The sequence below is a fragment of the Blautia sp. AF19-1 genome (genome assembly GCF_003479155.1).
In the GTDB taxonomy this organism is placed as follows: Bacteria; Bacillota; Clostridia; order Lachnospirales; family Lachnospiraceae; genus Fusicatenibacter; species Fusicatenibacter saccharivorans.
The window spans coordinates 1-57,671 of record NZ_QUGQ01000013.1 but is presented as its reverse complement, the minus strand read 5'-3'; the positions used below and the strand labels follow the sequence as shown (position 1 = coordinate 57,671).

At 47.7% G+C, this 57,671-nt stretch carries 50 protein-coding genes and 2 pseudogenes (1 of these 52 running past the window's edge); 6 read left to right on the top strand and 46 right to left on the bottom strand.

What is annotated here, in order from left to right; all coding sequences use genetic code 11:
• The 10 genes from ftsY to pta form a co-directional block, all read right to left on the bottom strand.
• A protein-coding gene (ftsY, locus tag DWX26_RS10110; protein WP_022462735.1) for a signal recognition particle-docking protein FtsY crosses the window boundary here: on the bottom strand, positions 1–214 show its beginning. 728 nt of this gene lie to the left of the window's left edge; only the first 214 of its 942 coding nucleotides appear in the window; its start codon is at positions 212–214; the stop codon falls past the left edge of the window.
• A 60-nt stretch (positions 215–274) separates the two neighbouring features.
• On the bottom strand, positions 275–3,835 hold the full coding sequence (gene smc, locus DWX26_RS10105) for a chromosome segregation protein SMC (protein ID WP_118601361.1): 3,561 nt from the start codon (positions 3,833–3,835) through the stop codon (positions 275–277).
• 7 nt (positions 3,836–3,842) lie between these two features.
• Positions 3,843–4,535: a ribonuclease III gene (rnc, locus tag DWX26_RS10100; protein WP_055218876.1), complete on the bottom strand. Its 693-nt coding sequence runs from the start codon at positions 4,533–4,535 to the stop codon at positions 3,843–3,845.
• A 105-nt stretch (positions 4,536–4,640) separates the two neighbouring features.
• Positions 4,641–4,874: an acyl carrier protein gene (gene acpP / locus DWX26_RS10095; protein WP_117802558.1), complete on the bottom strand. Its 234-nt coding sequence runs from the start codon at positions 4,872–4,874 to the stop codon at positions 4,641–4,643.
• Positions 4,864–5,904, bottom strand: coding sequence for a phosphate acyltransferase PlsX (gene plsX / locus DWX26_RS10090; protein WP_118601360.1), 1,041 nt, complete (start codon positions 5,902–5,904; stop codon positions 4,864–4,866). Before plsX ends, acpP (DWX26_RS10095) begins: the two co-directional genes overlap by 11 nt.
• 228 nt (positions 5,905–6,132) lie before the next feature.
• Entirely contained in the window at positions 6,133–6,918 is a 786-nt protein-coding gene (locus DWX26_RS10085) for a hypothetical protein (protein WP_055218872.1), read from the bottom strand.
• Positions 6,919–7,125: 207 nt separating this feature from the next.
• Positions 7,126–7,305, bottom strand: coding sequence for a 50S ribosomal protein L32 (gene rpmF / locus DWX26_RS10080; RefSeq protein WP_022462729.1), 180 nt, complete (start codon positions 7,303–7,305; stop codon positions 7,126–7,128).
• A gap of 2 nt (positions 7,306–7,307) precedes the next feature.
• Positions 7,308–7,835, bottom strand: a complete 528-nt coding sequence (locus tag DWX26_RS10075; RefSeq protein ID WP_117510311.1) for a YceD family protein — start codon at positions 7,833–7,835, stop codon at positions 7,308–7,310.
• A 74-nt stretch (positions 7,836–7,909) separates the two neighbouring features.
• Positions 7,910–9,106 (bottom strand): acetate kinase, encoded by a 1,197-nt coding sequence (locus tag DWX26_RS10070; protein ID WP_022462727.1) that lies wholly within the window; start codon positions 9,104–9,106, stop codon positions 7,910–7,912.
• Positions 9,107–9,205: 99 nt separating this feature from the next.
• Positions 9,206–10,201 (bottom strand): phosphate acetyltransferase, encoded by a 996-nt coding sequence (pta, locus tag DWX26_RS10065; RefSeq protein ID WP_118601359.1) that lies wholly within the window; start codon positions 10,199–10,201, stop codon positions 9,206–9,208.
• Between the two features lie 215 nt (positions 10,202–10,416).
• Between pta and DWX26_RS10060 the strand changes: the two genes are divergently transcribed.
• Positions 10,417–11,667 carry a tRNA(Met) cytidine acetate ligase gene (locus DWX26_RS10060; RefSeq protein ID WP_118601358.1) on the top strand — a complete coding sequence of 417 codons (1,251 nt, stop codon included), beginning with the start codon at positions 10,417–10,419 and terminating at the stop codon, positions 11,665–11,667.
• Positions 11,668–12,042: 375 nt separating this feature from the next.
• Here DWX26_RS10060 and DWX26_RS10050 read toward each other — a convergent pair whose 3' ends face one another.
• The 3 genes and pseudogenes from DWX26_RS10050 to DWX26_RS10040 all read right to left on the bottom strand — a co-directional run bounded on the left by DWX26_RS10050 (position 12,043) and on the right by DWX26_RS10040 (position 15,541).
• On the bottom strand, positions 12,043–12,348 hold the full coding sequence (locus DWX26_RS10050; protein ID WP_055228394.1) for a response regulator: 306 nt from the start codon (positions 12,346–12,348) through the stop codon (positions 12,043–12,045).
• Between the two features lie 257 nt (positions 12,349–12,605).
• Positions 12,606–13,285, bottom strand: a pseudogene (locus DWX26_RS17905) (substrate-binding periplasmic protein).
• Positions 13,286–13,339: 54 nt separating this feature from the next.
• Positions 13,340–15,541, bottom strand: coding sequence for a hybrid sensor histidine kinase/response regulator (locus DWX26_RS10040; RefSeq protein ID WP_118601356.1), 2,202 nt, complete (start codon positions 15,539–15,541; stop codon positions 13,340–13,342).
• Positions 15,542–16,021: 480 nt separating this feature from the next.
• On the opposite strand from DWX26_RS10040, the pseudogene DWX26_RS10030 reads away from it, so the two are divergent.
• Positions 16,022–16,204: pseudogene (locus tag DWX26_RS10030) on the top strand (IS66 family transposase); the annotation flags it as partial.
• Here the strand turns inward: DWX26_RS10030 and DWX26_RS17385 are convergent.
• From DWX26_RS17385 to DWX26_RS09900, 26 genes are all read right to left on the bottom strand, one after another.
• Entirely contained in the window at positions 16,125–16,358 is a 234-nt protein-coding gene (locus DWX26_RS17385; RefSeq protein WP_055267335.1) for a hypothetical protein, read from the bottom strand. The pseudogene DWX26_RS10030 and the gene DWX26_RS17385 overlap by 80 nt on opposite strands.
• Positions 16,359–16,584: 226 nt before the next feature.
• Complete coding sequence (locus DWX26_RS10020) at positions 16,585–17,949, bottom strand: PFL family protein (RefSeq protein ID WP_055267333.1); 1,365 nt, start codon at positions 17,947–17,949, stop codon at positions 16,585–16,587.
• A 19-nt stretch (positions 17,950–17,968) separates the two neighbouring features.
• A complete protein-coding gene (locus DWX26_RS10015) occupies positions 17,969–18,241 on the bottom strand; it encodes an ACT domain-containing protein (protein ID WP_118601355.1) in 273 nt (90 codons plus the stop codon).
• A 99-nt stretch (positions 18,242–18,340) separates the two neighbouring features.
• Positions 18,341–19,138, bottom strand: coding sequence for an MBL fold metallo-hydrolase (locus tag DWX26_RS10010; protein ID WP_118601354.1), 798 nt, complete (start codon positions 19,136–19,138; stop codon positions 18,341–18,343).
• Positions 19,125–19,724, bottom strand: a complete 600-nt coding sequence (coaE, locus tag DWX26_RS10005; RefSeq protein WP_117510320.1) for a dephospho-CoA kinase — start codon at positions 19,722–19,724, stop codon at positions 19,125–19,127. Before coaE ends, DWX26_RS10010 begins: the two co-directional genes overlap by 14 nt.
• Positions 19,725–19,758: 34 nt before the next feature.
• Positions 19,759–22,434, bottom strand: a complete 2,676-nt coding sequence (gene polA / locus DWX26_RS10000; protein WP_055228398.1) for a DNA polymerase I — start codon at positions 22,432–22,434, stop codon at positions 19,759–19,761.
• Complete coding sequence (locus DWX26_RS09995; RefSeq protein ID WP_022462716.1) at positions 22,431–22,790, bottom strand: zf-HC2 domain-containing protein; 360 nt, start codon at positions 22,788–22,790, stop codon at positions 22,431–22,433. Before DWX26_RS09995 ends, polA begins: the two co-directional genes overlap by 4 nt.
• A gap of 163 nt (positions 22,791–22,953) precedes the next feature.
• Complete coding sequence (locus DWX26_RS09990; protein WP_055218844.1) at positions 22,954–23,946, bottom strand: 2-hydroxyacid dehydrogenase; 993 nt, start codon at positions 23,944–23,946, stop codon at positions 22,954–22,956.
• A gap of 150 nt (positions 23,947–24,096) precedes the next feature.
• Positions 24,097–25,917, bottom strand: a complete 1,821-nt coding sequence (locus tag DWX26_RS09985) for an ATP-dependent helicase (protein WP_118601353.1) — start codon at positions 25,915–25,917, stop codon at positions 24,097–24,099.
• Positions 25,914–27,365: a glutamate--tRNA ligase gene (gltX, locus tag DWX26_RS09980; RefSeq protein WP_117813956.1), complete on the bottom strand. Its 1,452-nt coding sequence runs from the start codon at positions 27,363–27,365 to the stop codon at positions 25,914–25,916. The genes DWX26_RS09985 and gltX overlap by 4 nt, the downstream gene beginning before the upstream one ends.
• A gap of 142 nt (positions 27,366–27,507) precedes the next feature.
• On the bottom strand, positions 27,508–27,741 hold the full coding sequence (gene acpP / locus DWX26_RS09975) for an acyl carrier protein (RefSeq protein ID WP_022462712.1): 234 nt from the start codon (positions 27,739–27,741) through the stop codon (positions 27,508–27,510).
• Positions 27,742–27,836: 95 nt separating this feature from the next.
• Complete coding sequence (locus DWX26_RS09970; RefSeq protein ID WP_242991189.1) at positions 27,837–29,069, bottom strand: FtsW/RodA/SpoVE family cell cycle protein; 1,233 nt, start codon at positions 29,067–29,069, stop codon at positions 27,837–27,839.
• Positions 29,070–29,099: 30 nt separating this feature from the next.
• Positions 29,100–30,947 carry a glycerophosphodiester phosphodiesterase gene (locus tag DWX26_RS09965; protein ID WP_118601352.1) on the bottom strand — a complete coding sequence of 616 codons (1,848 nt, stop codon included), beginning with the start codon at positions 30,945–30,947 and terminating at the stop codon, positions 29,100–29,102.
• Between the two features lie 188 nt (positions 30,948–31,135).
• A complete protein-coding gene (locus DWX26_RS09960) occupies positions 31,136–32,248 on the bottom strand; it encodes an N-acetylmuramoyl-L-alanine amidase (RefSeq protein WP_118601377.1) in 1,113 nt (370 codons plus the stop codon).
• A 60-nt stretch (positions 32,249–32,308) separates the two neighbouring features.
• Positions 32,309–32,599, bottom strand: a complete 291-nt coding sequence (locus DWX26_RS09955; protein WP_022462708.1) for a phage holin family protein — start codon at positions 32,597–32,599, stop codon at positions 32,309–32,311.
• 165 nt (positions 32,600–32,764) lie between these two features.
• Positions 32,765–33,418: a manganese catalase family protein gene (locus DWX26_RS09950; protein ID WP_118601351.1), complete on the bottom strand. Its 654-nt coding sequence runs from the start codon at positions 33,416–33,418 to the stop codon at positions 32,765–32,767.
• 3 nt (positions 33,419–33,421) lie between these two features.
• On the bottom strand, positions 33,422–33,703 hold the full coding sequence (locus DWX26_RS09945) for a spore coat protein CotJB (protein WP_022462706.1): 282 nt from the start codon (positions 33,701–33,703) through the stop codon (positions 33,422–33,424).
• Positions 33,700–33,969: a spore coat associated protein CotJA gene (locus DWX26_RS09940; RefSeq protein WP_082424512.1), complete on the bottom strand. Its 270-nt coding sequence runs from the start codon at positions 33,967–33,969 to the stop codon at positions 33,700–33,702. The genes DWX26_RS09945 and DWX26_RS09940 overlap by 4 nt, the downstream gene beginning before the upstream one ends.
• Before the next feature lie 115 nt (positions 33,970–34,084).
• Positions 34,085–35,842: an ABC transporter ATP-binding protein gene (locus DWX26_RS09935; RefSeq protein WP_118601350.1), complete on the bottom strand. Its 1,758-nt coding sequence runs from the start codon at positions 35,840–35,842 to the stop codon at positions 34,085–34,087.
• Positions 35,835–37,283 (bottom strand): response regulator, encoded by a 1,449-nt coding sequence (locus DWX26_RS09930; RefSeq protein WP_118594906.1) that lies wholly within the window; start codon positions 37,281–37,283, stop codon positions 35,835–35,837. Before DWX26_RS09930 ends, DWX26_RS09935 begins: the two co-directional genes overlap by 8 nt.
• Complete coding sequence (locus tag DWX26_RS09925; RefSeq protein ID WP_118601349.1) at positions 37,255–39,120, bottom strand: sensor histidine kinase; 1,866 nt, start codon at positions 39,118–39,120, stop codon at positions 37,255–37,257. Before DWX26_RS09925 ends, DWX26_RS09930 begins: the two co-directional genes overlap by 29 nt.
• Positions 39,121–39,318: 198 nt before the next feature.
• Positions 39,319–40,137, bottom strand: coding sequence for an ABC transporter ATP-binding protein (locus DWX26_RS09920; protein WP_022462701.1), 819 nt, complete (start codon positions 40,135–40,137; stop codon positions 39,319–39,321).
• Positions 40,130–41,137 (bottom strand): ABC transporter ATP-binding protein, encoded by a 1,008-nt coding sequence (locus tag DWX26_RS09915; RefSeq protein WP_173841206.1) that lies wholly within the window; start codon positions 41,135–41,137, stop codon positions 40,130–40,132. Before DWX26_RS09915 ends, DWX26_RS09920 begins: the two co-directional genes overlap by 8 nt.
• 10 nt (positions 41,138–41,147) lie before the next feature.
• Complete coding sequence (locus tag DWX26_RS09910) at positions 41,148–42,401, bottom strand: ABC transporter permease (RefSeq protein WP_117805092.1); 1,254 nt, start codon at positions 42,399–42,401, stop codon at positions 41,148–41,150.
• Positions 42,402–42,416: 15 nt separating this feature from the next.
• Positions 42,417–43,421: an ABC transporter permease gene (locus DWX26_RS09905; RefSeq protein ID WP_117510332.1), complete on the bottom strand. Its 1,005-nt coding sequence runs from the start codon at positions 43,419–43,421 to the stop codon at positions 42,417–42,419.
• Positions 43,422–43,519: 98 nt separating this feature from the next.
• Positions 43,520–45,448: an ABC transporter substrate-binding protein gene (locus DWX26_RS09900; RefSeq protein WP_158579775.1), complete on the bottom strand. Its 1,929-nt coding sequence runs from the start codon at positions 45,446–45,448 to the stop codon at positions 43,520–43,522.
• 315 nt (positions 45,449–45,763) lie between these two features.
• Between DWX26_RS09900 and DWX26_RS09895 the strand changes: the two genes are divergently transcribed.
• Together DWX26_RS09895 and DWX26_RS09890 are read left to right on the top strand one after the other, a co-directional pair.
• Positions 45,764–46,690, top strand: coding sequence for a DMT family transporter (locus DWX26_RS09895; RefSeq protein WP_118601347.1), 927 nt, complete (start codon positions 45,764–45,766; stop codon positions 46,688–46,690).
• Positions 46,691–46,992: 302 nt separating this feature from the next.
• Positions 46,993–48,483 (top strand): AAA family ATPase, encoded by a 1,491-nt coding sequence (locus tag DWX26_RS09890; protein ID WP_055228411.1) that lies wholly within the window; start codon positions 46,993–46,995, stop codon positions 48,481–48,483.
• Positions 48,484–48,723: 240 nt separating this feature from the next.
• Here DWX26_RS09890 and pckA read toward each other — a convergent pair whose 3' ends face one another.
• Entirely contained in the window at positions 48,724–50,328 is a 1,605-nt protein-coding gene (gene pckA, locus DWX26_RS09880) for a phosphoenolpyruvate carboxykinase (ATP) (RefSeq protein ID WP_022461055.1), read from the bottom strand.
• A 314-nt stretch (positions 50,329–50,642) separates the two neighbouring features.
• On the opposite strand from pckA, the gene DWX26_RS09875 reads away from it, so the two are divergent.
• The gene (locus tag DWX26_RS09875) at positions 50,643–51,977 is read left to right on the top strand and encodes an MATE family efflux transporter (protein ID WP_118601345.1); all 1,335 of its coding nucleotides are present in this window, start codon (positions 50,643–50,645) and stop codon (positions 51,975–51,977) included.
• Positions 51,978–51,987: 10 nt separating this feature from the next.
• Here DWX26_RS09875 and DWX26_RS09870 read toward each other — a convergent pair whose 3' ends face one another.
• Positions 51,988–52,890: an AraC family transcriptional regulator gene (locus DWX26_RS09870; protein ID WP_055228413.1), complete on the bottom strand. Its 903-nt coding sequence runs from the start codon at positions 52,888–52,890 to the stop codon at positions 51,988–51,990.
• 289 nt (positions 52,891–53,179) lie between these two features.
• Here DWX26_RS09870 and DWX26_RS09865 point away from each other — a divergent pair, with 289 nt between their 5' ends.
• Positions 53,180–53,434, top strand: coding sequence for a heavy-metal-associated domain-containing protein (locus DWX26_RS09865; RefSeq protein WP_118601344.1), 255 nt, complete (start codon positions 53,180–53,182; stop codon positions 53,432–53,434).
• A gap of 122 nt (positions 53,435–53,556) precedes the next feature.
• On the opposite strand, the gene DWX26_RS17210 is transcribed toward DWX26_RS09865, so the two are convergent.
• The 5 genes from DWX26_RS17210 to DWX26_RS09845 form a co-directional block, all read right to left on the bottom strand.
• Complete coding sequence (locus DWX26_RS17210; protein WP_243030619.1) at positions 53,557–54,069, bottom strand: glutathione S-transferase C-terminal domain-containing protein; 513 nt, start codon at positions 54,067–54,069, stop codon at positions 53,557–53,559.
• A gap of 72 nt (positions 54,070–54,141) precedes the next feature.
• Positions 54,142–54,705: a hypothetical protein gene (locus tag DWX26_RS17205; protein WP_243030617.1), complete on the bottom strand. Its 564-nt coding sequence runs from the start codon at positions 54,703–54,705 to the stop codon at positions 54,142–54,144.
• A gap of 142 nt (positions 54,706–54,847) precedes the next feature.
• Positions 54,848–56,491, bottom strand: coding sequence for an IS66 family transposase (gene tnpC / locus DWX26_RS09855; protein WP_118601343.1), 1,644 nt, complete (start codon positions 56,489–56,491; stop codon positions 54,848–54,850).
• A gap of 279 nt (positions 56,492–56,770) precedes the next feature.
• Entirely contained in the window at positions 56,771–57,139 is a 369-nt protein-coding gene (tnpB, locus tag DWX26_RS09850; protein WP_009243734.1) for an IS66 family insertion sequence element accessory protein TnpB, read from the bottom strand.
• A complete protein-coding gene (locus DWX26_RS09845; protein WP_009243735.1) occupies positions 57,129–57,530 on the bottom strand; it encodes a hypothetical protein in 402 nt (133 codons plus the stop codon). Before DWX26_RS09845 ends, tnpB begins: the two co-directional genes overlap by 11 nt.
• Positions 57,531–57,671 lie beyond the last annotated feature (141 nt).

Sequence of the window (57,671 nt, the reverse complement as noted above, 5' to 3'; positions counted from 1 at the left end):
CTGCCACCCGTTCTTTTAAGTGGTCAATAATTTTGGTCGTTGTATTGATGCCGATATCTCCCATGACGAGAATCTCCTCGATCTCCTCATAAAAATCGTCATCAATATTGGAATAGCCGCTGAAAATAGAATCAATTCCAGCTACAATGCTGTCTCGGGTCTTCGTCAGACCGTTGACAAGACGTTTGAAAAAGCCTACTTTCTCCTCCGCCATACCGTTCGCCTCCCTTTATCTTTTCTATCTTACTTCTTTCGTATTGTATCTTATTCGTTTCTATTTGTCCAGTTCTCCCTCGATCAAATCGACAGAAACAAGGGTAGAAACACCCTTCTCCTGCATCGTGATGCCGTACAGACGGTCTGCCGCCGTCATCGTACCGCGCCTGTGGGTGATGACGATGAACTGGGTATTTTTTGTCAGCTTATGCAGATACTGCGCAAAACGCGTTACGTTGGAATCGTCGAGCGCCGCCTCGATCTCGTCAAGTAAACAGAACGGGGACGGCTTTAAGTTCTGGATTGCAAAAAGCAGCGCAATCGCGGTCAGTGCCTTCTCGCCTCCGGAGAGCTGCATCATATTCTGCAGTTTCTTTCCCGGCGGCTGGGAAATGATGCGGATACCTGCCTCGAGTACATCCGTGTCCTCCTCGAGCTCCAGCGTTCCCTTTCCGCCGCCGAACAACTGGCGGAACACGCGGTCAAACTCTTTCCGGATCTCCTCGAATTTTTCCGTGAACTGCTTACGCATACCTGCATCCAGCTCATCGATGATGCCCTGCAGTGTCTCTGCCGCTTTGACAAGATCGGTGTGCTGTGCATCAAGAAATGCGTGGCGCTCCGAAATCTCTTTGTACTCCTCAATCGCATTCACATTGACAGAGCCAAGTTTCCGGATCGCATCTTTTACTTCCAGCACACGCCGCTTTAATTCACTGCGCTCCGGAATCTCCTCCATCTGGAACTCTCTTGCGTGGCCCGGTGTCACTTCGTACTCTTCCCAGAGATACGAGGTCTGTGCCTCTTTTGTCTCCTCCAGCTTTTCTTTCTGGCTGTTCAGACGGAAGCACTCTTTGTCCATCAGGGAAATCTGGTCGGAGAGCTGATCCCGCTTCTCGAAAAATTCTTTGTGATCTGCGCTTAATGCTTCTTTTTTCTCCTGCAGTTCCACAATCCGGCGGTCTTCCTCTTCTTTTGCCTGCACTGCTGCTGCAATCGTCTTCTGGATCTCCACGATGTCCTGCTGTTTCTTTTTGACATCGTCTTTTTCCTCCGCCGCTTTTTCCAGCATGGTGCGGCTTTCCGCTTCCAGTTTTCCCGTCTCTTCCTCAAGACGGCGGATGTTCTGGGCAAGGAATCCATCCTTCTGGGACAGATTTGCGTAATTTAACCGGATTTCTTCAAGATCCTTCGTATATTCTGCTTCCCGGCGGCGAAGCCCTGTAAGCGCCTCCTGCGCCTTCTGGATATTCTCCTGCAGCGTGCTTTCCCGCTCCACCGATTCCTGCATTTCCTGACCGATGACTTTCCGGTTCCGCTCAATCTCGGCGATCTGATTTTCAATCTCGAGACTCTCCTTCTGAAGCGCTTCAAAATCCAGACGGATTTCCGTCTTTTTCTCGCGCGCTTTTTCCAGATTCAGGCGCACCGTATTCTGCTCGATGTACTGCCGCTGCAGTTTTTCATTCAGCTCGGTGCGGAGATCACGGATTTCATTCCGCTTATTTTTCTTCTCTTCAAGTTCCTGCTGGATTTCCCGCAGTTCCTTCGCAAGACCCTGTACGCTCTTTTCGAGTTCCTCAATCTCACGCCGTCTTCCGAGCAGGTTGCTGTTGTTCCGGAACGAACCTCCTGTCATGGAACCGCCCGGGCTCAAGAGCTCGCCCTCGAGGGTTACCATGCGGAGCGTCTGACGGTATTTCCGCTGAATCACAATGGCATGGTCGATCGTGTCGACCACCAGCGTTCTTCCAAGCAGCTGTGCCACAAGGCCCTCATACACCGGGTCGTACGAAACAAGTGCATTTGCCACACCAAGCACACCGGTTTCTCTTGCCGCATCCTCATTCACCTGCGTTTTTTTCCCGCGCATACTGGTGAGCGGAAGGAACGTCGCACGGCCGAAATGGCCCCGTTTCAGGTATTCAATCAGGTATTTCGCCGTCGCCTCATTGTCGGTGACAATATTCTGAATGCTGCCGCCAAGTGCGGTCTCGATCGCCGTCTCGTACTTTTTCTCCGCCTGCAGAAGATCCGCCACAACGCCGTGGATGCCGGGATTCCGGTCTTTCTGCTCCATGACCTTCCGAATACTGTTTCCATAGCCGTCGTACCGCTCGGTGATGTTCTTTAAGGATTCGAGCCTTGACGCTTCTCTGTGGTAATTGGTCTGGCCGGCTTCCATCTCTTTCGTCTGGTTCGAGAGATCCGCCGTCAGCGCGGTAATCTTCTGATCTGCCTCCTGGTACTGCTGTTTCAGGCTGCTTACCGTCTCTTCGAGCGCTTCAAACGCGTTCTGCAGTTCTTCCATCTGCCCGTTCTGTTCGGACTCGCTCGTCTTTAAATGCAGCACCCTCTGGCTTAATTCTGCCTTTCGGATGCCGATCTGCTCGAGCATCGCATCGTAGCGCTGCATTTTTCCCTTCGTGGAACCCCGCTGGTTCAGAAGGCCGATGACTTCGCTCTTATCCTGTTCACTCTGCAGCTCGACTGCCTGGATCTGCTCGTGGCATTCCGAGAGAGCGGCCTCTTTCTCACTCTTTTCCGTCTCTGACGCAAGAAGTGCTTCATGAAGCCCGTCCTTTTCTGCCTGATATGTATTTTTTTCTGCCGTCTTTGTGCGGCTCTCCGCGCGGATCGCCTCCAGACGTTCTCTTAATGTGTCGCTGTTCCTCTCCGATGCATGAATCTGCTCGTTCAACACCTCGATCTGGTTTTCGAGCTGCTGGCGTTTCAGTGCATTCTCCCCCGCCTGATCGCGCGCAGAAAGAATCGTCTGGTCCAGTTTTTCCTGCTCCTGTTCCAGCTTTTCATACTCCTGCTTCGTATGCTCAAAAGCCTCTTTCGTGCTCTTTAACTGCTCTTCTGCAATCCGGTACCGGTCTTCTACTTTCGCGAGATCGTTCCGGATGCGCTCCATCTCGAGCAGAAACATATTGATATCGAGGATTTTTAATTCCTCTTTCTTCTTTAAATAAATCTTTGCCGTCTCAGACTGGCGTTCCAGCGGCTCTAACTGCCTTGTCAGTTCCGAGAGAATGTCGTTGACGCGCACCAGATTCTGCTGCTCTTCCGCCAGCTTCTTTTCGGTCACGGCCTTCCTTCTCTTGAATTTGACAATTCCTGCCGCCTCGTCAAACAGCTCCCGGCGCTCTTCCGGCTTACCACTTAAGATCTTATCAATCTGACCCTGTCCGATGATGGAATAGCCTTCTTTTCCGATACCGGTATCGTAGAACAGCTCGTTGATGTCTTTTAACCGGCACGATGCACCATTCATCAGATACTCGCTCTCACCGGAGCGGTAGAGCCGTCTCGTCACCGTGACTTCCTCGAAATCGACATTCAGCTTGTGGTCAGAATTGTCGAGTGTAATTGCAACCGACGCGTAGCCGAGCGGCTTTCTCGTCTCGGTTCCGGAGAAAATAACATCCTGCATATTTCCGCCGCGGAGCTGCTTGGCGCTCTGTTCGCCGAGCACCCAGCGCACCGCATCGCCAACATTGCTCTTTCCACTGCCGTTCGGCCCTACAACGCCGGTAATACCGTCGTGGAACTGCAGAATGGTTTTGTTGGCAAACGACTTAAATCCCTGCATTTCAATGGATTTGAGATACATAATTCACCTACGCTTTTTTTCTGGCAAGAATTGCATCGTATGCCGCTGCCTGTTCTGCCGCTTTTTTCGTTCTGCCCTTTCCGGTACCGAGCGCTTTCTTTCCGACGCTGACCTGTGCCCAGAAGCTCTTGTCGTGATCCGGTCCCTCTTCTTTTAAGATGGTGTAAACAATCTCTTCATCCGTCTCACCCTGGATCAGCTCCTGCAGAATCGTTTTGCTGTCGTAGAAAAGCTGTTTGTGTTCGATATCGTTTAAGATATAGTTCAGAACGAACGTTTTTGCCGGTTCAAAGCCGCCGTCCAGGAAAATCGCACCGATCGTTGCCTCCATAGCATCCGAAACGATGGAATCGCGGTGACGGCCGCCGGTTGCCTCCTCGCCCTTTCCAAGGAGTAGAAAGCTGCCAAGGTCAATCTCACGGGCACAGAATGCCAGTGCCGGTTCGCAGACGAGACTGGCGCGCTTTTTCGTCATCTCACCCTCCGGGAGACGCGGGAATGTCTTGTATAAAAATTCGCTGGATACAACTTCCAGCACGGCATCTCCTAAGAACTCCAGACGCTCGTTGCACTCCAGGCGCTCCATATGGTGCTCATTTGCGTAGGAAGAATGGCGCATCGCCATCTCCAGCAGTCCGAAATCCTGAAATTTATACTGGATCTTCTTTTCCAAATCCACGAGTTTATCAATATTATTCATAACCTGTTTTAAGCCTGTCCTTCCTCATAGTTACCGTTTGCAGGTGTTCTGCGGACGGTAACAAAGGGGCTGTCCTGTAGCAAACAGCCCCTTCGCCATTTTCTATTATTCTGCCAGTTTCTTTTTGATCGCTTCCACCGCATCCTCAACCGATACGATGTGCTCTGCTTCTTCTGCTTCGATCTGGATATCAAATTCTTCTTCAATTCCCATCACAATCTGAAATACATCCAGGGAATCCGCTCCCAGATCATCTGTAAAGGTTGTCTCCATGGTTACTTCATTCGGATCTACGTTTAATACATCCGCAATGATCTCCTGTAATTTCTCAAATTCCATCTTTCGCTGCCTCCCTGCTGCTCTTATAGTCTGCCAGATGCTCCTGCACTTTCTGCGGAATCTTCTCCTCGCTGAATGAAATGCACTGGAGAATGGAATTTTTAAATTCGTTGGCTTTTGAGCTTCCGTGCGTTTTTACAACGAGTCCTTTTAAGCCAAGCAGCGGTGCTCCGCCGTACTCACTGGCATCAAAAGACTTCAGTGTCTCTTTCAGCGCCGGTTTCACAAGAAGGGCTCCGATTTTACTGCGCAGAGATGTCATCATGCCCTGTTTTACCTTGGAAATCAGGGTCGCGCCGACGCCCTCATACAGCTTTAAGATAACGTTTCCGACAAACGCCTCACAGACAACAACGTCTGCGGCTCCGTTTGGAATTTCTCTTGCTTCGATACTGCCGACAAAGTTGATATACGGGGTTTCTTTCAGAAGCGGATACGTCTCTTTGACGAGCGCGTTTCCTTTTTCTTCTTCCACACCGATATTCACGATTCCCACACGCGGATTTTTAATGCCGACAACGTGTTCCATATAGATGGAACCCATCATGGCAAACTGCACCAGATGGGACGGTCTTGCATCAACATTCGCACCGCAGTCGATCAGAAGGGATACACCGTCTTTCGTCGGGATCAGCGGAGCCAGCGGCGGGCGCTCTACGCCCTTGATGCGTCCTACGATCGTCTGTCCGCCGACCAGGACTGCTCCGGTGCTTCCTGATGAGACAAACGCGTCTGCCTCTCCGTAGCGCACTTTTTTCATGCCGACAACGATCGAAGAATCTTTTTTGTGGCGGATCGCATTGACCGGCGGCTCTCCCGTCTCAATGATCTCGGTTGCCGGAACGATCTCAACCCGCTCCTTCGGGTACGTATATTTCTGCAGTTCTTTTTCGATGACATCCACCTGGCCGACCAGCTGGACTTTGACACGTTCATCTGCGTTTACGGCCTCAACGGCGCCTTTTACCGGCTCCGCAGGCGCATAATCGCCGCCCATCGCGTCCACTGCAACTCTGACTAAGTCACTCATGTTTTTTCCTCTTTTCTCTTTTCTAAAGCGCGTTTGAAAACTCTTTTTCTTTCAAAAAACCGTTTTCAACCACGCTCTAAAAGCACTCATGCAAGTGCTGTATTAACTATACTAAACTCCTTTGCAAAAATCAAGCACAAATGCCCATCCGCGCTTTCTCCTGTATTCCAAAAAAGCGGGTGGATTTATCTTTCCAAAATCCACCCGCTCTGTTTTGTCTTATTTTTCTTAAGAAACCTTGACTCCGCTCGAATTCATCTCATGACCGTCTATGGTTGTATTCCGTGCCATGACACCGGTATCCGGATCCAGATAATATTCCTCACCATCCTGCGTGAACCAGCCGGTCTGCATCTGACCGTTGTCCGCCAGATAATACCATTCTTCTCCGCTCCAGTACCATCCTGTCACCATGTATGAATTTTCATCAAACACGTACCAGTAGCCGTCGATATTCTGCCAGGTATTGGTTGCATAGCTTCCATCATTATTCTGATACTGCCATCCGTTTTCATTCTGAACCCATTTCCCTGCCGGAATTACCGTAACTTCTGTTACCGTACTCGTCGCCATGGAAACAGTATTTCCAACCGTGTTTGTTGCCACAACGTAATAGTAATCTTTGCCCTCCGCCGAAGTATCGACCTGGTATGTCACTTCTGTTGCGCCTTCAATCGGCGTTCCTCCGCCGTTGGAATTTACGTTGTTCTTATACCACTGATATGTTACTGTGCCTTCTCCCGTTATTCCTGCCTCACAAGTCAGCTTTCCAGATGTATTTCCAACGGGAATCTGCAGGCTCTCCACCGGATTTACCGAAAAAACCGGCTTTTCCAGATTGGCATCTACATGAACAGCATCGCTGTCCTCTTTTGAAATATCTACACTGGCCGAAGACGAAACCGTCGTCTCAGTTCCCATCATTTTATCCATCAGACTGTCTGTGGAACATCCTGAGAGGAATACTACACTGCACATGCATGCTGCCAGAAATATGATTCGTCTATTCTTCATATGCTTTGCACTCCTTTTTTATAATTGTTACGAAAATGTTGCAATATTGTTTCAATTCTCACCGAGACCATTATAGCACATCACGACACACCACGTCAAATCTTTTATATGACGCTTCCAGACAACCCGCAGAGACAACAAAAAAGCCCCCGGTGACGGGAGCCTTTTGCTGCATTGCACATCGGAACTGATTCCGATTTATGAATATTAGTCCATTGCAACGACTTCTTTTTTGTTGTAAGAACCACAAGCTTTGCAAACTCTGTGCGGCATCATAAGAGCACCACATTTGCTGCATTTTACAAGGTTCGGAGCAGACATTTTCCAGTTTGCTCTTCTCTTATCGCGTCTTGCTTTGGAAGATTTATTCTTAGGACAAATGGACATAGTTACACCTCCTTAAATTTGCTGAATATATCTTTGATTGCAGCCATTCGGGGGTCTAGCCCTGTGGTATCACAGTCACAGGTCTGAATATTCAGATTCGCACCACAACGGCTGCAGATTCCTTTACAGTCATCTTTACACAGCACTCGAATCGGCCATTGGACTATGAGCTCATTACGAACCAGTTCTTCCACATCGAGCTCGTCTCCCTCCACAAACGAAGAGTCCTCTTCTTTTTCCTCGCGTTCTTCCTCTGACAGATTCAGATCAATCTGCAGATCGAACTTGAGCTGGAATGGAGTCGCTACCGGTGTCAGGCATCTTGCACATGGAATCTCCATTGTAAGGTCTGCACTGCCGGTGATCGTGATCACACGATTGCCTTCATGCGTAAGGCCAAGGATAACAGGATGTTTTTCGATTACCCGATAGTCCTGCCCGCCGATCGAAAAAGTTTCGGATGTAAGCGGAATTTCATACTTTTCGGACTTTCCGTCCTGCGCAAATAACTTGGTCAGACTGATTTTCATATTGTTCTCCTAATCACACTTTACCAATTATACCCGGGAAGGTAAGAATTGTCAACTGCTTTTTGAATTATTTTTTATTTTCCTTTTACTAACTCTACGGTCTCCTCGCAGATTGCGATTTCCTCGTTGGTCGGGATCACGCATGCTGTAATCTTGGAGCCTTCTTTGGTGATGATCTTCTCAACGCCGCGGCAGTTATTTGCCTCAGAATCGAATTCCAGACCCATGAACTCAAATGCTTTGCAGATGGTCTCACGAAGCGGAATAGCGTTCTCTCCAAGGCCTGCGGTGAAGGTGATCACATCTACGCCGCCCATAGCTGCGATGTAGGAACCGATGTATTTGATAATGCGGTAAGCGTATGCTTCCAGACAGTTGATGGCATCCTGATTGCCTGCCTCTGCTGCTGCAGATACATCACGGTAATCGCTGGAGATGCCGGTCATGCCGAGCATACCGGATTTCTTGTTCAGAATGTTCAGAACCTCGGATACGGTCAGGTTCTCTTTGTTGCACAGATACTCAACAAAAGCCGGATCGATATCTCCGGAACGGGTTCCCATGATCACACCTTCGAGCGGGGTAAGGCCCATGGAGGTATCTACACATTTGCCGTTCTTTACAGCGGAAAGGGAAGCACCATTTCCCATATGGCATACGATGATCTTCAGATCGTTGTAGTCTTTGCCAAGGAACTCTGCGGTTCTCTTGGATACGAATTTATGAGAAGTTCCGTGGAAGCCGTATTTACGGATTGCGTATTTCTCATAGTACTCTTTCGGAATACCGTACATATATGCTTTCGGAGGCATGGTCTGATGAAATGCGGTATCAAATACTGCTACGTTCGGAACGCCCGGCATCAGTTTCATGCAGGCATTGATTCCCATCAGGTTTGCCGGATTGTGCAGAGGACCGAGGTCAGCGCACTCCTCGATAACTTTGATTACTTCGTCATCGATGATAACAGAGTTTGTGATCTTCATTCCGCCGTGCAGAACGCGGTGTCCGATGGCATCTACTTCTTCCAGGCTCTTGATGACGCCGCTCTTCTCGTTTACCAGAGCGTCCAGAACCATCTGGATTGCCTCTACGTGTGTCGGCATTGCTGCTTCTGTTACCTCTTTTTCGCCGTTCTTTGGCTCATAAACGAGGCGTCCGTCGATACCGATTCTCTCACAAAGTCCTTTTGCCAGGACGTCACGGTTATCGTAATTGATCAGCTGGAATTTCAGAGAGGAACTTCCGCAGTTTACTACTAATACGTTCATTTCTAAATTCTCCTATTTTAAAATTCTTATTAAAACTTCTGGCCGGCCTGTTCTCCGCAGCCGGCCAGAAAACCGCTTGTAATTGGTTTTATTTCGTGCTTACTGTGCCTGGCACTGTACAGCAGTGATTGCTACAACACCAACGATATCCTCTGCGGAGCATCCACGGGACAGATCGTTGACTGGAGCTGCGATACCCTGCGTCATCGGGCCGTATGCTTCTGCTTTTGCCAGTCTCTGTACCAGTTTGTATCCGATGTTTCCGGCATCCAGATCCGGGAAGATCAGAACGTTTGCTCTTCCTGCAACTTTGCTGTCCGGAGCTTTGGAAGCGCCTACGCTCGGAACGATTGCTGCATCAAGCTGCAGTTCTCCGTCGAGTGCAAGATCCGGGTTTGCTTCTTTTGCAATTCTGGTAGCCTCTACAACTTTGTCTACATCAGCATGTTTTGCACTTCCTTTGGAGGAGTGGGAAAGCATGGCAACTCTTGGCTCGTTTCCGGTCAGCATGCGGTAGGACTCTGCGGAAGACTCTGCGATTGCAGCCAGCTCTTCCGGATTCGGGTTCTGGTTCAGACCACAGTCACCGAATACGAATACACCGTCATCGCCGTACTCGCAGTCCGGAACTACCATCAGGAAGAATGCGGATACGAGTTTTGTGCCTGGTTTGGTCTTTAAGATCTGCAGGCATGGACGTAAGGTGTTTGCGGTAGAATGGCAGGCACCGGAAACAAGTCCGTCTGCATCTCCCATTTTAACCATCATAACGCCATAATATGTATAGTCATTCAGGATGGTCTCTCTTGCTTTCTCCGGAGTCATGCCTTTCTTTGCGCGAAGCTCTACCAGCTTATCTACATAAGCCTGTGTTTTCTCGTTTTTCTCTGGATCTACAATAGTAGCTTTGGAGACATCCAGTCCCTCGCTGCCTTTCTTTACTGCCTCTTCGCTTCCGATGATGATCAGATTTGCAAGGTCCTCTTTCAGGATCTGTGCAGCAGCCTCATATGTTCTTCTGTCTTCTGACTCTGGCAGTACAATTGTTTTTTTGTCTGCTTTTGCTCTTGCTTTAATTGTGTCAATAAATCCCATGATCTTTTGACTCCTTTCGATAAATTTACTCGATATTCTCATTGTAGTACGCTTTTTGCCCTTTCGCAAGTATAAAATTCAAAACAACTGGACAAAAAATCCAAAACGGAGGAATTCTTGCATTCCTTTTCTGTTTTTGTTACGATAGGGCTATGTGATCCGCGGTTCCTCTCTGTTTGGAATCGTGCTATTTTTTTCGAAAGAAGGTACGTTTTATGACCATTACCGCAGTCATTGCAGAATATAATCCTTTTCATAACGGCCATGCTTATCAGCTGGCAAAAGCCAGGGAGCTGACCGGGGCGGACTATCTTGTCGTGATTATGAGCGGCGATTTCGTCCAGCGCGGCGCACCTGCGATTCTTGACCAACACGACCGTGCGGAGCTGGCGCTTCTTGGCGGCGCGGACCTTATCTTACAGCTTCCGTGTCACTTTGCACTCGGCAGTGCACAGCATTTCGCACGCGGGGCGGTATCGCTTCTTACTGCGCTTGGCTGTGTCGATTTTCTCTGCTTTGGCAGTGAATATGGAGACACGGCGCCGTTTCTGGAACTCGCTGATGTTCTGCTCCACGAGCCGGAGGAATACCGTGAGCTGCTCTCCGGTCTGCTTCGGAACGGACTTTCCTTCCCGACGGCGCGCGCACAGGCACTTTCCGCTTATTTTTCTGACAGCGCTTCCTTCTCTTCGCTTTCAAAAGAAGAACTTGATACCTTTTTAAAAGAACCAAACAATATTTTAGGCATTGAATATGTCCAGGCACTTCTGCTGTCACAAAGCCGCATTCGGCCGGTAACGATCCGCCGGGAGGGCAGCGGCTACCACGAAGGAGCGCTTTTCACACATGCACTCCCTTCTGCTACAGCAATGCGGAATCTTCTTTTTTCCAATCCGCATAAGGATCCGGAACTGTCCGCGCTCGCCTCCTGCATGCCGGAAGCAGTCTATCCCGCTTTCCAGGACGCCGTCACCGCACACGGCCTGCTTTCCAGCGATGATTTCAGCCTGCTCCTCGCCGCGCGGCTCCTCACAGAAACGAAGGAATCCCTTTCCTCTTATCTTGATCTTTCGCCGGATCTTGCCAATCGCATCCTCCGCCAGCGCCACGCATGCTCCTCATTCTCGGAGTTCGCCCTGCAGCTCAAAACAAAAGAGATGACCTACACCCGCATCAGCCGTGCCCTGATGCATCTGCTTCTGAACCAGAAAACATTGTACCCGGCCGGCTATAACCGTGTTCTCGGTTTCCGAAAAAGTGCCGGTGCATTGTTAAAAGAGATTAGAAGACGTTCTTCTCTGCCGCTCATTGCCAAGGCAGCCGACGCCCCGCGGCTTCTTACCGGCGATGCACTTGCCGCCTTTGAGAGCGATATACAGGCCTCTCTTTTTTACGAGACTGTCCGTTCTCACAAAACAGGGACACAGTTCGTCCATGAATACACAAAAAAGCTGGTTCTGTTATAGAACCAGCTTTTTTCCAGCAGCATCATCATCTGCTGCTGTGGAACTGTATAGTCCTCCACAAACAGGAAAACATTTTTTGTATCTGCACTTTCTCTTGTAAAGTCAAACTGCATGAAACGCATCTCACCATTCAGTATAAAATTGATCATAACATGATGCATGATGTGTTCTGCTGTTCCCTGTGTGATTGCTTCCATCGTCATCTGCTGTTTTATCCGATTAAGATCATCTATATTGCCAGATGCATAACGCATGAGTATCTTCAAAATCAATGTACAGGATTTCTATATAATGATTTTTAAGAGCTTTTTCATATATTGCAGCCTGAACCGCTTTCTCCAACAACTGAATTCCTCCTTGTTTTCTCATGTACTATTAATGCTTCATAGCACTCCCGCTATAAATTACTTTCATCAGTAATTCCACATCAACAGGCTTAGCAACATGTTCATTCATCCCTGCTTCTTTTGCCCTTATTCTGTCCTCCGTGAACGCATTTGCTGTCATTGCAATGATCGGTATTTTCTTTGCATCCTCTCTGTCCAGAGACCTAATCATCTTTGTAGCTTCATAACCATTCATGACCGGCATCATAATGTCCATAAGAATGACATCAAATTCACCAGGTTCACTATTTCTGAACAGTTCAACAGCTTCCTGACCATCCCATGTTTTTGTCACGTCGGCACCTTTTTTCTTTCAGGAAATCCTCTCTTAGCTGCCCGCCGTTTTCTGTTTCCATTTTAATATTTGTACTCATTTGTCTGGCACTTTCAATGGCACGGAGGAGACTTTTGGATTCCGAAGATTCATTATAATGGGTGTAGTGGAACACTGCACTTTCACATAGTTTACAATCTCCACCATTCTTTTCTCTGCTTCTGCTTTTTCTGCGTGGAAGAAATAAAACAGAGAGACTACAGCTACACAGATTCCTATCAGACCGCCGAGCAGCTGGATCCGTTTTTCTCCACCTCCAGATACTTCTGGGGATCATCCAGGTATTTTTCAATGATTTTCAGGGATGTGCCATCCAGACGCATCTCTTCCTGTGTCTGGCCCATCTGCTCACAGATTCCCCTGTCATCCTCTTTTGCAAAAGCAACGCCTATTCCGGTGATCATCAGAGGCTCTTCCAGGATACGGAAGCTTGCATCATAATCCTTCCTATACTGAACGATAGATTCCTCGTGTGCAGCAACCGCATCTACATATCCTTTTCCCAGAAACGTATAGATCAGCTCCCGGTGTCCCAGGATGATCAGATTTCCCAGCTTTGGGATCCTCTCATCCGTCCGGTTCAGAAAGATGCTTTCCGGTTTGGTTGTGGACTGGACAGCGGTAATCGTCAAGACGTCCTTCCATAGAAAAAACAGCCCATGATACAATCAATCTCGCCGCTCTCCACCAGTTCTTTTTTCTCCTCCCAGTTGATCTGGACAACCTTCACCTGTTATCCCATTCTTTTGAATGCTTCCGTAGCCAGTTCTACATCAATTCCTGTCGGTACACCATCCTCATTCAGATAATTGTATGGTGGATAGCTGTCGCTGCCGAGGGTAATAACAGGCTTTTCGGTTTCTTCTTTCGTGTTATCTGTGTTTTTGCACCCTGCCAGGGTGACTGCTAAATATCAAAAGTCCTAATAAAATTGCTATAGTTCTTCTTAATTTCAATGAATGATTATGTTTTTGCGTTTACTACCCCTTTTTGTCAGCAGTTTTGTGATCACTCTTTTTAATTGCGGAATATCAATCGGCTTTCCAATATGTTCATTCATCCCGGCCTCCAGACATGCTTTCCGATCTTCCTCAAAAGCATTTGCCGTCATGGCAATGATTGGAATCTTTTTGGCATCTTCACGTTCCAGCATACGAATTGCTTTTGTTGCTTCCAGCCCATCCATGACCGGCATCATCACATCCATGATGATGACATCATACTCATCCAACCTGGAATTCTGAAATATTTCAAATGCCTCTTTTCCGTTTTTCGCTTCTGTAATGTTCAGATGCTCCTCCTCCAGGATTGCATGGGCTATCTCCATATTAATGACATTATCTTCAACAAGAAGCACCCGTTTTCCTGACAGATCCATATCCTGTGAGTAGCTGTCCTTCTGTGAATCATTATTTTCAACCAAATAATCTATTTCAAATGGAACCGTAACTGTAAACGTGCTTCCTACATTTTCTTCGCTTTCCAGTTCTATCGTTCCACCCATCCGTTCAACAATATCTTTGACAATCGAAAGTCCCAGACCGGAGCCACTGAATGTTGTAGTTGACTGTTTGCCTTCCTGCGCAAAAGCATCAAACGCATGTTTTTGAAATTCTTCACTCATACCAAGACCGGTATCTGAACATACAAACTGAAAAACAGCTATATTCCCATCATCCGATAATTCTTCGCAATGAACATTCACTGTTCCATGAAAATGATTGTATTTAATCGCGTTGGAAGAAAGATTCATTAAAACCCTGCTCAGATGTACCGGACTTCCAATCAAATATCTGTGGCGGATTGTGCTTGCTTCCACGCCGCCTTCAAATCTTACACCATTCTCATAAGCACTCATTGCAACAACCGTCAGATTATTCCTTAACAGTTCTGCCAGATCAAAGGATTTATGTTCCAACACAAGGGAACCGGATTCCAGTTTGCCGATATCCAGGACATTGTTGATCAGATTTTGCAGATAATCGGCGGACTGAAGTACCTTCTTCCTGCATTCCCTTAACTTGACCACATCATTGTTATATTTTTCAGCGATATGGATCATCCCCACGATTCCGTTTAGCGGTGTACGGATATCGTGGCTCATACGCCGGAGAAAGGCTGTTTTTGAAAGATTCGCGCGATGAGCATCTTCCATGCTTTCCTTAAGCTGTTTCTGATACATGAGTTCCCGTGATTTTTCTTCCGTAATATCTCGTACGACATAAAGCACATCCACAGCGTTTCCATGTGCATCTCTGCTCTTTACAATAAATCTGGCCAGCCGCCATTCTCCGTTTACTCCCATAAATTCAATCGAAACAGAATTCGTATTACGAAGTCTCTCTGTCAATGTATCAAAGTCAAGAAACTCCCGGTATTTTTCTCTCTCTTCCTGGGCGGCAAATGCTGTTGGAAGTCTTTCCATAACATCATCAATTTTCCCCTTTTGTCCAAGGATTTTTTGCACAAGGTCATGGCCTTTCAAAAGCTCATATGTCCGCTCTTTAACATTGGCTTGTACGATTGTTACATACAACGTAGCAATTGCGGCAATAATCTCTGACCTCTTTGTCGCCTCATCAAGAGCCTTTTTCAACAGTACCGTACTTTTCAGATTTTCCCTCACACATCCAAGATGTCCGCCAACATCAGACAGCAGTGTAATGGAAATCTCATTCTGCCTCAAATCAGGATTATCTACCCCGATGAATCCATTCATCTGATGATTGGCATAAATCGGCACCGCAATCAAGGAACATATTTCCTGTGTTTTTAACAATTCATATTCTTCCGGTTCAGAATTTTTTGTCGCTTCCAGATCATGAATCACGATTACTTCCTTGTTTTCAAATCGTTTCACCCAGTTCGGCATCGAACTGACCGGGATTGCCTGAAGGTTATCTATCTCTGGTGCCACTCCATCGGCACACCATTCAAATGTATTGCTCAGACTGTCCTTCTGATCGGTTTCCCAGTCAAAAACATATACCCGGTCTGCCCCTGTATAGTTTCCAATCGCCTGCAACAAAGAGTGAATGATTTCTGACAGCTCCTGCTCATTTTCCACCTGATCCATAAGCGATATCTGATGCAGGATCGTGTCCATACTATGTAATTTTATTTGATAGAGTTCCTGAATCTCTTTTGTTTTCATTTTCTATCCCCCCCTGCAGTAAAACTATTATGGTTACGTCTGTGAAATAACACCGTAAGAAAGGATCCTGCTACGGCAGGATTCTCCGCTTAAACTTATGCAAAAAAACTGGTTTTATTATACTCTAACACTTTACTGCACACAAGAAAAACATTACCTTTTAGCGTTAAAAGGCAAAAAAAGAACAGCAACTGTGCCAAAAGTTCCAGTGATGTGTATCAAAAACGGAAATGGACTTTCGGCAGATATATTTTCTTCTGTTTCTCTGTCTTCAGGATCAGATGGAGGAACTGACAAAACAGACACAGACCCGCAATGATAAGATGCAGCTGATGATGGAACAGATCGTGCTGTCCAATAAGAGCAGCCAAAAAGAAAAAACAGATCGGCAAAAAGAATGAAAACAGCTTCCAGATGCCATATCCAGATGTTACCGCTTTGTGCCTGAAAAGTCGAAGTTGAGGAACATCATATTTTGGAGATCTGAAGATCGCAGGGTGCTGGGTACATTACAGGCGCAAGTTCCATGAGGCACTGGAGGTCATACCGAAAGATCTGAGGAAACAGTCTGTTTTGTACCTCATCATGAACCAGATCCGTGCGATTTACCGGGAGGAAGGAAAGCTTTCCGGTCTTTCATCAGACGAACGGACTGCCCATCGACTTTTACATAATAAATTCCGCTGATCCATTTAGATTCCTGCAGCGCTCCGTTCTTATCCATGTAATACCATTTTCCACCGATCTTCTGCCAGCCAGTCTGCATTTTGCCGTTTTTGTTCAAATAATACTTTGTGTTTTCTATGGCGGCCTTCACATCCACATCCGCAGAGGTATTGCTAGAACAACGGCTGCTACCGCTGAAGTTCCCCGTAATAATTCATTTTTTCTTACACTTTTTATGGGTTGCAAGTAAAATTATCAGTATGTAATATATCATACTATACATTCCTTAAAATTACTATTTTTATTTGCGCAGATGGTAAAAAAGCCGGCAGCGATCCTTTCCATTCAGGATCACTGCCGGCTTTTCAGCTGTCTTTTTAGTTTTTAAACGAATGAATCGGTGCCGGGATTCTTCCGGTGCGGTTGACGAATGCCTCGCAGGAGAAGTTGTTGACCGGCATGATCGGTGCATAGCCGAGGAGGCCGCCGAATTCTACGGTCTCGCCCACGCCTTTTCCGATGACCGGGATCAGGCGGACTGCCGTTGTTTTCTGGTTGACCATACCGATGGCAAGCTCATCTGCGATGATTCCGGAGATGGTCGATGCTTTCGTGTCTCCCGGGATGGCGATCATATCAAGACCTACGGAGCAGACACAGGTCATTGCCTCGAGTTTTTCAATGGTCAGTGCGCCGTCGTTGACTGCGTTGATCATACCCTGATCCTCAGAAACCGGGATGAATGCGCCGGAGAGACCGCCGACATAGGAAGATGCCATAACACCGCCCTTTTTCACCTGATCGTTCAGAAGCGCCAGCGCCGCTGTCGTTCCCGGTGCACCTGCGTGCTCGAGGCCGATCTCCTCAAGGATATCCGCAACGGAATCTCCGATCGCCGGAGTCGGTGCCAGGGAAAGGTCAATGATACCAAACGGAATGTTCAGCCGCTTGGAAGCCTCCTGTGCAACGAGCTGGCCGACACGCGTTACCTTAAATGCGGTCTTCTTGATCGTCTCGCAGAGTACCTCAAAGTTCTCGCCACGTACTTTTTCCAGAGCATGTTTGACAACACCAGGACCGGAAACGCCGACATTGATGATGGCATCCGCCTCGGTTACGCCGTGGAAAGCGCCTGCCATGAACGGGTTGTCGTCCGGTGCATTGCAGAAAACAACGAGTTTTGCGCATCCAAGGCAGTTGTTCTCTTTGCTTGCCTCCGCCGTCTTCTTAATGATCTCACCCATCAGTTTGACAGCATCCATGTTGATACCGGTTTTGGTGGAGCCAAGGTTGATGGAACTGCAGACAAAATCCGTAACAGCCAGTGCCTGCGGGATAGAACGGATCAGAAGCTCATCTGCTGTCGTCATACCTTTGCTTACCAGAGCGGAATAGCCGCCGAGGAAATTGACGCCGACTTCTTTTGCCGCACGGTCCAGAGTCTGTGCAATCGTCACGAAATCCTCCGGCGTTCTGCAGGCTGCTGCGCCGACTAAGGCAATCGGGGTAACGGAAATTCTCTTGTTTACAATCGGAATACCGAACTCGCCCTCGATCTCCTCACCTACGGAAACCAGATTTCTGGCAGTCGTCGTGATTTTGTCGTAGATTTTGCGGTTCAGCTTGTCAAGATTGGAGTCGATACAGTCCATAAGACTGATTCCAAGGGTAATGGTACGAACGTCCAGATTCTCTTTTTCGATCATCTCGTTCGTTTCCTTTACTTCAAACAGATTTATCATGTCGTTTTTCTCCTTCGCTTTAGATACGGTGCATCATATTGAAAATATCTTCATGCTGGCAGCGGATGACAACGCCGATGGAACTTCCAAGCTTCTCCAGATCTTTTGCAAGCTCTGCGTTGGATTTCTCGCTCTTGGAGACGTCCGTTACCATCATCATGTTGAAATATCCCTGCACAATCGTCTGAGAAATGTCTTCGATGTTTACCTGGTTCTCTGCCAGATAATTACATACCTTTGCGATAATGCCCACGGTGTCCTTGCCTACGACAGTGATAATTGTCTTCTTCATGTTTCCATTCTCCTTTTTCTGGTTTTATGTCAAAGCCCCGGAAAAACCGGTAATGGCGGCCTTGCGAAAAACATGGTATGTAGCTCTAAAAATGTATATTTAAACCTCAATTAACGGTGATACTTCGCTTCTTTTAGCGACAGCGAGATGAAAATCACCCGAGTGATACGGATTATCACCCGTTGTGACCTCGCAGGCCACGGTTTCAAAGGCCAGTGCCTCATAATTATTTTCCTTGCTCAGATGGCCGAGCAGCACTTCCTGCAGATTGTCGTGCAGAATCTCGCAGAGGAGATGGCCTGCCGCCAGGTTTGATAAATGGCCTTTCGCCCCGGCGATCCGCTGTTTTAACGGATACGGGTACGGTCCGACCGCAAGCATGTTCTCGTCGTGATTTGCCTCTAACAAAACGGCATCCAGCCCGGTCAGATTCTGAACCGTGTAATTGCTGTAAACGCCAAGATCCGTCGCAATCGCAATCGATTTCCCGCCGGATTCCATGCGGTAGCCGACCGGCTCTGCCGCATCGTGGGAGATCGTAAACGGATGTACGGCGATATCACCCAGCGTAAACGTGTCATCCGCGTGAATCGTGTGGAAAATCCCCTCCGGGAACTTTCCAAGGCTCTTCGTCTGCTGCATCGCCTGAATTGTTCCATCCGTTGCGTAAATCGGAATACCATACCGGCGCGCCAGCACGCCAAGGCCCTGGATATGATCGGAATGCTCATGTGTCACGAGAATGCCGTCCAGCTCCTTCGCGCTGCGATCGAGAACAGCCAGCCCCGCCTCCACGCGCTTTCCGCTGATGCCCGCATCGATCAGAAGGCTTGTGGTCTCGCTTCCCGCGAAAATGCAGTTTCCGCTCGAACCACTTGCAATACTACAAAGTTTCATATTTTTTCATCCTATGGTCTAACTGTTTTTTTGTTTCCTCAAAATCGCCGCTGTTGTCGATTTCAAAATCGCAGTGGCTGCTGAATTCATCCTCGGAGAGCTGATTTGCCATGATTTCGCGTACTTTCTTCTCGGAATAGCCGCGTCCTTCGATCAATCGCTCCTTCCGGACTTCTTCATCCGCATAAATATACCACAGTTCATCACAAATTTCATCATATTTTTCTTCAATTAAGAGTGCGGCCTCCACAAAGACGTATTCCGTCCCTGCTTTTTCCGCAGCTGCAATGGCTTTTTTGATATACCGTTTTACCGCCGGATGAACGATCGCATTCAGGGCTTTTAACTTTTCTTCGTCCTGAAAAACGATCTCAGCAATCCGTTTCCGGTCAAGTTCGCCGGTCTCTGTGGTGATCTGTCTGCCGAACAGCTTCACAATCTCTCCATAGCATTCGCCGCCCGGCAGCATCACAAGGTAACCTGCCTCGTCCGCCTGGATCACCGTTGCATCATAATTCTGTCCAAGGTACGTGAGCACTTCGCTTTTTCCGGCGCCCACGCCGCCTGTAATTCCAAAAACTTTCATTCTTTTGTATCCTTTCGCTCCTGGTATGAATGCGCTATTTCGCCTCGTACCAGTTGTTTCCTGTGTGCATATCGATCTCGAGTTTGACAGCCAGATGTGCTGCCCCGGTCATCTCCTCTTCCAGGATCTGTTCTGCCTTTTCGAGCTCGTCTTCCGGCACTTCCAGCAGCAGCTCATCGTGTACCTGAAGAAGAAGTCTGGTCTTTAACTGCTCCTCTTTCAGCCGTTTCGCCACGCGGATCATCGCTATTTTAATAATATCCGCCGCCGTTCCCTGGATCGGCGCATTCATCGCAACGCGCTCGCCGAATGACCGCTGCATAAAATTGCTCGATTTCAGCTCCGGCATCGGCCGTCTGCGTCCGAACATCGTCACGGAATAGCCTTTCTCTTTGGCATCCTCTACGCAGCGGTTCAAAAACTCATGGATACCCGGATACGTCTCGAAATACTGCTGGATATAGGCCTCTGCCTCTTTCCGGCTGATGCCGAGATCCTGGCCCAGACCGAACGAACTGATGCCGTATACGATACCGAAGTTGACCGCCTTCGCATTTCTTCTCTGCAGCGGTGTTACCTCTTCAAGCGGCACATGGAACACTTTCGATGCCGTCATGCGGTGGATATCCTCCGCCTCGCGGTACGCCTCGATCAGGTTTTCATCGCCCGACATATGGGCCAGCACGCGGAGCTCAATCTGGGAATAGTCGGCATCCAGAAAGACACAGCCAGGCTTTGGCACGAAGGCTTTCCGGATCAGACGGCCAAGCTCCATCCGCACCGGAATGTTCTGCAGATTCGGATCGGTACTGCTGATGCGGCCGGTCGCGGTGATGGTCTGGTTAAATGTCGAATGGATTCTTCCATCTTTCCCGATCACGGCCTGCAGACCGTCGGCGTACGTCGATTTCAGTTTGGCAAGCTGGCGGTACTCCAGAATATCGGCAACGAGTTTGTGATCCGGTGCGAGCTTTTCGAGCACATCGGCGGCGGTGGAATAACCCGTCTTGGTCTTTTTGCCGCCCGGAAGCTGCAGCTTTTCAAACAGAATCACGCCGAGCTGCTTCGGGGAATTGATGTTGAACTCCTCGCCGGCCTCCTCGTAGATCTGTGCCTCCAGCTCTCCGATCCGCTCCGCCAGCTCAGCTCCGTAAACGGAAAGTGCTTCTTTTTCTGCGGCGATTCCATCCGCTTCCATCTGACGGAGCGTAAACACCAGCGGAATCTCCACATTCCGGTACAGATCCCACATGCCCTGCTCCTTCAGCAGCTTTTCCATGTTTTCCTGTGCGGCAAATACAGCATACGCCTGATGACCTGCATACGACTCCTGCTGTTCCGGCGTCATCTTTCCTGCGGCCGGAATCTTGCTTCCGCCGAAGATCTCTTCCACTGCCGGCACATAGCGGTGTACGTACTCTTTTACGATATCATCGTACGAATACTGTGATTTCAATGGATTTAATAAATACGCGGCAATTCCGGCATCAAACAGATGGGCTTCATCGGCGTCCGGCATATCCTTCAGAAATTCTTTTCCGTCCATGACGCAGAAAACCGGAATCTGCTTCTGCAGCTCAGTCAATTTTTCTTTTAAATAATCTCCGGTCAGGAAACCTTCTGCTGGGAAGTAAACAACATCCGGCTCTCCGCTTCCATACGCAACTGCCATACCGACAAGTGAACGGCTCCGATCTGCCATCGGTCCGTCCTTCGGGGTTTCTTCTGTCAGAAGAGCGGCTCCTGCCTTCTCCTCCTTCGCGATGGTTTCAAAGAGTTCTTCCGCCTCGGAAAAATCCGTTACGGTGCGTAGAAAGACGGCATCCTCTGGTTCTGCATTCGTCTCCTCGAAGCGGCCCAGCAGGTTCTTAAACTCCAGACGTTTGAACATCTCATACGCTTTTGGTGTATAAAAATTCGAGAGTGCCGCTTTTTCACGGTCGAGCTCCACCGGCGCATCGGTATCAATCGTTGCAAGTTTTTTGCTTAATTCCGCCAGATCATAATGATCACGCATCGCTTCTTTTGCCTTGTTCGGTTTGATCTCCTCGAAATGTGCATGCGCATTTTCCAGTGTCTCGTACTGCAGTAGGATTTTCGTCGCGGTTTTCTCGCCGACACCCGGCAGACCCGGGATATTGTCTGCGGTATCGCCCATCAGCGCTTTCAGATCGATGATCTGTTTCGGGAGAAGACTGTATTTTTCCAGCACCTCTGCCGTGTGGTAATTTTCGATCGTCGTCACACGCTTTACGGTCTTTGGAATCCGGATCAGAATGTGGTCCGTTGCAAGCTGCAGCAGGTCGCGGTCTCCGGATACGATCGTAACTTCCATCCCTTCCGCCTCGCATTTGCGGCCGAGCGTTCCTAAGATATCATCCGCCTCATAGCCCTCTTTTGTGACAATCTCAATGTCCATTGCTGCGAGCACTTCCTGGATCACCGGGACCTGTTCGCGCAATTCCTGCGGCATCGGCTTTCTCGTTCCCTTGTACTGGTCATACATTTTGTGGCGGAATGTCGGTGCATGGAGGTCAAACGCCACGGCAAGATACTGCGGCTGCTCCTCATCGAGAATTTTAAACAGAATATTCAGGAATCCATATACGGCGTTCGTGTGCAGTCCTTCTGCATTGGACAGATCCGGTACGCCGTAAAAAGCCCGGTTCAGAATACTGTGTCCGTCCAGTAATACGATTTTATCACTCATAATAATCCTTTCAGCCAGGGTAATTCTATCACTTCAAAATAGTGCAGAGCCAGGAGCACCAGAAACAGAACGAGAATCAGCATCAGCACCCGGAAAAACGTATCTTTGTACCGGCGGTGTCTCGCTTCTTCCTCTTTTTTCTCCAGATCGCGTTCCAGAAGTCCTGTCAGATTGTAGGAATCGGGCGCGTCATCCTCGAAATATGCCATCGCACGGTTCACAATAAAATATGTCTCCAGTTCCTCGTGGCATGTATGGCATTTCCGGATATGGGAAATAAACGGTTCCATCTCTTTCTCCGGCATATTTCCCTGCACGTATGGCTGTATTAATTTTTCTGCTTCTTTACAGTCCATAAAATCCTGCTCTCCTTTTGTATCCGGCCAGTGTTTTCCTCTGGCCGTTTTTTCTGCTATCTACCATCATACACTATTTTCTCATAATTTAAAAGAGACAACCCGCCGAAAATGGGTTGTCTCTTGTTCTCTTATAAGATAACTGTTTTCTAGTGGATTTCCATTATGCACGGACAATGTTCGGGGTCTCTTTTCCTGCCTCGAAATCCAGTGCATTCTGCAGTGTGGTCTCTGCAATCGCACGCAGTGCTTCCTCGGTGAAGAATCCCTGATGTGAAGTGATCATAACGTTCGGGAAGGACAGGAGACGCGCTGTGGTGGAGTGCTCCAGAATCTCATCGGAACGGTCCTCGAATACGTTCGGGGTTTCCTCCTCGTATACGTCAAGGCCGACGCCGAAGAATTTTCTTGCACGGATTCCCTCGATCAGGTCGTCTGTCTTTACCAGACCTCCGCGGGACGTATTGACCAGGATCACGCCGTCTTTCATCTTTTTGATGCTCTCGCGGTTGATCATGTGGTATGTGCTGTCCATCAGCGGGCAGTGCAGGGAGATCAGATCACTCTGTGCCAGCAGTTCATCAAGAGTTACGTACGTAACAAAATCTTTTAAGGATTCATTCTGGTATACATCGTAAGCAATGACTTTCATGCCGAAACCGCGGCAGATTCTTGCCATAGCCGCACCGATTTTTCCGGTTCCGACGATCCCGGCGGTCTTCTGATAGAAGTTAAATCCCATCAGTCCGCCCAGGCTGAAGTCGTTTTCTCTTACTTTCGTATATGCTTTGTGCATGTGGCGGTTGACCGTCATGGCCAGTGTCATCGCATGCTCAGCTACAGCCTCCGGGGAGTAACCCGGTACACGGCGTACATCAATGCCGTATTTTGCAGCTGTCTTTAAATCTACGTTGTTGAAGCCTGCGCAGCGCATCAGGATCAGCTTGACGCCTGCCTCATGCAGTGCTTCTACGGTTTTTGTTCCGACATCGGAGTTTACGAAGGCGCACACGGCATCGTAGCCCTTTGCCAGGGAAGCGGTTCTTGCAGCAAGGCCGGTTTTTAAATATTCCACTTCAATTTCTGGAAACTGCTCTTTGGTTCGGTCGAAAGATTCTCTGTCGTAGTTCTGGGTATCGTAAAATAAAATTTTCATAATGTTTTTCCTCCTCGCTTTGCGGTCATCTTATTGTTCCCGCTTACATGCATTACTATACTTCATTGTTAAAACTTTGTCAATGTATTATTTGTTAAAATTTTATCAATTAGTAAATTTATTTTCAACATCTTTCACAACAGTACAAATTTACTGGATCACCTCGTCCAGGAACCGGGACGGCTCGACTTTCTTTTCAAACCGTTCCTCCACGTAACAGAGCGTCAGCTCTTTCCGGGCGCGCGTCATTCCGACGTAGAACATCCGCCGCTCCTCCTCGATCGCCTCCGCAAGGACTGCTTTCTGATACGGCATTACACCCTCGTTGACGTCAAGAAGATAGACCTTGTCGTACTCGAGTCCCTTGACGCTGTGCAGGGTGGAAACCATAACTCCTTCCGCACTCTCTGCGCGCTGCTTCTGTTTTTCCTTCATCTTCTGCTGGTATTCCTCAATATGTGCAAACCAGCCCTCGATGCTTTTCTGGCTCTTTGCCGCCTCCTGCAGCTCGTCCAAAACGGAAATCAGATCATCCTCTTTCAGATGGCGGTATGCAGCATATTCCTTCACATACTGTTCATAGCCGATCGCATAGCGGATGTAATTGACCGCGCCGAACGGCGATAAATGCGTCAGTGTCGTGATATCCTGCTCCAGTTTGCGGATCCGCTGGCACATCCAGTCTTTTTCTTCGTAATATTCCAGAAGTGCATCGAACGAAACAGTCGCCTCCTCAAAGGCATCCCGCGACAGATAACGGTTCGGGCGGTTGGCAATCTTTAAAAACTCGCCGCGCTTCCGGCTTCCCATCGCAAGATTCAGATACGTCAGCAGATCTTTCGCAATCCAGTGGTCATAGAGATCCGGCAGGGTATCCCGCATCTGGAACGGGATCTGTGCTTCCATCAGTTCCTCTACTGCTGTCCGGCAGCCAAGATTCGTGCGGAACAAAAGCGCCATCTCTTCATACGGACAGCCGTTTTTCTCCGCCTCCCGCAGCTCCTCGGCAACGGCACGCATCTCCTCGCGCGGGTTCTTATATCCCCGGATTGCAACCGGAGCGCCTTTCTCGTTGTCGGTGGAAATCGCCTTTTCATACCGCTTTTTGTTGTGGTGGATCAGGCATTGGGACCGCTTCACGATAAATTCCGTACTACGGTAATTTTTATCGAGCACTACCTGCGCCGCGCCCAGGTAATCTTTCGGAAAATTCAGCATGATCTCCGGCTTGGCCCCGCGGAACTGATAAATCGACTGATCGTCATCCCCGACAATAAAGAGGTTATTTTCCGGCAGCGCCAGCATCCGCACAATCTCATACTGCACGGGGCTGATGTCCTGAAACTCGTCAATCAGGATATACTGAAATTTCTGCTGCCAGGCGCGGAGGACCTCCGGCCGCTCCAGAAAGAGACGTTTGCACTGCACCATCAGATCGTCGAAATCGAGTTTTTTGTTCTCCTTCCGCCATTTCTCATACGCCTCATAGATTTCGCGGAACTTTTCCTGCGGCATACAGGCGGAATAGTAATGTTCCAGCGGGATCTGATTGTTCTTCACAGTGCTGATTTCGCGCGCCAGATTTTCCTCGAGATCCTCTTCCTCCAGGTCTCTGGCATAGTGGTTGACCAGCTCGCGCATCAGCCGCTTTTTCTCTTCCTCGCTTAAAATATTGTTGCCGGACATGCGGTACGTATGGCGCAGAATCGCGTAGAATACCCCGTGGAACGTTCCAAAGGTGACCTGGGTACTCGTCTTTCCCATCGCCTTCAAATACCGCTCCTTCATCTCTTTTGCCGCCGCACGCGTAAATGTTACGACAAGAATACGAGAGGCGGAAATGCCGCTCGTTACAAGCTGGCAGGTCCGCCCCGTAATCACTGCGGTTTTCCCCGACCCCGGTCCGGCAAGGACCATCATGGGGCCGGTGGTATGCATCACCGCTTTTTTCTGTGAATTATTATATATCATTTGGATAATTTCTCAATCGCTTTGTCGATGCGGGCAAGAGACTCCTCTTTTCCCAGAACCTCAAGGATTTCCGTTGCGCCGGCCGGTGTCATCTGTTTTCCGGAAAGAGCGGTACGGATTGGCCACATAATATAACCGGTCTTGTATCCTTTTTCTTTTCCGAATGCGCTGAGCATCTCAAAGAGAGCATCATTGCTGAAATCTTCCTGCGCTGCCAGCAGCGGTTTTACTTCCTGAAGAAGTGCAAGGGAGGTCTCCTCGTTTGTCTTCATCTTTTTGTGAGTGTACATCGAAGCGTCGTACTCCGGAACTTCCTCGAAGAAGTCGATGAGGTCTGCAATATCCGGGAATACTTCGATTCTTGTTTTTACCATGGCTGCAATTTTCTTAAAATCGAGCGGACGGTGGACTGTCTTCTGGATATACGGAAGCGCCATCTCATAGAACTTCTCGTCGTCCATTGCCTTCATGTACTCGCCGTTCATCCAGCGGAGTTTTGTCATATCGAAAACGGCCGGAGATTTGCTGATGTGGTGGTAATCGAAGATTTTTACCAGCTCCTCGAGAGAATAGATCTCGCGGTTTCCTTCCGGGCTCCATCCAAGAAGGGCTACGAAGTTGACAATGGCATCTTTTAAGAAGCCCTGATCGATCAGGTCTTCATAAGAAGAATGGCCGCAGCGTTTGGACAGCTTCTGATGCTCCTCGTTGGTGATCAGCGGACAGTGTACGTAAACTGGAACTTCCCAGCCGAATGCCTCGTAAATACGGTTGTATTTCGGGGATGAGGACAGATACTCATTACCGCGGACAACGTGGGTTACACCCATCAGATGGTCGTCGATGACGTTTGCGAAGTTGTAGGTCGGATATCCGTCGGATTTGATCAGGATCAGGTCTTCCAGCTCCTCGTTGTTTACGGTGATATCTCCGTAGATCTCATCGTGGAAGGTTGTGGTTCCTTCGGTCGGCATATTGAAACGGATGACGTACGGTTTGCCGGCTGCCAGATTGGCCTCTACTTCCTCTTTGGAAAGACCAAGGCAGTGTTTGTCGTAGATCGAGATTTCTTTTCCGCCTACGTTACGCTTGCACTGGCTCAGGCGCTCTGCGTCACAGAAGCAGTAATAAGCGTCACCCTGCTCTACCAGCTGTTTTGCGTATTTCAGGTACAGACCTGCTGCATTACGCTCGCTCTGTACGTACGGGCCGCAGCCGCCGTCTTTGTCCGGTCCCTCGTCGTGTACCAGGCCGGTCTCTTTTAAGGTACGGTAGATGATATCAAGTGCGCCTTCCTGGAAACGCTCCTGGTCGGTATCCTCGATACGGAGCATAAAGGTTCCGTCATCGTGTTTTGCGATCAGATACGCATACAGGGCAGTACGCAGGTTTCCTACATGCATCCGGCCTGTCGGGCTCGGTGCAAATCTTGTTTTTACATTGCTCATTTTTCTTTTCTCCTGATTTCTGGTTTTTCTGGAACAATCCTTTTGTCTGTTCCCTTCCACCATTTATTTAGAATGGAAAACAGCCCGGCGTTTCTTCCGAGCTGCACCATCCTTCCACTTTTGCCAGCGGCAATGCTCTTTTTCAGACCTCTACGCCGTGCTGTTTCAAATATTCCATAAAGTCGCCGACGGTAGAAAGGTCTGTCAGTTCGTCGGTGTCGATTTCAATTCCGTACTCGTCTTCTAATGCCATAACCATCTCGTAGAGATCCAGGGAATCTGCACCCAGGTCATCTTTAAAAGAGGTATCTTCGTTGATGCTGTCTGCATCACAGTTGAGCTGTTCTACTAAAATTTCTTTTATCTTTTCTAACATTATTCTGCTCCTTCCTGCCTCTACCCGGCAGCCAGTATTTCTTTCGAAAAAAGTGTATCTGTTATTCCGGCATTTGTCAATAGATTTTTCTACTTTTACTGTTCTTCCGCCTGTGCCTCTCCTTCTCCGCTCTTTCCATCCTGGAACACAATAAAGCGGGAGACGCACAGGGCAATGCCGATTTCCGTCAGGATAAAGAGCACCGATGTTCCTCCGTAACTGATAAATGGAAGGGTAATTCCCGTTGCCGGCATCAGTTTCAGAACAACGCACAGGTTCAGAATAACCTGAATGGAAATATGTGCAAAAACGCCGCTCACCATCAGCATTCCATACGCGTCCGGCGCATTCTGTGCAACCACAAACAGACGGTACAGCAGGTAGCCAAACAGCAGCAATACAAGAATCGCGCCAAATATTCCAAGCTCCTCGCAGATGATCGAGAAGATCATATCGTTCTGTGCTTCCGGAATTGTTGTAATCTTCTGCGTACTGTTGCCAAGTCCTTTTCCGAGAAATCCACCGGATCCAATCGCATAAAGTCCCTGCAGAATCTGATAGCTGCCTCCGGAAAGCCATTCATAGATACGATTCGACCGGAAGTCACCGCCTATTCTTTCAAAGATTTGCAGATTATTTTTTAAAATGATAATCGCAAAAACGCCAATTACCGCCGCGCCCGGAATCACACGCGCATAAAATTTTACCTCCGGGTCCGCCAGAAACAAAATGACGCAGGCGATGAGTCCCAGAATAATGGCGGTACTCAGGTTGTCCGTCAGAATCCACGCAGCCAGCGCCTGCAGCACGCCAAGTCCGAGGACAATTGCTTTTGCGCGGATGGTACGCATATTTTTTCCCATCTTCAGGATAATGTATGGCAAATACAGAATCAGCCCCAGCTTTCCAATCTCCGCAGGCTGAAGACTGCCACCGCCGATCCGGAGCCATCTTCTCGCCCCGTAGGCTTCATAACCAAGCGGCGTAAACCTTACCGCCGCCATCAGAAGGAGACTTCCCCAGTATACCAGTGCTGCAATCCGCTGGAACCATACACTATGATAATCTACAAACTTCGACAATATCACAATCCCCACCAGAACAATAGCAGAAAGCCCCGCCTGATGCGTGAAATAATACATATCATTTCCCTTGAATGTACTGGCCGCCTCGTAGGCACTCGCGCTGTACAGCATAATCAGTCCGAAGCTGACCAGCAAAATAGTGCAGGCCAGCAGGTTATAATCATAAAAATCCGAAGGAAGTTTTTTCTTCCTCTTTTTCTTCTTTTCTTTCTTCTGGGATGGCATGTTTACTTTCTCTGCCATGAAGTTTCCACCTCCATTGTTTTACTCCATTTATTTCAGTGCATAGCCAAGCAGGCTGACAAAGCCCGGATTTCGGTCGGTCGTTCCGAGGATAACCTTACGCACCAGCTCCGGATCGTCCGTGATAATGTTGTCCACGCCGCAGTTGACCATCCGCTGCATATCTCCCTGATAATTCAGCGTCCAGGCACAGACTTCTTTACCAAGACTGTGCGCATGCTCTACAAAGCTTTCTGTGATGTACGTATATTTTACAGAAAAGAAGTCCGCCGCGTCCATATCCTCCAGGCCTCCGTACGACATTTTCATCGTATACCCGGTCTTGATATCCGGATTGATTTTCTTTGCCTGCCTGAGGAAATTGTAGTTCATGGAAGTCAGCACACACTGATCCACAAAGTCATTGTCCTCGATGATTTTCACCACTTTTTTGACAATATTCTGGTTGTGGCCGTTGTATTTTACTTCAATATTCAGGTTGATTTTTCCTTTCGCGTACGCGATGACTTCTTCCAGCTTCGGAATCTGCTCGCCGCGGAATTTTTTGTTGAATCGTACACCGGCATCGAGCTGGCTGATTTCATCGTAGGTCAGGGTCCAGATGCTGGCATTCAGACCGGTTGTCCGCTTCAGATTTGTGTCGTGCATAAGGACAATCTCACCATCACTCGTCTCCTGTACATCGATCTCCGCGTAATCCGACATGCTGTCCACTGCATATTTGATCGCGCTCATCGTATTTTCCGGTGCTTTTCTGGCTCCGCCCCGGTGCGCTGACACCGAAATATACTGGGAGGAAGCCGTTGCCTCTGCACGTGTTGCGCGCATGGCATATACAAGATAAACCGTTTCTCCCGCCAGCATGGCGATCGTGAGAACCACCGCCGTTACCGGACCGCAGAAGGTGCGTACCAGCTTCGAGCTCGGCTTTTTCGTTGTCCGGCTCTTCTGGTAGCCCTTTCGGGAGGAACGGATAAAAATCAGATACAGATACGTAATGCTTCCGACAAGGCCGAACGCTCCGCCGATCAGGCTCATCGTCGATTTGACCCAGTCACCGTAGACGATGACGGTACTGACAACGGTAGACGGCGTTTTCACCAGCTTTGCATAGGCAACGACAGCCGTTCCGAAAATCAGATACAGAACCCACGTAATCAGAAAAATCATCACCTGGAAAGAGACGTTGATGCCAAGCTCACGCAGCACGCGTTTTTCCAGGGTCTGGCGCACCCGCAGATGGGTATTTTTCTCTTTTTCCGTCATCATGCACCGGAACGGGATGGTGTAGGAAAACACAAACGAGAACGCGACAAGCAGAATCGTCAGCACCACCGGAATCCAGTATGCCGGGAAGGCATTGTAAATCTTCGTCAGGGAAACCTGAAGCAGTTTCATACTGCGGATGGCGCTGTAGCTGCTGTGCAGCCAAAGGTACGGGAAGCTCGCTGCCATGTAGAAAAACCAGGTCCACGGGCGGGCGCGCATAAACTGCGCGGCTCCTCTTCCGCCGGCAAGCATCATGACAGGAACGGAAATCCGTTTTCGTTTCCAGGAGGCCTCCAGAGCCGCCATGACAGCATAGATTTCAAACAGCATACAGAAAAAGGAAACAAGCAGAATTCCAAAAATCAGCAGAAGGGTCAGCGGATGCAGCATGATCTTGTTGAAGTTTTCCGATGTCATATAGCTCGTTCCCAGCTGTTTTAAAGAAAAGTTGATCGCCGCATTGGCGAGTCTTGAAACCAGCTGGCTGGAAAACAGGCGGTAGACCGTCTCAAATATCACGATGCTAAGCAGGTTTTTCTGCAAAAGTTTCCATGCCATATTCAGATAAATTCGTATCATTCCTGCATTTTTTACTGCCTTTTTTCTCATCTGCTGTTGTTCTCTCCTGTCAGCCGCAATTCCCCCCGATGAATCTGTATGCAAAAATTACCTTTATTTTTTCTCTTTTGTATTTTACATTTGACACTTCGAGTCTTTTTTGAAGCTCTTTTTCTTTCTGTTCATTTTAAACTATCTTCCAGTATAACACAAAACCGGGTCTTTGAGTATTCTTTTTTCTATTTCTGGTTGCACCACTTCTGCAGTTTTTTTACCATGGCGGATGGGCTGCTTACTGTGCCGTCGATCGGCGTGCCGAGTTTTTTCTGCCAGGCGAGGATTGTCTGCGGACCGATATAGCCGTCCATGCCGGCCGATGCCCATTTCTGCATTTCTTTTACAAGGGCCGATCCGCCTTTTGGCGTACTGTCCCACTCGGCGGCTGTGATGCCATCACAGAATTTCCGGTTGACGGCCAGCTGATTGCTGATTTTTCCATCCTGCGGTGTGCCGAAAAGTTCCTGCAGACGGCGCGTCAGATTTTCGCCCCAGATTCCGTCCTCTGCGACTGTCTTTCCGGATGACTTTGCTGTCTCTGCCGATTTTTCTTTTGCGGGACCGGCATAACGGCAATACGCTGTATGGCAGTTGACCCAGCCTGCCCCTGAGAGAAGCCGTCCCCAGCTTGTGTTCTGGATTTCCGTCACCGTGTAGCTTCCCTGATCCCGGATCGTTCCGGCAATCCTGCTGTCCGCATCCGGTGCCTGACGGATGTTGAGGGCCGCTGTCTGCACCTGATAGATCCCGGGCGCATACGTTTTTCCTGTTCCGCTGCCTGCTGTTCCCGTTCCTGTGCTCCCTGCACCGCTTCCGATCATCCGCTTCATGCGGTCCCAGTCACCGCGGTTCATGATCTGGCTCGGACAGTATTTGCTGCAGATGTCATAATGACGATAGACTCTTTCCAGCGGAATCCCCGTCTCCCGCATGATCTCCCGCACCAGTGCCGCAGTATTCTCAAATGCTTTTTCATAATTATACCCGGCCTGCACACACATCTCCACACCGATGCTGTTCTTGTTGCCGTACTGCTGAAACAGATTTTTTCCGCCGTAATTAATGCCGACATGCCAGCACCCCCGGCTGTGCGGTGCCGCCTGGTAGGCTGTGTCACCGTCATCGACGTAATAGTGTGCGGAAATGTTCTGGAAATTCCCGTCATGCTGTGCTCGCGCATGTGCCCGCGCATCGGCACCTGCTGCGAAGTTGTCGGTGTTGTGGACTACGATACATTTGGGATTGTTTTCCGCATACGTATTCTGATTTCCAAGATACGACCGATCAATTCTCATATTCTCCCCTTTCTGATGGTTCAGACTGCCCGGCATAACACAGATTTTTTGAAGCGCCGTTCACTCCGGCTTATGGATCTGCTTGATAATCTGATTCACATAATTGCTCAGCCCCGCCACCAGAATCCCCTGCGTGACCGCCGTAAAAACCGCCATCGCCCCCTCCTTCGCCGTCTCAATCTCACTCGTCGCCATCACCCAAACCGCACACAGCACCATGCTGATGCCGCCTAAGATCAGCGGAATGTACTTATTCTTCACCGCCTGCGCCTGCCGCAAAGCAACACCGAAAAAATACAGCACGAACGCAACGACGATGAGTTCGGGCTTTACATAATTCATTGCTTCCATGGAACATCCTTTCTGACTGTTCTGTTTTTGAAAGTCTTTTTTCTATATTATGATGGGATAATGATTTACGACTGGATAAGATTTTCTTACTGTAAACCCAAAAAATCCCACCTGTTTTTCAGATGGGATTTTCCAGTGGTGTGCTGTTCTTTGATTTTTAATTTACTATCTTGTGCAGCAATTCCCCTGACCTGCTCCTGGCTGCGTTGCCGCACAGAAAGTCTTTGCATCAAACGACGGATTAAACGCATAAAAGTTCTTCGAATTCAATTCGTCCTGTACAGAACGCAGTGCTTCACCAAAACGTTGGAAATGCACAACCTCACGTGCCCGCAGGAAACGAATCGGATCTGCAACTTCAGGATCTTTTACCAAACGAAGGATGTTATCATACGTTGACCGGGCTTTCTGCTCCGCAGCGAGGTCTTCGAACAAATCTGTCAAAGGATCACCTTTCGACTGGAACTCACAAGAATTAAACGGAACTCCGCCAGCCGCCTGTGGCCAGATTCCGGCTGTGTGGTCTACATAGTAATTAGCAAAACCGGAATTCTGAATTTCTTCCAGCGAAAGATTACAGGTAAGCTGATGAACGATCGTGGATACCATTTCGAGATGAGCTAATTCCTCGGTACCAACATCATTCAACACCCCCGCTACAATTCGGTTCGGTGCTGTGAAACGCTGAGAGAGATACCGCATGGATGCGCCCATCTCTCCATCCGGGCCACCATACTGACTCATGATAATTTGGGCGATTTTGGGGTTTGGTGTCGTAATGTTTACAGGATACTCGAGGCGTTTTTCATAATTCCACATCCGTCAGCACCCTCCTTTCCGGTTGACTTCCCACGGCCATGGCTGCATAACCCATTCGAAAGAACGGCTCATGCGGTCGTTGGCGGTATCGATCGTGAGCGGGCCGTACTGTTCGGCGTACTGTTTCAGTGCTTCTTTTCGAAGCTCCACTTTTTCCCGGAAAAAGGCAAGTGCATCTTCATCCTCCGGGTGGGTGTCGAGGTAAAGGTTCATTTCAACAACAGCAAAGCTGACCTGATCAATCCAGGCGAGCAGCTTTTCGCGGGATGGCATCTGCGGCATCATAGGCACTGTCCTCCTCCCTTTCCACAGAATGGTTTACAGAGTTCCGGGAATAAGGTTCCATTTTTTAATGCAGCGGAAAGATCATAGATCTGTTCAAACCGCTGCATCGGAACGTACGCCATTGCAGGTATCATATGATCTACATGCTGCATTTTCCGCGGGAAATTCCTTGGTTCCATCTTCAGTTCCATATTGTTTGAAGCGGCGCGGCGGTTCTGCATATTGTTCGCACCGCAGCAGCCGCGATTCATACGGGATGAATCCATACCATGTTCCTCTTTCATTTTCTGTTCTTTATAGAGTATGAAGAAAATAAGAAAGTGTCAAAAAAGGCAGCGGTTTCTCTTCCGCTGCCTTTCTGTCATACTAATGAAATTTTCATCAAAACTGCATCTCATACAAATGCGCATAAATCCCGCCTTTCGCGAGCAGTTCCTTATGTGTGCCTTCCTCCGCAATTCCATTCTCCGTCAGCACCAGAATCCGCTTTGCATTCCGGATTGTGGACAGCCGGTGCGCAATCACGAAGGTTGTCCTGTCTTTCGCCAGAAGTTCCAAAGATTTCTGGACGACTTTTTCGCTTTCGTTGTCGAGCGCTGAGGTTGCCTCGTCGAAAATCAGGATCGGCGGGTTTTTGAGGAATACGCGGGCGATGGAAAGCCGTTGTTTCTGGCCACCGGAAAGTTTTACGCCGCGCTGGCCGATATCGGTGTCGTAGCCGTCCGCCAGCTCCATGATAAATTCATGTGCATTGGCCGCTTTCGCTGCGCGGATGACCTCCTCGTCGGTCGCATCCGGTCTGCCATAGCGGATGTTGTCGATGATCGTTCCCGCAAACAGGTACACATCCTGCTGCACAATACCGATTTCATCGCGCAGATCCTTCAATTTCACATCGCGGATATCCTTTCCATCCAGCAGAATCCTTCCTTCTGTCACATCGTAAAAACGCGGAAGCAGAGAACAGAGTGTCGTCTTTCCGGCGCCGGAGCTGCCCACCAGCGCCACATAGTCTCCTGCCGGGACATGCAGATTCACATTGCTTAACACATTCTCCTTCGACTCCTCATAATGGAACGAAACGTTTTCAAAGCTTACTTCTCCCTGCACATTCTTCAGTGGCAGTGCATCCGGCTTGTCCTGGATGTCCGGTGCGATGCTCATAATTTCCAGGAAACGTTCATAACCGGAATAACCATTCTGGAACTGCTCCGTAAAGTTCACCAGCTTTTTCACCGGATCTGTGCAGTTATTGATGTACAGAAGAAAGGTAACCAGATCCGCCGCCCCAAGCTTCCCGCCTGTCATCAGCAATGCGCCGACAATCAGCGAAATAACGGTAATCAGCGTCGAAAAGGCTCCCATTCCCGAATTGTAAATTCCCATATAGCGGTAGCTGACCTTCTTCGAATCGACAAAACGGTCATTTCCCGCATTGAACTTACGCATCTCTTCTGTCTCATTTCCAAACGATTTGACAACACGGATCCCCGAAAGACTGTCCTCAATCTGACTGTTGATATCCGCAATTCTGCGGCGGTTTTCCTTAAATGCACTCTTCATGCGGCTGTTCATCACTAACGCAAACAGCAGCATCACCACAATAACCACAAGCGGCACACATGCCAGCATCGGATTTACCACAAACAGGATGATCATCGCACCGATCAGTTTGATAAACGAAATGACAATATTCTCCGGCCCATGATGTAAAAGCTCACTGATATCGAACAGATCGCTTGTGATGCGCGACAACAGATGGCCGACCTTCTGGTTATCGAAAAAAGCAAACGAAAGCTTCTGATAATGGCCGAAGATCTCGTTCCGCATATCATGCTCAATCCGCGCCCCCATCACATGGCCGTAATAGGCAATATAAAAGTTACAGTACATTTCAACCAGAACCATAGCAATCATCAGAATACCGAGGCGGATAATCTCACCCGTTGCCTGCTCCAGCGGCTTTTCCACAACCGTACTCGTAATATACCGTACAATCAGTGGAATCACCAGTGTAATGGCTGCTCCAAGCATTGCAAAAAACATGTCGGTAAAAAACAATCCCTTATATGGAATGTAATACCGCGCCAGCTGGCGGATTCTTCCCTTCTCTTTTCCGGTTTCTTTTTCTTTACTCATCCTGTCCTCCCTTTCCGTTGGAAACCATTTTGTAATCTTTTCGGAACTCAGACGGTGATACGCCGCATGCCGTTTTAAATGATTTCATGAAATGCTTATCATTTTCAAATCCAACCTGTTTGGCAATTTCCGTAATTTTATCTTCTGTTTGAATCAACAGACGCTTTGCCTCCGCAATGCGGATCTCCTTCAGATAGTTCACAAAATTCACACCGGTATGTTCTTTAAACGCTGCTGAAAACAGCGAATAATTCATACAAATATGGTTAGATACCATTGCCATATTCAGATCTTTTGCATAATTTTCCCGAATATATGAAATTGCCTCTTCCATTTTTTCTTTTCCGGCTGTCTGACTTTTCAGGCTTTCCCTGTAAACGTGTATCCATTTTTCAAACGCATCCAGAAACAGATCTGCATCACGGTACTGCAGAGGGCGCGGACATTTTTCCTGTTTTTCCGCCACTCGATGAAAAAGATCCAGCTCTTTACAGATTGCTTCTGTTACTGCCAGAAGCTGATAGGGGGAAACCCTCTGATGTGCTGCCTCAAAATACCAGTTCCGCATTTTTCGCAGCACAGTATCTGCCCGGTCCGTTGGCACCTGCAGAATAAATTTTTCCTGAAACTGTGCCAGTTCCGGCTTTTCCTCAAAACATTTTTTCTGATATTCTTCCACAGGATTTTTCTGTATAAATGCCATTTCCCGGGCCAGCAGTGCTTCCTGGTATGCCTCTGGAATTTCCATCACAGAATGATGTTCTTTTCCCACTCCGAGACAAAATCTCTCATCTTTTTCTTTCATGATCCGCTCTGCCTCCGGTTCCGGCAAAAGATACAGAACTCCTCCTTCTACGCCTTCCAGCAGAATTCCGCTGCATTTCGAAAACCGTTCCCCATTTGCCTTGCTGGTCAGCAGGATCCGGAAGCTGTCGTTTCCGATGTATCGCCGGATCCTGCTTTCCATATCCATCCATTCGTTTTCTTCGGCCATTTCTGCATTCATCATCAGATAACGGAGCTGATTTAAAAAGCACCGTTCTTCCTCTTCTTCCGTTTCCCGGGTCTCCGAAAGCTCTCGTTCCAGATTTTCCAGAAGCTGTTCTATCGTCTCCCGCTTGATCGGTTTTAAAATATAGTCCCGAACTCCATGTTTCATCATTTCAACCGCATAGGAAAATTCATCATAGCCGCTTAAAACAATAACAACAGGTTTCTGTGATAACTCCTCCATTTTGTTGACCAGTGTCAGACCATCCATTTTGGGCATACGGATATCAGTGAACATGACGTCCACCCTCTGTTTCCCCAAAATCTCCAATGCCTCTTCTCCGTTTCGACACTCCAGAATCTCCTCCACCGGCACGCTGCTTCGCCGGATCATCGCCACGATTCCCTGTCGAATCAATTTTTCATCTTCTACAACCAGTAGTGTATTCATTTTCTTTTTCTTCCTCTTTCTCGTCACCCTCTTGATCCATCAGAGAATATTTCCCCCTCGTGATGGGAAGATGAATACTCACCTTCGTATAGCAATGCTCTTTTGTATAAACTGACAGTCCATACTCTGTTCCAAATTGAATGTGGATTCTGTCCTGTACATTCCGAAGCCCGATTCCATGTTTCGGCTGTGTATCTGAATTCAGGCGCATTCTTAGTTTACGTCTCAGAATTGCAAGCTGCTTTTCTGACATGCCTGTTCCGGAATCTGTGATTTCAATCTCAAAGCTCTTTTCATGCTCTATTCCTTTGATTTCAATGACGGCGTCTGCATCCAGCTCCTCAATTCCATGTGTGATTGCATTTTCCACAATCGGCTGAAGAGACATCTTGGGGATATCCTGCCGATATAAATTTTCCGGTATCTGAACGGACAGTGTTATTGTGAAATCATACCGCAGATTCATCAGTTCCACATAGTTCTGAATATAATTCATCTCATCCTGAACGGTTACCAGAAATTTATTCCAGCGCATATTGTAGTGCAGCATTTCACCAAGTGCTGTTACCGCATCGGAAATCGTATACTCTTCATCAATCTCAGCCATCATCTTAATGGATTCCAGAACATTATAAATAAAATGAGCGTTAATCTGGTTCTGCATTGCCCGGATTGCCGTATCTTTCAGCGCTGCCTCCCTTTTGATGCTTTCCTCGTTCTGTTTCTGAATTCTCTCCAGCATTCCGTTGATACCATAGCTCATTTCCCGCATCTCTTCTGCGCTGTAACAAACCTTTATCTTTGTTGTTCCATTGTCAATCTGACGCATCTCACCCAGGACGTCATAAAACTCCTTCAGCAGGCCACGCACAATCAGATTGACCACCACAATCAGAAGCAGTCCGAAGCCGGCAAATTCAAGCAGCATTCTCTGCTGCTGTTTGATCATGTTTCCGGTTGCATCATCCAAATTGATCAGTGTTACAAACATTCCATTGAGTTTATCGACTTTCCGAAGCACAATTGCAACGTTTTTCCGGTCAATCACCGCGCTCTGCTGACTCTCTTTTTTGTCACGGATTCCTGCCCGGAACAGAATCAGCCCCCGATAGGACTGCCATTTGCAGGCTGCCGCTGTCTTCCCGCAGTCATATAAATTCCAATTTTCATCAACAAAACAGGCCCAGCTGCTGTCACCGGATCGATAGATTTCAGGAAATATGTCTGCCATACGCATGGATACCTCGATCACGCCAAGCCTTCCTCCGCTTTGATCCCGCAGCTCCCGTACATAAGTCATCAAATGGGAACCTTCTTTTTTTGTACCGGAGATAATATTTTTTTCCTGTACGTCAAAAAACCACTGTCCTCCGCCCTGATAGCTTCGGTACCAGGCGCAGTTTTTCATCTTTTCCTTCTGGTACAGGATCGGCTGCTGCTCCAGAAAACCATCTGCCATGGCAAAAATATGGATCTGGTACAGATCCGGCATTGCCTCCTGCATTTTGTCGATTATGCTGATGCTGTTATTCCGAAATTGCTGATAATAGATCTCCGAGATCTCCTCTCCCCTCCTGAGATGAAGAAGATATTTTTCCAACGGTTCATACTCCTGCAGCGTATCTACAACCATTGAGCAGGCATTCGCTTTTGCATTCACCTCCGCACAGGTAAGATCTGTTGCTGTTACTGCTTCATTTACCCCATGATCTATGGCATTCTTTTTGATACTCCTAAATCCAAAGCACATCATGCCAAAAAGTGGAATAAAAATAAAGATCAACGTTGTTACGGTAAATTTTTGGTTCAGTTTCAGTCCGCGAAACCAGTTTCCCATTTTTTATCCCCCAGTTTTCTTTTCGGTTCTGTAACTTTACTAATTTTACCAGTTTTCTCTTCAAAAAGCAATTTTTTCAGAAAAATTATTGACAAAAAGAGAAGACGGTACACTTTTTTTCCGTGTACCGTCTCTCTTTTCGCAAGACTCATATATGACGCAAAGCATGATTCCAGGGAAACAGCTTTCGTACCATTGTTATACTGTTGTCAGATCCCACGGTTCATAAATCTTTGGAACATCGCTGATCAGACGTTTGGTATACGCTGCTGTCGGGTGAAGAATTACTTCTTCTGCCGGTCCCGATTCCACAAATTTTCCATGCTCCATAATATAAACATTATCGGATACATAGTAAGCAAGACCAATATCGTGGGTGATGAAGATAATCGTCATATTGATCTCATCACGCAGCTTCAGCAGCATATCCAGGATTGTTGCACGTGAGCAGGCATCAATCATAGACGTCGGCTCATCGGCAAGCAGAATCTTTGGTTTCAGAAGGAAAATACGTGCAATCATCAGTCGCTGCATCTGGCCTCCTGACAGCTCAAATGGATATTTGTTTGTCAGTTCTGCGTATTTTAAGTTTACAAAGCTGCAGGCCTCTGTCATCAGACGTTCTTTTTCTTCTTTCGGCAGATTTTTGTCACCGCGCATATTAATGCAATCCAGCAGAACAGAATCTACACGTTTGAACATATTGTAGGAAGCGAACGGATCCTGGAAAATCGCCTGAATTCCCTTCCAGTACTCTTTTTTCTTCTTTCCGTTCGAGATGTCTCTTGGTTTACCCTGGAAATCAATTTCGCCTTCCGTTACGCTGATCAGCCCGAGCAACATCTTCGAAAGGGTTGTTTTTCCGGATCCGGATTCTCCTACGATAGAAACAAATTCACCTTCATGAAAATCGAAATCAACATGGTCTACAGCGACCGTTTTTGCATCGCCAAAGCCAAACACTTTCGTTACGCCTCTTCCGGAGAGGCATGGTTTTAATTCTTTACCATCACGCATTTGCATACACCTCCCGAATCTTTCTCTCAGACATCAGGCAGCGGTACTCTCTTCCGTTCGGCAGTTCGATGACCTCTGGTTTCATACCGCGGCAGGTTGGCTGTGCATAAGGACAGCGGTCTGCGAAACGGCAGCCCTCCGGCGGATGCTTCAGGTTTGGCGGAGTTCCCGGAATTGCAGTCAGCTTCTGTTCTCTTACACCTTCCTCCGGAACGATGATCGATCCCATCAGACCTTTGGAATATGGATGCAGCGGATCGAATACCATTTCTTTTGCGGTACCTTTTTCTACAATCTGTCCAGCATACATAACCATAATATCATCGGTTACGTTGTAAAGAAGCGGCAGCTCGTGTGTGATGAAGATCATGGATTTGATAAATCCTTTTTCCATCAGATCACGCATCATTTTAATAACCATTTTCTGGGAAGTTACATCCAGCGCGGATGACGGCTCATCGGCGATCAGTACCTTCGGAGAAAGAATGGTCGAAATTGCGATAACGGTTCTCTGTTTCATACCTCCGGAAAGCTCAACCGCATGCTTCTGCAGTACCTCCGCCGGCAGGCCTAAGATCTGAAAACGTTCTTTTGCCAGATCATAAATATCCTTTTTCGGCATTTTCGGATCATGCGCATGAATAACGTCTTCTACAAATCGGATGATTTTCTGTGTCGGGTTCAGAGCATTCATTGCTGCCTGCGGAATGTAGGCGATCTCATTGCCCAGAATATTTTTCCGGACATCGTCTGGTTTCATTCCGGAAATTTTTCTTCCATCTACGATAATATCGCCGCTGATGTAGTGAAGCGGTGCGAAATAATAGCCCATCAGTGACAGCGCCAGCGTCGATTTACCACAGCCGGACTCACCTGCTACACCGAGGGATTTTCCCTCCTCAATCTTCAGGGAGACTCCGTCTACGGCGTATACATCTTCATGAAAACGAGTCACATATTTCGTTTTCAGATTGTTTACTTCCAGCATTACTTTTCCCATAGCTGCCTCCTTAGTCTCTTAACTGCGGGTTGAATACCTGGTCAAGACCGGTGTTCATCAGGTTAAGAGAGAATGAAATAAGTGCGATTACAAGAATGACCGGGAAATATGCCCACCATGCACCGTTTAAGTGTGCATTGTACTGGGTTGCCCATTGCATCATAAGACCAAGTGTTGCAGTCTTTGTGGTTGCCGGTCCAAGTCCGATCATAGAAAGCTGTGCTTCTGCCAGAATTCCGGAGGAAATCTGGAGAATGAAGGCCATAACAACGTAGGATGCAACGTACGGAAGGATGTCGGTAAGGACAATCCGCAGCATGCTGTGGCCGGACAGTTTGGAAAGGTTTACATGGTCACGGTTTCGAAGAGAAATAACCTGGGAACGTACGGAACGTGTTGTCCACGGCCATGCTGTAATTCCGATCAGGAGTGCCACCATCATGATTCCCCTCTGAGACTCACCTACGCTGTAGGAGATGAGGATCAAGAGAACGAAGGATGGGATAACGGTGAACAAGTTGGTAAAGAACAGAATCAGGTTGTCCACAAAACCTCCAAGGTAACCTGCAAGAAGTCCGAGGAACAGTCCGATCACGGTTGCAATGATTCCCGCAACCAGACCAATTTTCAGGGATGAACCTGTTGCAGAGATCAGCTCAGTCAAAACATCACGACCAAAGTTATCTGTACCAAGCACGAAGGTCTGACGGTTAATGACATCTTTTTCATTGATGTACTGCTTGCTGTCGATGCTCTGAACCTCTTCCAGCTCACCGGTCTCTTCATTTTTCTCGGCAATAATGGTTGGAACATCCTCTAAAATACCGTCGATTTCGTTGTCGAGACGCTGATATTTTTTCTTTTTTGCTGCGATAAGGCCTTTCTGTTCTGCATTTGGGTCATATTTTTCCTCCCAAAGCGCAATCAGACCTTCTGCGTCGGTAACATCGATTTCACTGGCATCTACACCGCCGTATTTTTCCAGCCATTCTGCCATCATAGAACGGTTGTCCATTGTCAGTTTGCTTTCAACGATGGATGCGGTTGCATCAACATTCATCTTATACGTTTTGCCGGAATTTACGGTGTCCTGAATCGAAAGATAGGTACCCGGTTTGAAAAAGTTTCCGTTTCCGATCATTGCCAGCGGATCTTTTGCCACAACAAACGGATAGATGATAATGGTCAGGAGAATTGCCAAGAAGATTACAAATCCTGTCACGAATTTTCCTGAATGAAAAATCTGTTTGATTGTATTTTTCATAGCGTATTCTCCTTTCTAATCCTGCTGGGATGCTTTGACACGTGGGTCAATGACTGCATACAGAAGTTCAACAAGCAGGTTGGCCAGCAGAACCATGATGGTAATGATTAACGTACAGGCAGAAAGCAGCGGATAATCCTGGCCGGTAACTGCTGAGAGCATCGTTGTTCCAAGTCCCGGGTAACTGAATACCATCTCAGCTACCAGGTTGCCGCCGATCATGGTACCAAGGGACATTGCGAGACCGGTGATCTGCGGAAGCATTGCGTTACGGAACACATATTTCACAATCGTATGATCCTTGATACCAAGGAAACGACTGTATTTTACATAGTCGGCATTCAATTCATAAATTGACATCGAACGCATACCAATCGCCTGGCCGCCGATCGTGATGATTACGATAGACCAGAACGGCAACTGGTAATGTGAAAGCACAGATTTCATAAAAGCAAGGCTCATATGCGGAATCATACTGCTCGCATAGCCGCCTGCTGCAGGTGCAATATGTAATTTCAGTGAGAAAATGAACAAAAGTACGGTTGCCATACCAAAGGCAGGTACGTTACTGATAAACAGGAATGCCGGAAGGATTGCCTTGTCGAAAACACCTTTCATATAAGCTGCAATTGCACCAAGCAGGTTACCAAGAATCCATCCAACAATAATGGCCGGAAGCTGTAAACATATGGTCCACAGAACCGAACTGGAAATAATATCGGATACGGTACGCGGATACTGGCTGAAAGAAACGCCGAAATCACCGCGAAGTGCATTTTTTACCCAGGTAAAAAACTGGACATACATTGGTTTGTTAATACCAAATTTTGCTGCATAGTCTTCATATACTTTCTGAATTGCAGTCGCATCGGTCATACCTTCTACCGATTTGGAAGCAATAGTTGAAACCGGATCGCCCGGCATCAGACGCGGAAGAATGAAGTTCAGCAGTACCGCAAAGACTAACGTCAGAAGATACCACAAGATCTTCTGCGTATAATACTTTTTCATTCCTTTCATAGAAGAACCCTCCTTCTGATTTTTAAAAGCGGCCGGAGCACCCCGGCTCCGGCCGCCTCTGTTACAATTCAGTGTGTGCTTTCTTTCTGTTTGGCAAATCAGCCGTCAATCAGTTCCAGATTGTACAGTGCTGCTACGCCATAACCATCGGTGCAGTCCATCGGAGGAACATTGGTTCCATCGTCTTTCTGCGGATAGTTGGTCCATACGGACTCGTTTACTTCGTGGAATACCTGCGGTCTGTACATCAACGGTACACACGGGCAATCTTCCAGCATAATCTTGGAAAGTTCTGTATAGTAATCTTTCAGTTTTGCATCATCGGTCTCATGAGGAATTGCTGCAAGGATTTCATCTACACGGTCGTTCTGATAATGACCGAAGTTACCACTGAAGTTAACCTCAAGATCGTTGTAATCAGAGCTCATGAAGAAACGGCATCTCATGTACGGGTTGGCAACTGATGTACCAGGACCGGACTGCATGGTGATTTCGAAGTTTCCGGTGCTGTAATCGGTGCTAAAGTTTGCTGCTTCCGGGAAGTAGGTCTCAATGTTGATACCAATATTCTTTCCTGCTGCTGCTACGATTTCAAGGGTTGCATTCCAGTCAGACCATCCTGTCGGGCACTCAGCCTTATAGGAAAGGTTCTTTCCGTTGTACTCACGGATTCCGTCTCCGTCGGTGTCTACGATTCCGGCATCGTCCAGAAGCTTCTTAGCACCTTCTACATCGGCATTGGACCACTGATACTCTTTTAAGGCATCCTGATCCACCATAGCCTGCTCAGCATCGGTCGGGTTCATGACAGAACGTGGAACATCTGCGAAGGTAGGAGACTGTCCGGACATTGCTGAAGAAATAACCTGATCGTAGTCAACTGCCATAGCGATTGCCTTACGAACAGCTACCTGATCCAGTCCTTCTACTTCTGTATTAAAGAACAGGGTAGGCATTGTCATACACAGCTGATACGGTGCTTCATCAACATAGGTAGAAACCGGAAGATCCTGCTCTAACCACAATTTCTGAAGGTCTGTGATGAATATCTGTGCCACATCAATATCACCATTCTGGAATGCGGTGGTAGCTGCTGCGTTATCTTTAAAGATCGGGTGAGAAATATATTTCGGAACCGGAAGCTTACCCCACATGGAATCTGCCTGTCCCCAATAATTATCATCGCGGATCAGAACTACGTTCTGGTCATTGTCAAAGTATTTTTTGTACGGTCCGGAAGTTACCAGATCGTCCATCTTATCCATTTTAATTGCTTCAGCATCGTTGTTGTTTCTGTCAGCTACGGTCTTTAAATAATTTTCCTGCATGATGTAGAGCATCGGCAGATATCTTTCCGCAAGAACCGGGTTAACTGCTTCGCCGGAGTCATCGGTTGTCAGTTTGAAGACTACGGTACTGTCATCCTGTGCAACAACATCTGCAATGTAGCTCTTCATTTCAGCGCCGGTAGAAGAATTGTAATCTACATGTGCATGATAGGTAGCTGCTACATCTTTTGCAGTAACCGGTGTGCCGTCATTCCATTTTGCGTCAGCTTTGATTTTCACTGTGATCTCGGTACGATTGTCGTTCCATACTGGATCTCCGTCTGCAAGCAACGGATACATTTTTGCATCCAGTGGATTCCACATATAAAGAGTTTCATAAACAAGTACACGTGAAGCATCGCCCTGTGCTATAACCATTGCATTGTTTGAGTTTGCGGACATTGGGTTGTAATCGTTGACGGTACCCCACTGCTGTCCTGCGAAGTAAAGAGTTTCATTTCTTGGAAGCTCTCCTACCACATCATCTGAACCTGTGGTATCTTCGCTGGAAGCATCTGCTGTGCTGGAAGATGCTGCTGTGGCATCGCTTGATGCATCTGCTGTTCCGCTGGAGGATGCTGTTGCTCCTCCGGATGAACCGGTGCTTGTACTTCCGCTGTCTCCACATCCAGCAAGCATCGTTCCTGCCATTGTCACTGTCATTAACAGTGCAAGGACTTTCATGTTACGCTTTTTCATACTTTTTACCTCCTTAAGGTTTTCGTTCTTGCTTGATGAGTTCATTATACACAAAGACTGTTAGAAAAACAGTGTCTATTTTTTGTTTTTGGTGTTCTTTTTTTGTTTTGTGTTGGTTGAATTGCTCGTTTTTCCCTTTTTAATCTCCTTTGTTCTGCTCATTTTTCACATATCCATTTTCGCAATATCTGCACTGTTTCGTCATTATGATTATTTGTACCATTTTTCCGTCTTTTCCGACATTTTTCCGTTCGCTTTTTCCATCTGTTTGTGCTATGATGAATATCGTATCAATTTCAGGAGGTTTTTTCTATTATGAATACTGTTTCTCATAAGTACCGACAGTCAGCGCTTCTGCTTCTGACCGCTGCGATCTGGGGTTCTGCCTTTGTCGCACAGCAGACCGGCATGGATTATGTCGGACCTTTTACATTCAACGCGGCACGAAACCTGCTCGGCGGACTTACGCTTCTTCCGCTGATTGTCTTTTTCTCCTCGTGTAAAAAGCGAACCCTACCTCCAGATGCTTCGTCAGAAAATGGCACACAGTCAAAAACGCTCTGGGCGGGCGGTATTCTCTGCGGCATCGCACTGTTTGCCGCCTCAGCTCTGCAACAGATCGGCATTCAGTACACAACCGTCGGAAAGGCCGGTTTTATCACCGCACTTTACATCGTCCTTGTTCCGGTCTGCGGCCTGTTCCTCCGAAAACGAGTACAACCGAAGGTCTGGCTCGCAGTTCTCATTGCCGTTGCCGGTCTCTATCTGCTCTGCATGACAGACGGATCCTTCTCTTTGCAGAAGGGCGATCTTCTTGTGCTTGCCTGTGCTCTCGGATTTACCATACATATTCTAGTTATTGATCATTTTTCTCCGCTTGTCGACGGCATCAAAATGTCCTGCATTCAGTTTTTTACCTGTTCGATCCTGTCAGCTGTCTGTATGGCCCTCTTTGAAACCGTAAACGTTTCCAACCTTCTGCACGCCTGGATACCGATTCTCTATGCCGGAATTCTCTCTTCTGGTGTCGGCTATACCCTGCAGATTATCGGGCAGAAAGGATTAAATCCCACCATGGCTTCTCTGCTGATGAGCCTGGAATCCGTTTTTTCCGTTCTCGCCGGTTGGATTTTCCTTCATCAGGCACTCTCCGGTCGCGAGCTCTCCGGCTGTATTCTGATGTTTGCAGCGATCGTGCTGGTACAGCTTCCGGGCTTTTCCAAAACCAGCGCTGTTTCCTGATGCCATTCCTTTTTCAGTGTAAAAAAGATTCCTGTTTTGCGAGCTTCTTTCTTACGACAGCTTGCTTTGATGACATAATTTCCCTCCGCCGCAGTGTGATCCTGCCCGGAGGGCTTTTTTATGCCTTCCGAAAATTTAACCGAATCTAGTAAGTCCCCTGCTTCCATTTCGAATATCCGCTTGCCCAATATTTTCATAGCATAAAAATACAAAATTCTGCATATTGATTGCAGGATTTTTTAATTCGTGCTACACTGTTTTTATTGTACCAATAAGCACTTATTTTATTAGGAGGTTCTGTCATGCCCGTTTTTGATTTCAGCAATTCCCCGGAAAAAGCAAAAGTTTCCGAATGTACGTATACTGTTTTCCGCACAAATGCACCGTTTACTTCTCCGGATCAGCCGATCCTAATTCTGGATACAAAAGAGAAGGCTTTCCCGCATCATCCCTGTGGTATTTTCACAAACCCATCCAAACGGACCTCGTTTGAATTTAAAAACGAAGAAGAAACCTTCATCGCCGATATTCTCCAGATTGATGCCCGTTTTGTCAGCCTTTTAAAATGGCTCGGTGAAAACCATATCAATGTCCGCCTTTCCGGCACACAAACATCCGACGGTTATGCAGTTTACAAAATCCGCGAGATCGCTTTCGGTGGCGGCGCAAAGCTTTCGGCTGAGGATGGATTTTTACAGTTTATGATTGAGCGTCTCCTCGCCAGCAATGCACCGGAAGAAGAAGTTGAGGATGAGGATCAGGAGGAAACCGGTGACAGCATGAAGCTCACCAGCATCCAATCCATCACTGATTTTATGAACTGTGCCGGAAGAACGCTGCCGGATAATATCCGCCTTTGGGCTCGTCGAAACCTCGCTGTTGCCCGTTCCCACGAAGTCTCTCCCGAAGAACGTCGTCACGCGCAGCGCGCCCTCTCCATGATGATGAATATTCAATGGAAAAGCAACTATTTTGAAGCCATTGATCCAGTGGAAGCACGCCGGATCCTCGATGAAGAACTGTATGGCATGGAACGTGTGAAGCAGAGAATTATCGAAACCATCATTCAGATTAACCGGACTCATACGCTGCCGGCCTATGGTCTGTTACTGATCGGTCCTGCCGGAACCGGAAAATCGCAGATTGCTTATGCCGTTGCGCGTATCTTAAAATTACCGTGGACAACACTCGATATGAGTTCGATTAATGACCCGGAACAGCTGACCGGAAGTTCCCGCATCTACGCAAACGCAAAACCGGGAATCATCATGGATGCTTTTTCCATGGCTGGTGAATCCAACCTCGTCTTTATCATCAATGAGCTCGACAAGGCTGCCTCCGGCAAAGGAAACGGAAACCCGGCAGATGTTCTGCTGACCCTTCTTGATAATCTTGGTTTTACCGATAACTATATCGAATGTATGATCCCGACCGTCGGTGTATACCCGATTGCAACCGCAAACGACAAGGACCAGATCAGTGCTCCGCTGATGTCCCGCTTCGCTGTGATTGAAATTCCGGATTACACACCGGAAGAAAAGAAAATCATTTTCTCCCGCTATGCACTTCCAAAGGTGTTAAAACGTATCGGTATGAAAGAAAAAGAATGCATTCTGACGCCGGAAGGACTCGATGCCGTAATCTCCTGCCACGAAAACACAAGCGGTATTCGTGATCTTGAGCAGGCTGCTGAGCATATCGCAGCAAATGCGTTATATCAGATAGAAGTCAACCATGTTTCCTCTGTTACCTTTGATGCAGAAATGGTACGTGAACTGCTCTTGTCCTGCTGATCTGCCTTATTTTCTATTTTGAAGGCGTATCAGGGTACGGCGAAAACCAGTGACGCAACAATTCACGCTCTGTGGTGCTGAAATTTTTTGCATTATTTTAGAGTGTGCTGTAAAATAGTTTCCTGTCCCATCAGTCTGTACTTTCGGGCAGGAAACTATTTTATTTCTCCAGATATTTTCATAAAAGAAAGCCCCTGACACTTTCATGTCAGGGGCTTCCTTTCGGTCAATTCAGAAAATTTATTTCTGCGGACCAGCGGAAACAAGTGCTTTACCAGCAGCGTTTCCTTCATATTTTGCAAAGTTCTTGATGAATCTTTCAGCCAGATCCAGTGCTTTGGTCTCCCACTCGGAAGCATCAGCATAGGTATCGCGAGGATCCAGGATAGCCGGATCAACGCCCGGAAGTTCAGTCGGAACTTCGAAGTTGAAGTACGGAATAGTCTTCGTCGGAGCTTCGTTGATAGCACCGCTTAAGATTGCATCGATGATTCCACGGGTATCACGGATGGAGATACGTTTTCCGGTTCCGTTCCAGCCTGTGTTAACCAGGTATGCTTTTGCTCCGCTCTTCTCCATTTTCTTAACAAGCTCTTCTGCATATTTGGTTGGGTGCAGCTCCAGGAATGCCTGGCCGAAGCATGCAGAGAAGGTAGGAGTCGGCTCGGTAATTCCGCGCTCGGTTCCTGCAAGTTTTGCAGTAAATCCGGACAGGAAATAGTACTGAGTCTGCTCTGGTGTCAGAATAGATACTGGCGGAAGTACGCCGAATGCGTCTGCGGACAGGAAAATAACATTCTTAGCTGCCGGTGCAGAAGAAATCGGGCGAACGATGTTCTCAATGTGGTTGATCGGATAAGATACACGAGTATTCTCGGTTACGCTCTTATCATTGAAGTCAATTTTGCCTTCTGCATCAACAGTAACGTTCTCAAGCAGAGCGTCACGTCTGATCGCATTGTAGATATCCGGCTCAGACTCTTTGTCCAGGTTGATAACTTTTGCATAGCAGCCGCCCTCGAAGTTGAATACTCCGTTGTCGTCCCAGCCGTGCTCGTCATCACCGATCAGAAGACGTTTCGGGTCTGTGGAAAGTGTTGTTTTTCCTGTTCCGGAAAGTCCAAAGAAGATTGCAGTGTTCTCACCGTTCAGGTCTGTGTTTGCAGAGCAGTGCATGGAAGCGATGCCTTTCAGCGGCAGATAGTAGTTCATCATGGAGAACATACCTTTCTTCATCTCTCCGCCGTACCATGTGTTGATGATAACCTGCTCACGGCTTGTGATGTTGAATACTACTGCTGTCTCAGAGTTCAGACCCAGCTCTTTGTAATTCTCAACTTTTGCTTTGGATGCGTTGTATACAACGAAATCCGGCTCGAAGTTCTCAAGCTCTTCTGCTGTAGGTTTGATGAACATGTTAGTTACGAAATGTGCCTGCCAAGCTACCTCAACGATGAAGCGGATAGCCATACGGGTATCTTTATTTGCACCGCAGAATGCATCTACAACGAACAGTCTTTTGTTGGAGAGCTCTTTTTTTGCGATCTCTTTTACTGCTGCCCATGCTTCCTGGGTTGCCGGATGGTTATCGTTTTTGTACTCATCGGAAGTCCACCATACAGTATCTTTCGAATTCTCGTCCACAACGATGTATTTGTCTTTCGGTGAACGGCCTGTATAGATACCGGTCATAACGTTAACTGCACCAAGCTCTGTCTCCCGGCCTTTTTCATAGCCTTCCAGCTCTGGTTTTGTCTCTTCCTCAAATAACTGCTCATAAGAAGGGTTGTACACAATTTCTGTGGTACCGGTGATGCCATACTTTGTTAAATCGATCTGTGCCATCTTGTAATTAACCTCTTTCCTTTGATAGTAATACTGCTTCATTCTGCAAAATGCAAAAATTTGAAGGTATCCTTTAGAAGAAACCGGACCAGCCGGCCTCTTCTACTCTAATTATACATAAAAGGCCAAAAAAATCAACTGAAAATCTTCCGTTTTTTTACAGAACGTGTCCCAAAATCTGTAAAAATTTTATAAACTTCGATTTTTCGAAATTTTCTGACAATTGCACTTTTGTACACTTCATCCTGCAAATTGACATTTTTTGATTTTTTATGTTATAATATTAACAATTATGTTCGGAAAGAAGTTTCTTTATGTATTACGATCTGACCCGCGGGAAAATCTCCCGCTCTCTTATCCTGTTTGCCCTGCCGATGATCGCAGGAAATCTGTTGCAGCAGTTTTACAACATTGCCGACACCCTGATCGTCGGACGCGTTCTCGGAAGCAATGCGCTCGCCGCCGTCGGCTCCTCCTATACGCTGATGACGTTTCTGACTTCCATTTTTCTCGGCCTGTCGATGGGCGCCGGTGCGCTCTTTTCGATTTATCAGGGACGAAAAGATCTTTCTTCTTTAAAACTTTCGATTCTCCACGCGTTTCTGCTGATCCTTGCCGTTACGCTCGTGCTGAATCTCGCTGTTTATGCAGGCATCGAGCCGATCCTTACGTTTCTTCGCGTCCCGGATGAAGTCCGTCCCGGCATGCAGGCGTATCTTCTGATTATCTTTGCCGGCCTTATTGCAACATCCGTATACAATTTCTTTTCCTGTATGCTGCGCGCGCTCGGAAACTCTTCTGTGCCGCTGATTTTTCTCGCTGTCTCTGCTGTGCTGAACATTGCACTGGATCTGCTCTTTGTCGCTGTACTGCCGTTCGGCATCGCAGGCGCAGCGCTCGCTACGGTTCTTGCGCAGTATGTGTCCGCCGTCGGTATTCTGCTCTATGTACTGCTCCGCTGCCGCATGTGGCTGCCGTCAAAAAAAGAATGGCGTTTCAGCCATTCCATTTTAAAAGAGATTCTGAATCTTTCTTCGATGACCTGCATTCAGCAGTCGGTCATGAATTTCGGCATTCTAATGGTACAGGGGCTCGTCAACAGCTTCGGTCCGGCGGTCATGGCGGCATTTGCGGCCGCGGTGAAAATTGATACCTTTGCCTATCTGCCGGTGCAGGATTTCGGAAATGCCTACTCCACTTTCACCGCACAGAATTACGGGGCCGGAAATCACGAGCGGATCCGGCGCGGCACGAAAGATGCTTTTGCACTGAGCGCTGCTTTTTCCATCGTCATTTCTCTGCTTGTCAATCTGTTCGCGCATCCGCTGATGCAGATTTTCGTGAAAGCATCAGAAATGGAGGTCATCGCGATCGGCATACAGTACCTGCGGCTGGAAGGCTCGTTCTATCTCGGCATCGGATGGCTGTTTCTGCTGTACGGGTATTACCGCGCTGTCAAACGCGCCGAGATGTCGGTTGTTCTGACCGTCATTTCGCTTGGCATGCGTGTGGCGCTGGCATACCTTTTCTCCGCCACGGCGCTTGGCGTTGCCGGAATCTGGATCGCCATTCCGATCGGCTGGGCACTGGCTGATATGACCGGACTTTTCTTCCTGCGGCGTGCATTCCGATCGCAGAAGCCTGCATAAGTTCCGAATCTTATATCGCAGTACGGTTTTCTGCGGATAAACTGCGGAACTGCCCCGGCGTCTGGTGCATGCGTTCCTGGAAGACGCGGTTAAAATAGCTGATATTTCGGAATCCGCAGTCGCTCGCAATCTTGCTGATCGCCTCCTCGGTGGAAAGCAGCAACCGGCAGCTCTCGGCAATCCGCAGGTTATTGACATACGTCACGGCGGAAATATGCATAATCGACTTAAAGAAGCGGCAGAAAGCGCTCTCACTCATATGAAACTGGCTCGCCAGTTCCGCGATTTCGAGATCCTCACAGAAATGAGCATTCATGTATGTGAGGATCTCTTTCATTCTGCTGACACGGTAATTCGTCGAGGCATCCGTTTTTCCGCCGTTCTTTTCTGCCGCACTGTAATATCCCTGCCAGATTTTCAGAAGTTCCGCTTTTAACAGCAGCTCCCAGCCCGGTTCTTTTCTTTCCTGCAGATTTCGGATCTCCTGCATGGCCTGTGCCGTTTTTTCTGCAAGGCGTGTCCCCCGCTCTGTCTTGGATGGAAAACGGATCTCGGAGGACAGCACTGGTTCGATATACTGCTGCTGGATCCGGTCAAGCGATGTGCCGGACAGAAAACGCGGCTGGAATACAACGGCAAGAAACGTAAATTCCTGTCCGTCGATTCCCTCTACCTCATGCAGACGGTTTGCATTGACAAAGGCGGTCTCCCCTTCCCGCAGGAGAAAGGTCTCGGTATCCATATGAAAAACAGCTTCGCCCTTTACTGCATAAAAGAGCTCCACTTCCTCATGCCAGTGGCAGTACACCCGCACGGTACTCTGCAGGTCTGTCTCGAAAACGTGAATGCTCAGCGGAAAAAGCTCATCACCGTGGGGCTGTGTTTCTTTTCGGTAATTCATCTGTGAGAGCATATTTTTGTCTCCTCTCTTGTTTTGCTCTGCTGTCCCAATTGTAACACGAACTTTGCGATTCCGGCAAGTTTCCATGTTCTGCCGGAGAATCGCCCTTCCATGACCGTATTTTTCCTTCTTAAATGATAATAATTATCATATTTTATCAGCTTATTGACATTTCTTTTCATCCGCGCTATATTTTAGATACCCCGATAGGGTATGTGATTTCAAATTTTTCATCAAACTCCAGGAATACAGTCCGGCACGCTTTCGTTTCGCTGTATTCCCGGAAGAAAGCAGGTATTGTATGATTAAAACAGTCTTAAAAATTGATGGTATGATGTGCGGCATGTGCGAATCCCATATGAACGATGTAGTCCGCAAGAGCTGCTCTCCAAAAAAAGTAAACTCTTCTGCAAAAAACGGCGAGACCGTTGTCATCAGCGAAGCGCCGCTCGATATTCCGTATCTGAAACAGCAGATCAAGAACACCGGATATGAGCTGGTTTCGTATACGAGTGAGCCGTATGAGAAAAAGGGATTTTTCCATTTCGGACGATAAGCGGATTTCATGCCTTTCCTTTTGCAGTTTGTGCGTCGGAAAAAAGCACCTTTTCAGAAGTTTATTTCCTTTTGGAAATCTGCCTCTGAAACGGTGTTTTCTATTTTTTATCTATGATTTGATCAGCCGCAGCAGCATCCGCAGGACGGCGGCGTTTCTTTCTCCTCTTTTTTCGGAGATTCTGCGCCCAGATCGTACCAGGTCGGGTCGATGTCGAATCTGCGGTTGTTTCCAAGATAGATCGGATGGGTCGGGTCTGAGGACAGGTAGGCGCGCTCGGTCGAAACCTTCCACTGTGCATCCCAGTCAATCTTCGGAAGTGCCAGATCGTAGTGTGTGCTGGCGCGGAAGCCGTCTTCCTCTCCCTCAATTCTTCCCTGGCGGATGATGGCTGCAAAATCTGTGTGATGTGCAAATGCCGGAATCTCCCACAGCTCTTTTGCGTAGCCCCACAGGTTTTTGTAAGTGTAGAGCGGACGCTTCGTCTCGCCGAGCTGTGCGGTATAGCGGATGTCCAGACGGGCAAGTGTCACGTACAGGCGGATATCGGAATCGGTTACGTAATCACCGAAGAGAAAACGATTGGTTTCCAGCCGTTTTTCCAGGCGGTCCATCGCAGCGTAGAAGGTGTTCACACCGTCGAAATGGCCTTCGTTGCTTCTGGAGAAGGAACTGCGGTATACCGCGTTGTTGATATTATCGAAGAGTCAGAGATTCATCTTGTCAATCTCTTCCCGCAGCTCCACCGGATACAGCTCCGGCGCGCCTTTTTTGTGCCATGGGCGGAAGTTGACCTCGAAATAAGTGGTCAGCCAGTTGTAATCGTTGTTGACTACCTTTCCCGTCGTTGTGTCGATCAGCGCCGGAACGGTCGTTCTTCCCTGGTAATCATCATCAGCACGGTAATACGCCTCAGAGAGGAACTGATCACCGAGCACCGGGTCGATGTTGTTTTCATTGTAAACGTATTCCCAGCCAAGGTTTTTCTCATGCGGGGCATGTTCTACCATATTGACGGAAATCTGATCTTCCAGGCCCTCCAGCTCTCTTACGATCGCCGCGCGGTTGGACCAGTGGCACAGCTTTGCCCAGACGAGACGGTATCTCTTATTACCTTCTGCCTTCAGATCGTTTTCACCGTCGCCGAACGGAGTCGTGAAGTGATTCGGCTGTCTGCGGAAATAGCCGTTTTTGTCGATCTCCGATACGGTTTCTTTTGGTCTTACGCGGATTTTTCTTCCATTTACAATCTCATAATCATAATTCGCCATTGATTTTCTGCCTCTCTTTCGCATGTTCTATCGAATGAATTTTCAAATAAGAAAGCTTTTATTTTCCTATTATTTCGCTATGTTTTCGTAAACGGTAGAATACGAGTACCTTGACAAATAGCAGACCGCTTTTGCGGTCTGTTTATTTTCCGCTGGCTTTTTGCGGCTTTCTAATGTTTTCGGGCAACATATCTGACCATGGCAGAAGTTCTGCAAGAAAATCTGTGTTTTTGTCATCTACACGTTTGGGAATCTCCGTAAGCAGATATTCGAAATAATCGAAAGGTTTCAGGTTATTCGCCTTTGCAGTTTCTGCGATACTGTAGATGATCACTGAACTATTGGCTCCATTGACCGTATCGATCATCTCCCAGTTTTTCTTCCCTATACAGAATCCACGGATCGCACGTTCGCTGGCATTGTTGTCTATTGGAACATCCCCATCTTCCAGAAAGACTTTCAGGTAGCTTTCCTGGTTCAGTGCATATGTAAATGCTTCCCGTATTTTACCGTTCTTTGGAATTTTAGGTTCATTCTGTTTCAGGTACGCAAAGAAAGCATCCACCAGTGGTTTTACCACAAGCTGACGCTGCATGAGCCTGTCTTCCGTAGAAAAATCAGACAGTTTTCCCTCTTCCCGGTAAATGGCCTGTATCTGTTTCATGATCAGATGCAGGATCGATTCCTTTCGGTGTGCTTTTGGTATCACTTCCAGTGCATCGTTAAACCTGCGCCTGCAGTGAACCCAGCAGCCTGCGATCTTCAGATCTTCACGCTCCTTTTCCAATGTATGATATACCTGGTACCCATCCGTAACACAGATCCCGGTGTAATCCCTCAGGAATTCCCGGGGATGGGATGCATTACGCGTTTTCTGGTATTCATAAAGGATGATCTGACGATCCCGGTACATAAAGCCGGACCGGTACACCCACATGTAACTCTGGCTGCCGGCAGGACGCCCGTCCTTATTTACAAGTACAGGAGTCTCATCTGCCTGTATCACATGATAATCATACAGAAGTTTATGCAGATAATCATACATGGTTCCCAGATATTCTTCCCCAAGACGGATCATCCAGTTCGCCATGTTCTGTCTGGTAATGGCAAGCCCGTACCTTTCGAATTCTTTTTCAAGACGGTAGAGAGGTACCGCATTTACATACTTACCATTTATGACTGCCGCAGCAAGGGACGGGGATACAAGGCTTCCATGAAGCAGATTTCTGGGATGGGGTGCCTTTATCATGTGTTCATCCAGTTTACTGGAATAAACGCCGATATGATGTTCCTCTATCACGACACTGGCCGGAATGAACTGATAACATCGGGAAATGGCATCCGGAAGCTGTTTCCATCCGTTTTCACCAAACTCAGCCGTCAGTTCTTCCTCTTTCAGATAGTGATCAATACGTTTTACTGTCAGCCCTGCTATGTCAGCCGCTTTTTTCCCTGGCTGTTTTTTCTTTTTGGGTGCTTTCAATTCCAGGTCCTCAGGTTCCGGTGCATCCAGGTCGCAGACTGCCTCTGCTTCATTAAAGAATACGATAGTCCCGTCTACTTCCATGAAACGTATCTGTTCAGAATCCGCCATTTTTTCGCTGGATCTGCCAAAACGGTTCTTCTGGAAAAGGACCATCTGTTCCATCATCAGCTGCATCCTGTCATTTAAGGCCTGCGTTTGCCTGGACAATTCTTCCATCTGTCCCTGCATCCCAAGAAAAAGCTCTATCAGCAGATCCTTATCAAACTTATTCAGTTGTTCTTTTGTGTACTTGATCGTCATAACCAGAACTCCTGTCTTTATACTGATTCCGATTATAACAGAATTTTTGTATTTCCGCCAATCCTTCAGATATGGGCTTTCGTCATAATGACGGTGGATAATACATCTGGAAAGCCGTTGTTTTACAGCTTTTCAGATGTATTATCCACAACAGTTTTTCTATTCACACGATAACAAATGGAATGAGAAAAGACTGTTTGTGGATAACCTTTTTCATCCGGTTGATACACATCATTTTTACAGTTTTGGTACTTTTTTATTTTCGGCATTTTGCACAGGCTACATAATGCGGGGTGTCTCTTTCAGCTCAGAGATCGGATGGCGTGCAACGATCTCCAGCCCCTGCATCAGCATACGGTACTGGTCGTCTGTGATCGCCATTGCCTCATCTGCCGAACGGGGCCACCGGAATGCACCATTATCGAGTCTCTTGTACATAAGGAGAAAACCATCGCCTTCCCAGAGCAGTGCTTTGATCCGGTCACATCTTCTTCCACAGAAAAGAAACAGTGTATTTTTGTCGTAAGGATCAAGCTTAAACTGAAAGCGTACGATCGTTGCCAGCCCATCGATCCCACGACGGAGATCCGTAAATCCCATCGCCAGATACACCTTTTTAAATCCGGAAGCATCTGCATCATTCAGCATGGGTAAAAGCCTTTATGAGATGGCAGAGCATTTCCGGTGAAGTACCGGAAAATATCTCAGCTGACAGTCCCCTGGTATTTTTAATACGGATCATTGGCAGAGTTCCTGCCGAAATGCATGTACCGGATTCTTTTGGAGTATCTGTTTTCTTTGGATCTGGTGCAGGTGCGGGCAGTTCCACAAAAGCAGTGGTTTCTGTGTCCTGCATCTGATCCAGGCATATCTGCCTGACACGCCGGAGACGGTAATAATAGTTGGCTTTTGTAAGATTATTTTGGGTACACCAGGTTTCAACATCCATCCCTTTGGGACGGTTCTGACAATTCCGGATCTGTTCTGCCCATTGTCGGATTCTGACCTGCTGAGCTACAAGGCTGGTTTGCGTAGCCATAAGATTCCTCCTCTGAATCATAGTCAGTTAAAAAAGTTAAGTACTAAACTTTTTTGACTATGTTATTTTGTTGAGTATGATTATGGCATGCAAATTCCGGCTCATCTGACCACGCATTCCGCTAAGAGCTGATCAGTCTTT

Bases quoted from the DNA above. Each gene is read 5' to 3' on its own strand.
- DWX26_RS10015 (WP_118601355.1), bottom strand. From the start codon at position 18,241: ATGAAGAAGACAATTATCACTGTCGTAGGCAAGGACACCGTGGGCATT.
- DWX26_RS09910 (WP_117805092.1), bottom strand. From the start codon at position 42,401: ATGAAAAATACAATCAAACAGATTTTTCATTCAGGAAAATTCGTGACA.
- gltX (WP_117813956.1), bottom strand. From the start codon at position 27,365: ATGAGCAATGTAAAAACAAGATTTGCACCGAGCCCGACAGGCCGGATG.
- DWX26_RS09890 (WP_055228411.1), top strand. From the start codon at position 46,993: ATGCCCGTTTTTGATTTCAGCAATTCCCCGGAAAAAGCAAAAGTTTCC.
- DWX26_RS09985 (WP_118601353.1), bottom strand. From the start codon at position 25,917: ATGATATATAATAATTCACAGAAAAAAGCGGTGATGCATACCACCGGC.
- rnc (WP_055218876.1), bottom strand. From the start codon at position 4,535: ATGAATAATATTGATAAACTCGTGGATTTGGAAAAGAAGATCCAGTAT.
- rpmF (WP_022462729.1), bottom strand. From the start codon at position 7,305: ATGTCCATTTGTCCTAAGAATAAATCTTCCAAAGCAAGACGCGATAAG.
- DWX26_RS09955 (WP_022462708.1), bottom strand. From the start codon at position 32,599: ATGGAAGCAATGAATTATGTAAAGCCCGAACTCATCGTCGTTGCGTTC.
- DWX26_RS09935 (WP_118601350.1), bottom strand. From the start codon at position 35,842: ATGAGTAAAGAAAAAGAAACCGGAAAAGAGAAGGGAAGAATCCGCCAG.
- DWX26_RS10010 (WP_118601354.1), bottom strand. From the start codon at position 19,138: ATGAAACTTTGTAGTATTGCAAGTGGTTCGAGCGGAAACTGCATTTTC.
- DWX26_RS10040 (WP_118601356.1), bottom strand. From the start codon at position 15,541: ATGAAAACAAAAGAGATTCAGGAACTCTATCAAATAAAATTACATAGT.
- pta (WP_118601359.1), bottom strand. From the start codon at position 10,201: ATGGGATTTATTGACACAATTAAAGCAAGAGCAAAAGCAGACAAAAAA.
- DWX26_RS17205 (WP_243030617.1), bottom strand. From the start codon at position 54,705: ATGGCGAATTATGATTATGAGATTGTAAATGGAAGAAAAATCCGCGTA.
- DWX26_RS09865 (WP_118601344.1), top strand. From the start codon at position 53,180: ATGATTAAAACAGTCTTAAAAATTGATGGTATGATGTGCGGCATGTGC.
- DWX26_RS09905 (WP_117510332.1), bottom strand. From the start codon at position 43,421: ATGAAAGGAATGAAAAAGTATTATACGCAGAAGATCTTGTGGTATCTT.
- smc (WP_118601361.1), bottom strand. From the start codon at position 3,835: ATGTATCTCAAATCCATTGAAATGCAGGGATTTAAGTCGTTTGCCAAC.
- DWX26_RS10075 (WP_117510311.1), bottom strand. From the start codon at position 7,835: ATGAAAATCAGTCTGACCAAGTTATTTGCGCAGGACGGAAAGTCCGAA.
- DWX26_RS09965 (WP_118601352.1), bottom strand. From the start codon at position 30,947: ATGAGAAAAAAGGCAGTAAAAAATGCAGGAATGATACGAATTTATCTG.
- DWX26_RS09915 (WP_173841206.1), bottom strand. From the start codon at position 41,137: ATGGGAAAAGTAATGCTGGAAGTAAACAATCTGAAAACGAAATATGTG.
- DWX26_RS09970 (WP_242991189.1), bottom strand. From the start codon at position 29,069: ATGGCAGAGAAAGTAAACATGCCATCCCAGAAGAAAGAAAAGAAGAAA.
- DWX26_RS09945 (WP_022462706.1), bottom strand. From the start codon at position 33,703: ATGATGCCGCAGATGCCATCCCGCGAAAAGCTGCTCGCCTGGATTGAT.
- coaE (WP_117510320.1), bottom strand. From the start codon at position 19,724: ATGAAAGTTTTTGGAATTACAGGCGGCGTGGGCGCCGGAAAAAGCGAA.
- DWX26_RS10020 (WP_055267333.1), bottom strand. From the start codon at position 17,949: ATGATAAATCTGTTTGAAGTAAAGGAAACGAACGAGATGATCGAAAAA.
- DWX26_RS09895 (WP_118601347.1), top strand. From the start codon at position 45,764: ATGAATACTGTTTCTCATAAGTACCGACAGTCAGCGCTTCTGCTTCTG.
- DWX26_RS09920 (WP_022462701.1), bottom strand. From the start codon at position 40,137: ATGCGTGATGGTAAAGAATTAAAACCATGCCTCTCCGGAAGAGGCGTA.
- acpP (WP_022462712.1), bottom strand. From the start codon at position 27,741: ATGTTAGAAAAGATAAAAGAAATTTTAGTAGAACAGCTCAACTGTGAT.
- DWX26_RS09930 (WP_118594906.1), bottom strand. From the start codon at position 37,283: ATGAATACACTACTGGTTGTAGAAGATGAAAAATTGATTCGACAGGGA.
- plsX (WP_118601360.1), bottom strand. From the start codon at position 5,904: ATGAGTGACTTAGTCAGAGTTGCAGTGGACGCGATGGGCGGCGATTAT.
- DWX26_RS09925 (WP_118601349.1), bottom strand. From the start codon at position 39,120: ATGGGAAACTGGTTTCGCGGACTGAAACTGAACCAAAAATTTACCGTA.
- tnpB (WP_009243734.1), bottom strand. From the start codon at position 57,139: ATGCTGAATGATGCAGATGCTTCCGGATTTAAAAAGGTGTATCTGGCG.
- tnpC (WP_118601343.1), bottom strand. From the start codon at position 56,491: ATGACGATCAAGTACACAAAAGAACAACTGAATAAGTTTGATAAGGAT.
- DWX26_RS10060 (WP_118601358.1), top strand. From the start codon at position 10,417: ATGACCATTACCGCAGTCATTGCAGAATATAATCCTTTTCATAACGGC.
- DWX26_RS09990 (WP_055218844.1), bottom strand. From the start codon at position 23,946: ATGAAAATTTTATTTTACGATACCCAGAACTACGACAGAGAATCTTTC.
- DWX26_RS09950 (WP_118601351.1), bottom strand. From the start codon at position 33,418: ATGTGGAATTATGAAAAACGCCTCGAGTATCCTGTAAACATTACGACA.
- DWX26_RS09940 (WP_082424512.1), bottom strand. From the start codon at position 33,969: ATGGATTCATCCCGTATGAATCGCGGCTGCTGCGGTGCGAACAATATG.
- DWX26_RS10070 (WP_022462727.1), bottom strand. From the start codon at position 9,106: ATGAACGTATTAGTAGTAAACTGCGGAAGTTCCTCTCTGAAATTCCAG.
- DWX26_RS09870 (WP_055228413.1), bottom strand. From the start codon at position 52,890: ATGCTCTCACAGATGAATTACCGAAAAGAAACACAGCCCCACGGTGAT.
- pckA (WP_022461055.1), bottom strand. From the start codon at position 50,328: ATGGCACAGATCGATTTAACAAAGTATGGCATCACCGGTACCACAGAA.
- DWX26_RS09900 (WP_158579775.1), bottom strand. From the start codon at position 45,448: ATGAAAAAGCGTAACATGAAAGTCCTTGCACTGTTAATGACAGTGACA.
- polA (WP_055228398.1), bottom strand. From the start codon at position 22,434: ATGAGTGATAAAATCGTATTACTGGACGGACACAGTATTCTGAACCGG.
- DWX26_RS09875 (WP_118601345.1), top strand. From the start codon at position 50,643: ATGTATTACGATCTGACCCGCGGGAAAATCTCCCGCTCTCTTATCCTG.
- DWX26_RS10085 (WP_055218872.1), bottom strand. From the start codon at position 6,918: ATGAAGAATAGACGAATCATATTTCTGGCAGCATGCATGTGCAGTGTA.
- DWX26_RS09845 (WP_009243735.1), bottom strand. From the start codon at position 57,530: ATGGCTACGCAAACCAGCCTTGTAGCTCAGCAGGTCAGAATCCGACAA.
- acpP (WP_117802558.1), bottom strand. From the start codon at position 4,874: ATGGAATTTGAGAAATTACAGGAGATCATTGCGGATGTATTAAACGTA.
- DWX26_RS09960 (WP_118601377.1), bottom strand. From the start codon at position 32,248: ATGAGAATTGATCGGTCGTATCTTGGAAATCAGAATACGTATGCGGAA.
- DWX26_RS09995 (WP_022462716.1), bottom strand. From the start codon at position 22,790: ATGGACTGTAAAGAAGCAGAAAAATTAATACAGCCATACGTGCAGGGA.